This is a genomic window from Halogranum roseipondis (genome assembly GCF_059695585.1).
The window spans coordinates 169,124-226,794 of record NZ_JBUEED010000007.1 but is presented as its reverse complement, the minus strand read 5'-3'; the positions used below and the strand labels follow the sequence as shown (position 1 = coordinate 226,794).

The window sequence follows — 57,671 nt, the reverse complement described above, 5'->3', positions numbered from 1 at the left end:
TCACACAGGATCGGGTCGAGAACGCCTATCGCGTGCTCAACGAAGAGCTGGGGTTGCCGACATCGCCTATCCAGCCGACACAGTTCGTGCCGCGGCTGGCGTCCGAGCTGGGGTGTACAGATGCCGTCCGACGACGGGCAGAGCAGCTTGCTGAGCAGGCCATCGACGCCGGCGTCACAACCGGGGTACATCCCGCAGGCTTCGCTGCTGGGTGTCTGTACCTGGCGGCGTGTGCCCACGACGCCCCGTTGACGCAAGCCGATGCGGCAGCGGTGGCGGACGTGACGGTTGAGACCGTTCGAAGCCATCGCGATCGGCTGCTCTCCGTTGTGGAGTAGGCGAGATACGCTTTCGAACTTCAGGACCCCTGTTGACGGAAGGAGGCTGACATCCTCACACGACTGAAGTCGTGGGTTCCACGGTCACAGACCGTGCCCCGACCTCGGGAGGTTCCACACTCGTGTAAACTACCCCACTCTACTCCCTTGGCGTGGTCCGAGGGAGCAAAGCTCTCTCGGCATCACGAGACGGCTTTCGTGGTCTCGAACGACTCCACGCTTCGGTCATTGAGGGTGTCGTCAGAACGCGTCGCGTTCTGATTGCTAACTAGAAATCGGAGATCCCTGATGATGGGGCTTTGCTGTGGGCTCCCGGCAATCAGTCTCCAGCAGTAGGCAGGTGCGTCTCCGCTCCCCGACGTGGGCGAGGAGTGAAGTTTGTGGTGTTGCTTTCGAGCGTACTACGTCCCGGCGTTCTTCGCGACGGTGGAGGCCACATTCACCGGCTACCCGTCCATCTCGTCCTCGAGGAACGCGGCGAGGGTATCGGAGAGACGGACGAGATACGTCGTCCCCCACGTCGCGACGAGTACGGCGCCCACCGCGTTGAACAGCATGTCCGTGATCGTGTCGTCGATGCCGCGCTGTGCGAGCACGGCCTCGACGCCGAGATGGCGGGCGCTCTGATCGGCGAAGAACTCCAGTATCTCCCAGGCGACGCCCATCGCTACGACGAACACGATCGTGAACGCGAACATCGCCCACGGCGGGAGATACACTGACGGGACGTGGAGGTGGATCACTCGGAGCGTCGTGTACCCTGCGGCGGCGATGACGGTCGCCGAGTAGAGGTGCGTGAGGGTATCCCACTGCGAAAGCACGTCGTACAGGCCGACGGTGCCTAGGGCGTGGAGGAACACGGCACTCGTGATCCACAACGCGAGTCCCGGTTCGATCGGGATGCCGTAGTCGCGCTCAAGCACAGCGGGCAGGAACGTGATTCCGAGCATCGTCCCGGCGTTGACCAGCAGCGGGAGCTGACGGGTCCAGAGCCCGTAGAGGAACACGAGACCGAGCATGGCCTGCATCACCGCCGCGATTCGTCGTTGGCGCGCCGTCGAGAGGCTGAGCCGATCACTGATGAGCGCAGCTTCGCTGGGGGTCTCAGTCGGCGGCGTGTCCTCCGCAGCGATCCGGGAGTCGGGCGATCCGGGTGTGCGCTGGAAGTACCGGTAGAAGGCGACGCCGGCGACGACGCCCGCGACGGCGACGGAGAGGAACTCGATCATCACCGCCCTGTTGATCGCCATTCCCGATCGACCGTCGAGCAGGAACGACGTCCCGAGCAGGACGTCAGCGCTCCAGCGGAGGATCTGGCGGACGCTGGCCACCGCCAGCGTGACTAGGACCGTCAGCACGACGCTCAGCCACGGAACCAGCCGGAGGTCCGTGAACAGGTGGAGTTCGACCACGAACAGCAGTCCCAGCGTGGCCGTCGAGAGGCTCGGAACGATCGCCGTCGCCGGACCGCTCGGGATGAACACCTGCCAGAGCAGGGGGAGACAGATCAGGCCGAGGAACTGCCACGGTGGCACGACGGTGGGGTCGCGAAACGCGACGGCAGGTGCCAGGACGATGGCGATAGCGATGATAGTCAGTAGTGTCGCCCCGTACTGACCGGTCGACACGTCACGGGCGAGAGCACCGATCAGTACTGCGACGAACAGCCATGACAGTACGGTATTGGCCGTCGAGTTCGTAAAGAGCGCCGCGAGCCTGTCGGTCTCCGCCATGGGCGACGGGTCGTTCGGCTGAGTGCCGATTAAGCGTTCTGCCGAAGACGACACCCCACTTGACCTCCTCCCACCCCTGAAGAGGTGGGGTTCCGCTCGCTACGTGTCAGAACAGGCCGGGAACCAGAACGTACGTCAGCAGCATCCCGAACAGGCCGGCGAAGACGGCGAACAGCGCCATCGGGACGATCGCTTTCCGCAGGAGGTCGCCTTCACGCCCAGTGATTCCAACGACGCCACAGATAGCGGCCACGTTCAACACCGAGACCATGTTTCCGAGGCCGCCGCCGACGTTCTGCAGGCTGACGGCGATCACCCGGGAGACGCCGACCGTCTCGGCGGCGTTGTACTGGAGTACGCTGAAGAGGATGTTTGAGGACGTGTTGCTCCCCGTCATGAACGAGCCGATAGCGCCGATCCACGGCGAGATGAGCGGGAGCAGGCCGCCGGCGCCCATCGCGAGCGCGCGGCTGAGTGCCTCCATCATGCCGAGGAGGTCGGCGGTGTTCGTCTGCGACTGAATCATTATCTGTGTCATCGAGACGGCGATAATGAGCGTGAGGGCGGCCGGAGCGATCTGCTGGATCGACCGTTGCCACGCTGCCCCCATCTGTGTGGTGTCCATCTTGTGAAGGAAGCCGGTGAGGATCGCGATGGGGATGAACGGCATCGTTCCGGGGAGATAGAGGTACTGAAGAGTGTATCCGAGTTCAGTACCGAGGATCGAGTCGAGACCGACGGAGAAACTCTGGATCCAGTCGAGGACGGCGACGCCGGCGACGGTGAGGTCCGGCCACCGCGTGACGAGCAGTGCGAGCGCAACGAGCAGGTACGGCGTCCACGCCAACAGCACAGACATCTCCTTTTTGGGTTGGTCACGGGACACCTCGTCAAGATCGAGGCCGCCGAGCCACGTGTCGCTCCAGGTTGATTCCTCGGGGAAGTCCCACTGGTCATCAGGGATGAGGATATCGTTGTTTGCGAGCAGGAGACCGATGCCGAGCACCACGAACCCCGCAGCGATATCGGGGAGTGCAGGCCCGACGAACCACGCGACTACAAGCTGTGTGCCGCCAGTGACGACGCCGAGCAGGAGCGCGAACGGCGCGATGGAGAGAGTGCTCCGCACGGCGGTTCCGATGTTGCGTTCACCGTCACCGTTCCCGAACCAGTACGTCAGGAAGAACACGCCGAGCAGTCCCCAGAACACGTACGTCAGTCCCGTGACGACGCCAGTCCACGCAGAGACCATCGAGAGGAACTCGGATACACTCATCGACCCGGACAGCGCTGGGTCGATGACGGCACCGGTGCCGCCGATGACAGGCGTGCCGGCGGCGCCGAACGGCGGGTTCGGGGCGTTGAAATAGAGCCCGAACACCGCAGCGGCCAACGGGGGGAATCCGAGGCCGATGAACAGCGGTGCGGCGAGTGCGCCCGGTGTCCCGAACCCGGCTGCACCTTCGATGATGGTCATGAACCCGAGACCGATGAGCAGCACCTGGATGCGCCGGTCCTCTTCGATCTGCCCGAAGTACCACCTGATCGTAGCAATAGCGCCACTGCCCTCCAAGTAGTTCATCAGGAGGATCGCCCCGAAGACGATGAGGATGATGTCGACGGCCTGCAGCGCGCCGTAGATGGCCGACGCCACCAACCAGGTGGGCTCCATACTCCAGTACGTGAGCCCGATTCCGGCCGCGAGCAGCCACCCGACACCCATTGCGCGGGCGGCGGACCACCGGAGTCCAGCGAGCAGTACGAACGCGACGCCGATCGGGACGACGCCGACGAGAGCCAGTATGAGAACATCAGGCATGGTTGGAACTCTCTACTATTTGCCCATCGCACAACCAGCCATATGTAACTTACTTTCTGTATGATATGTACCTGCAAATACGGCCGGATCGGGCGATTATCCATAACGAAAGAAAATCATGGTCGGGCCGGAGAGGAAACACCCATTAACTGTTGGTACAATCTTTTGGGACATGTCAGCCGAGCCAATTGCGACCTTCGAGTCGTCACTCGACGAAGTCGGCGTCGAACTCGTGCGAACCACGGCCGACGAGTTCGCGTCGACGCTTTCACCCCTGCTCGACGCGCCCACAGTCGGCACCTCACTCCCCTTCGAGACCGTCTCGCTGCCGGACAGCGTCGAGACCGATCCGTCGATCGCGGACCTCGAGGCCGCGGCGACCGGCGTCACTGCTGCCGGCTACGGCATCGCCGACTACGGTTCGGTGATCATCCAGGGCGGTACCGACGGTGAGGAGCCGGTGAGTCTCTACGCGGACGAACACGTCGCCGTCGTCGCCGCCAGCGACGTACTCCCGGACATGGACGCGACGTTCGACCAGCTCGCCGAGGACATCCGGAACGGCGTCGGACAGTCCATCATCGCGACGGGGCCGAGCGCAACCGCAGACATGGGCGCGCTCGTGACGGGCGCTCACGGCCCGATGGATGTGACGGTCGTACTTCTGGAGGGCAAGTAGATGAGCGCCGACACCCGCCGGCAGAAGGCCGAGCGCATCCGCCATCTCCTCGACACCGAGGGCGACGCCGTCCACGAGAACACCCAGGTCTTCAACGAGGGCCGGTACGAGTCCACCGCGAATCTCGATGACTACGACGAGTTGAAAAACGAGGCTCGTGCCATCAAGGAAGACGCCATCGAACGCCTCCCTGAACTGATCGACCAGGTCACCGAGGCCGTCGAAGCCAACGGCGGCAGCGTCTACGTCGCCGACGACGCCGCCGATGCGAACCGATACATCACAGAGGTCGTCGACGGTCGCGACGTGGTGAAGTCAAAGTCGATGACCAGTGAGGAGATCGAGGTCAACGAGTCGCTTGAGGCACGCGGCGGGGACGTCTGGGAGACCGACCTCGCAGAGTTCGTCCTCCAGGTCGCCGACGAGGCCCCCTCACACATCGTCGCCCCGGCGATCCACAAGTCCCGCGAGGAGATCGCAACCCTGTTCAACGAGGTGTTCGACCCCGAGGAACCCTTGGAGACTGCCGAGGAACTGACGCGATTCGCTCGTGAGTACCTCGGCGAGAAGATCCTGGACGCCGAGGTCGGGATGACGGGCGCGAACTTCGTTACCGCGGACACCGGCACGCTCGCGCTCGTCACGAGTGAGGGGAACGCCCGCAAGTGCGTGCAAGCGACGGACACCCACGTCGCAGTCGCGGGTGTCGAGAAACTCGTCCCGAGTGTCGAGGATCTCCAGCCGTTCGTCGAACTGATCGGGCGGTCCGGGACCGGCCAGGACATCACCTCCTACGTCTCGCTGTTCACCCCGCCGAGTGACTCCCCCACGTTCGGCGGGAACGAACTCGAATCCGGCGACGACCGCGAGTTCCACCTCGTGCTCATCGACAACGGGCGGATGGAGATGCGCGAGGACGATCAGCTCCGTGAGACGCTGTACTGCATCCGGTGTTCGGCGTGTGCGAACTCCTGTGCGAACTTCCAGCACGTCGGCGGCCACGCCTTCGGTGGCGAGACGTACTCCGGCGGCATCGCCACCGGCTGGGAGGCCGGCGTCCACGGCGAGGACAGCGCCGCCGAGTTCAACGACCTCTGTACGGGTTGTAGTCGGTGTGTGAACCAGTGTCCGGTGAACATCGACATCCCGTGGATCAACACGGTCGTCCGAGACCGCATCAATCGCGGGAAGGACGGCGACCTCGACTTCCTCGTGGAGGGGCTCACTCCGGACGAGGAGCCTGGTGGGGTCGACCTCCAGAAACGGCTGTTCGGGAACTTCGACACGCTGGCGAAACTCGGGTCGGCGTTCGCACCGCTCTCGAACTGGGCCGCACGGACCGGTCCCGCGCGCTCGCTGCTGGAGCGAACTCTCGGCGTCGACAGCCGCCGCGAACTCCCGGAGTTCGAACGTGAATCACTCGTGGAGTGGTTCGAGAAGCGGGGGCCACGCGTCAGTCGCGACGAGGCACGCCGACAGGTCGCACTCTACCCCGACGCGTACACGAACTACGTGCGCACGGAGCGCGGGAAGGCGGCCGTCCGCGTCCTCGAGGCGCTCGACGTCCGCGTCGACGTTCCGCCCGCAGGCGAGAGCGGGCGCGCACCGCTCTCACAGGGGATGGTGTCGACGGCCCAGTCCAACGCCGACGCCGTCTACGACGCGCTCGCGCCCGCTATCGCGGCAGGTCACGACGTCGTCGTCATCGAGCCGTCGGATCTCGCGATGTTCCATCGCGAGTACGAACGGCTCCTTCCGGAAGACGACTACGCCGCGCTGCAGGAGCACAGCTACGAACTCATGGAGTACGTCTACGGCCTGCTGGAGAACGGGGCGGACATCGATGTACTCCCTGGCGGCGACGACGAGCGGATCGCCTACCACAGCCACTGCCAGCAGCGGACGCTCGATCTCGAACCGTACACGGTGGCGGTGCTCGAAGACTGCGGGTTCGACGTGACGACCTCGGACGTGGAGTGTTGTGGAATGGCTGGAAGCTTCGGCTACAAGTCCGAGTACTACGAGCTCAGCGTGGACGTTGGCGAGACACTCGTCGATCAATTCACCACGGAAGACACCGCGGACCGTACTGTCGTCGCCAGCGGGACGTCGTGTCTCGAGCAACTCGACGCACTCCTCACGCGCCGGCCCGCACATCCGGTACGGCTACTCGATACACAGTAGTCCGGCCCGGATAAGAGGTCGCTATAGGGTGTTCCGGCGGCAGTAGTCTTCCCTTCCAGAGCTGTTCGGTCGGGGAGAGCGGGATGATTAGTGTGCTGTCACACTAACCGTTTCGCGCGGTAGCCTTCGTTTCTGGCAGGAGTAGGAACCGGAGCGACGCTGAAAGCAAGATGTCGGGGAAGCAAGCGAACATTCCTGCATGGACCTGCCAAGAACTCAACGGATGTGCTTTCTTCGACGCCCCGCCCGGTACCGAGACTGGCGAGGCCCATACCTAGGGACAGGACGAACGGGTCAGCCATCCGATCTGTGTCGACTGTGCGATCCAGACGGAGCCGGATCCCGACGAGTGCGATCACGTCGCCTGTGACGGCTGTGGGCTGGTCGTCGACACGCTCGCGGCGCTCACGCGGTTCCGGGTCGAACTGGGGCATCTGGAAGGCCCGATACAGTTGTGCGCCCGTTGTAGTCCGGGTGGTCTCGCGACGTACTGGACGCGCGATCTCGAGGAGCATCTCGTCGCGACGCCGGCAGAGTGACCCCCAACACTCTTTACTGATTCGCTGTAAACTGTAATCAAGAACGAATCGTGTCACGCACCTCAAACCGCGCCGACGGCGACATCGTCCAGGACTTCCTCTCGGTCGCGGACCTCCTCGAGGAGCCACAGCTGGCTCAGCTGTACGCGTATCTCGCCCGGGAGGGGGAGGCGACCGTTCAGGACGTGATGGACGACCTCGAACTCGCCCAGGGGACGGCCTACAGCTACGTCAACCGGCTCGTCGACGCCGGCGTCGTCGACGTCACCGACGACGAACAGCCGCGGCGGTACGCCGCCCGGGAGATCGACATGACCGTGACGACGGCCGCCGGCGACCGCGAATACACGATCACGCCGGCGCTCATCGACGCCGTCGGCCGCCGCGAGACGGACGCCGACATCGACACCTACATCGACCGCCACGGCGTCGCCGGCCTCGCGACCGCGCTCACCTACGCCATCGCTCGGGAGCGTGGGGAAGTGACCCATCGGCTGATGGCGGAGGACCTCGACATCTCGCCACTGGCTGCGGAGATGATCCTCCAGGCGCTGCGCCCCGTCGTTCACGAGCACTACGACATCGAGGAGGCTGGGGCAGGACTCGACGAGTTGGACATCGACGGCGACGGCGCTGACGACGCGTGAGCCGGCTCCACATCGCCGACACCGGCCTGTTCGTCGCGATGGGGCAGCCCTCGAACAGCCGCTACCAGGCCGTTCGGCGGTTCGCTCGCCGAAACGACGTCACCTTCGTCCTGCCCGAACGGGTGTACGAGGAGCTGACCGTCGACGAACCCGACGTCGAGGAACCACCTATCGGCACCGCGATCGACGAGGGCTGGGCGACGGTTGCGGCGCCGCTCGAGTTCTCCGAGCCTGTCGTCTCGCGGGTGATGGACGGCGTCCAGCGGTACATCGCGAACGCCGACGACCGGCCTGCCGACGAGGTCGAGCGGGCCGACGCCGCCCTCGCCGCCCTCGCTGCCCAACACCTCAGCGCGGGAACGGCGACCGAGGTCTACATCTACACGACGGATATCGCGGCCGGCGAGGGGGCCGAAACCGTGCTCGCGAGCGAGGGGTACGGGGACTCGGTGACATTCGTGAACGGCTTCCGGTTCATCGTGCTGTGTTGAATAGGGGTACGGCGTAGGGATCAGAGCGGATCACAGAGTTGTTCGATGTTGATGATGGCGAACATCAGGACGATTTCACGAAACTCTCGATACCAGGTTTGCGCTCGCACGGCATCGCCGAGCGAGCGCTTCACGGACGAATACGACGTTTCAGCCATCCAACGCTGGGTGTAGCCACGCTCTCGAATGAGCGCGTTGTTGCTGAGCGCGTTCGCAGACGATCCACGGTAGTGAATCAACGGTTCCACGCTGAGGCTGTAGAACTCGTATTCAGAGTGCCAATCCTGGAAGCCGTTATCAGCAGCGACTGTATGCAGGTCGTCCGCGTTCCGGCGGACGACCTGCGGCCCTGATTTCGTATCATGTGGCCACTGCGCGTGGCACTGCACGTCAAGAACAGCGAGTGACGCTGTATCGGTCAATGTCGTCACTTTCATCGTCTCAACCGTCTGGTTCGACCGATCGAGATAATGCGCAGAGGCGTGGCCTCGATCAAAAAACGTGCTGTCGAGAGCGGCGAATCCAGACTGCGGGTGTTGCTGCGCTGAAACGCGCAGCAACGCCCGCCACACCCACATCTTGAACCGATCGAACGACTTGTTCAGCGTCGTGTAATCTGGGACGTCGCTCCTGTTCAACTCAAGGACGTCCCGTATGTCACCCATGTACTTCAGCCGATTTGCGGTTTCTCGGAAGCTGTGCTCCTCTTCGAGCCGAAACCCGTGAATAACGACGTGCTTCCAGCGGGCGAACCCGCCGGTGGCGGGCTCGCCCGCGTGCTTTCCCAAGGCTTGTTTGGCTAGACGCTTGAACCACTCAACGAAGTCGAGGAGATCGACTTCCACCATACCCGACCTCCTCGGCTTCATCCTTACTGATTTGACGGTCTATCCCGACGCCGTCTGTCTATTCAACACAGCAGGTCATACAGCTTTCCTGGCAGGGCACGCTCGGTGTTCTGTGAATTCGAGACGAGCATCATCTAGGTCTATGTGCTCAATCAAACGGACTTTGACTGACTGAGATCCGATTTATTCAACGGATTTGCATATGGTGTCGTGAACTTCAACTCTCTCAGGTGAGCCCAACTGCTGGTTCGTTCGTCTTATAGCGCTCCAAGGTAGTGACGTCGTTCATCGCTCTCGAGAGTGGTATGCAGAAGACACCGTTTCCGACGTCCGAATCTCGTCGATTGTTCGCCGCATTGTATCCCGACTGACGAGCGTAAATCCCCCTGCGATTGCGAGAAATCCGACAATGGTCGCACTCGCAATCGTGTGATCGAAGAGCGCCACTGAGACAAGTGTCGCCGAAAGTGGCTCGAGATATGCCACGAGCGTCGTCTCCGTTGCTCCGACGTGTCGTACCAATCGAAAGAACAGCAGGTAGCCACCCGCGCCGGCAACCAGTGTGATGTATGCCAGCGCTCCGATGACCTCCATCGAGAGTGAGTGGACTGCGGGAACGGTTTCCCCGCGTACGAAGCCACCAACAAAGAGAATCCCCGCGCCCACTACCATCGCCCAGCCTTGGAGAGATTCAACTGGAAGCCCTTCGTCAAACAGTTGGACTGTCACAGAGCCAAGTGCGAAGAGCACAGCTCCGAGAAACACGAGCCCGACTCCGATGGCTGTTGCTGCCACTGAGTCACTCCCCGGTGCAGGCTGTGCGAGAACCACTACTCCAGCGAGTCCGAGACCGAACCCACACACATCGACTCGTCCCCGTGATTCTCCGAGGATGGGGACAGCGATGAGTGCAGCAACGATGGGTGACATCGTTGTGACGACCGACGCTACGGCCCCTGACACGTATTGTGTACCCAAGTACAGTCCGGCTTGATAGCCGCCGAACATGAACCCGCCGACAATGGCAATTCCGAGCAACTCTCGTCGTGTCCGTGGCACCAATCGCTCTGTTGTCGCGGCTGCATAGCCAAGGATGATACAGCCAGAGACAGCATATCGGACACCGGCAGCGCCTAACGGCGGTAGGGAGGAGACGACAATATCGATTGCTGGGAAGCCGGCACCCCATAGAAAGCCAAGGGCAACGACGGCGAGTCCAGCGGGCACCTGGAGGCGTTCTCGAAGCATCGCAAGCATATCGATCTACACGACGATGTCTCGCGACTGAGCAAGAAAGAGGCGACCACGGAAATCCCTCGATGAGATTTCACGAAAGTTGAATTCGATTCGGAGAGGCACCGAAGTACAGCCTATAATTCGAAGTGGCTACAATAAATAGCCATAGACAACCCTCTATGGACGAGAAAGACATTCGAATACTGAAGTCACTCGAAGAGTTAGAGACAACGAGTACGGAAGCCGTGAGCGACGCGACTGGGATTCCTATCTCGACAGTTCATTATCGGCTGAACAATCTCCGAGAGGCAGGGGTAATCACCAACGACCGCTTAGACGTAGACCTCGACAAACTCGGGTTAGGGGTGACAATTCTCGTCGAGGTGTTCACCAAGGACGATCAAGACCACACGGAGTGTGGACAGGTCATCGCCGATGTCGAAGGCGTCACTAAGGTGTTTTTCACCATGGGCGGGACGGACTTCATCGCACTTGCTCGCCTTCCGAATAGCGATAGCGTTGGCCGGTTAATCTCTGAATTTGAAGCACTCGAACAGGTTGCTCGGACGAACTCCACGTTCGTCATCGAGCGTGAGCTCGACAGCCACTATCCACTGCAACACTATTCGGAGACCAGACTTCTCGAAGAGCTTGTCGATGGGTGAGTTGTTGTGGCTGCAGTCGCAGTCTGGCTGAGACCATCTCTCTACTGTTGTTTCCGGACTTTCGACCCCAAACTCTAGCAGAGGTCTATCGGGAACCGGTCTTGTCACAGCGGTCGCGTTTCCAGCCTTGTTATTCAGGTTGGGTCACGTAGTCTTCAGGGAATCGCTCGCGTACCATCTCGACGGTCAGTTCCGCTGCACGCCGAGCCTCAGAGAGACGATCGTAGAAGGAGAGATCCAGAATCCGAGCTGGTGGGAAGATCGCACAGAAGTCTGCGCCGACGCCGGCGACGTGCTGCCAGATGCTGATGGCAACCCGATTTGAGATACCGACGTAGAGTCGCCGCTCTGCGGTGCTCGCTTCTCGCGGCCACGTAACCGAGTGCTGGAGCCCGAGCTGGGCTCGGGCAGCGTGGTCTGCCCCGGGGCTGTTCGTACACTCGAGGACGTAGACACCATCGGTGCGCCCGGTCCAGTCGGCGAACCGAGCACATTCGGCAAGCACGGTGCCGAGGTTGTGGTTTGCCTGGAGCGGGTGAACGTCTGTGAGTTCGCGGTAATGGTCGTCTGGGATCCGCTCGACGACGTCGGACACATACCGGCTGAGTGATGGTGGGTTCCTGGCGTGAACACGGTCGAGATCATCTTTCCGCACAGACATATGTGTGGTATGTCAACACATACATAAGTAGATATCCCCGAGAAACAGCAGTCGTGGGTTACAGTGACTGTCTGTGAGCGGTATTGGGCTTAGGAACGTCAAGAGACCAACGACCGACGAGAAAAGCGTCGGTCGTCGGGTGCCTGAGATACGCACACCAGACGATTCCCCCGATTGGTGACAGTGCGCGTCTTGCGACGCCACTCATTACTCTATTCTATTCGTGCATAAAACTAGGGAATAATCAATGAGGTTTCAGGATCGCCGATGAGAGAGACGCAGAGCTACTCGTGGGTTTTCGTAAGGACGTCTCCCAATACTTCGAGTTGCTGTGGGTCGTACTCACGGAGATCGTAGCGGGTGGAATTACTTCGTTCAGTGTAGGTGTCAATAATGGAACACTCGATCAGCAGGGGAAGCACCCGTCCGAACGTGTGTGCGGAGATGGCTGGGTCTTCGAGTTCTGCGTAGAGTTGACTGCTCGTCGGATAGGACCGCGTCGTCTTGTCGAGTGCTGTTTTGAATCCGGGGTAATATTCCTCGAGGAGCCGAATCCGGCGGGGCGCACAGTCTCGAAGCGCCTCAACGTGAGACTGGAGTTCGTCTGGTGGCATGGGGTCTGTCTCTCTGTGTCACTAGTCGACTGAACACTCCCCACTAAATAGACGTATTGGCCTTCTGCGGGTGCTCAGTGTCTCGAACGAGTACTGACGGGGGAGCGAGGAACTCCGTGAATCGTCCATACGGGAGCTGCTGTATTCACTCTCACTCTCCGTTCGTGTTGGACTTGTCTCCCAACTCGAACCGTTTCGGATCACGGTGGGAGCGGGGCGACTCCAACTGGCTACCTCGGTGCACTTGCCGATTTTGTACGGAATGAACCAACTCACTAGTTCACATCACTCCTGTATATAATTGCAAATAATGTATTCTATTAGTGTAACATTTCTTTAAACATAAATATCCCAATAACTCTTATCAGGGATGAGGATATATTGGTTTGACATGTTGATCGAGCTCACTGGGTTCCAACGCGACCACCTGTATGTCATCAGTGGATTAGGGAAGCCATCAGGACAAGCGATTAAACAACGATTCGAGCGAGATTTCAGTGCGGAAATCAATGCTGGACGACTGTACCCGAACCTGGATGTTCTCGTTGACAGTGGGTACGTCGAAAAGGGGCAGCGTGACCGGCGAACGAACTTCTATCAGCTGACGACGCTCGGTCACCAACAGTTGGTTGACCGACGACAGTGGGAAACGACACTCCTCGGTGAGTCTGTAAACACGCCATCTTAGATGTGTCTCGCCTACGTTCGAATTCAAGACGCCGCATCGTGCGACTTTCTGTAAATACCGCTTACGTATCTGGACAGCCGGTAAGATGATCGGGTAGCCCACCCTTCGTGACTTCTGTCCCACAGAACGGACAATCACGTGTCTCGGCGGCCTCCTGGTGATCAGGGTGATGAGCGGTTGATTCAGAGTACTCATCAAGGACACTGGTAGCAGCCTCGCCCCACTGCTCGCCTTGGTTTCCGAGCACCCGTCGGAGCCCACGGCGAGACTTGTGTTCTGGGAGCTTCGGATTCGCTTCGATCAGTGCGCGGACGACTGCCACAGGCTCGTGTTCAGCGTCGAGATACACGATAGGTGAAAGGCGCCCACCCACTCGCTCGGCTGGTCCACGACCGGCATACAGTGAGACAACTGAGTCCTTCGGCCCGTTGGGGGGGTGGTAATCTCGTGAGGTAGTTCAGCGACTGGGGCTGGGCCATGTTCCTCGAGGTAGACGATGTTCCCCAACGTCATCTTGATAGGAGTGACTGTGTCGAAGAAATAAACCCATCGACGAGACCGTGTTCGGCGTTTCGATGGGGAGTATTCCACACACGATCTCCCGTCAGACGTTGCTCCCACGCATGTGCGTGCTCATCTAAGGCACATCTTCGCTTCAACAAATATGTCGGAATAGTGTTGTATGAGTGGCCGAAACCCCTGTTTGCGACATCCACACCCCCTGGAGTCGCATGTCAGAGGTACCACCCCATCCCCTCCCCTTTCATTACCCTTCATCTAGTGAAGTGTATTGTTAATTATAGACAATATTATTGCTAGGTGAGTTACTCTCTGAGTGCGGCCACTGTGAGTTTGTGTCCCGTCTGCTTCCCATGCTCGACGACGATCTCCGATGGCAGTTCCTCATCACCGGGATGTATAACCTTCGTGAACGCACATTCACGACAGGTTACCTTCATCGTGCGCTGTAGTTTGCCAACCATCTCTCCCCATAACATCTATGTTGAGGAGAATGATAAGTGTAGTGATTGTTCTTGGATTTCACACTATTGTGTCGAGACTCGCGTCCCCAAGATCTCACTCGTGACGTGTCCGGTGCTCGCTGACGCTCAGTGAACGAACTTGTCTGTGCCACCCTCGTAGTGATTGCTGGACGTGGTTGACAGAATAGAGCGAACGTCGGCGTCGTTGTTGTCACTGCCAGCGAGGGTCACTTCAGTCCCGAAAAGCTGACGAACGCTCGTGACGAGCGTCGTCAACCGGAATGCCACAACCCATCGTTCAACTCCGGGTCAGGAACTGACTGATGGATTGTATCTATTTCTACACCCTCCTCCCGTTAGTATGCACTGGTTCGGATACGAACCAGTCTAAGCTCAGATCTAGCACGTGGTATCCTCTCAATGATTCAGACAGCGACGTGAGGGCAGGAGGAGACCGTCAGATGCAACTCACGAGTTGAATCACACGGAAGCCACGGTGCCAGCCGAACCGAACGTCGCGGCGATCGCGACGTCTAGGGCGACCAGTACGGTCCCAACTGAACCCGGAAAAGAGGCACACTTGTCGTGTGGCATTCTGCTGTAACAGCCGACTCGTGGTGTCACTCTCGAAATCATCTCGCCCTACCATACATTATTCTTTTCGATGATTAATTCTATATTGTTGGGTCGAATACAATTCCCTGCCCATGCGATAGACATGGGTCACACCGGAATGCTACACGCTCTGGGGCAGGCGTCTTGCCTATCCAGAGTCTCGCGGTGCCGGCTCCCAGTTGCCGCTCCTCCGGGTTCAACGGCAACTGGGATCACTCTTGGCGAGTGTGCTCACACGAAAGCACGTCGAAGTTCTCACACATCGAACCCGGCGGTTTCACTGTGTGTCTGCTCACCTCGCGACAGTCCAGTTGGTGTCCGTTGTCCATGTGCTCATCCACAGGCAGCGTCCAACCCAGTATCTCTTGGGGGTCACGCTCGATACCGAGTAGTGGTGACAGCGCTAGCCATCAGATGCAAGCGACCGAGGGACGAATAGGACGCTGCATTCATCCCGCTGTCGTGACCGAGACTGCGAGGGGGTGAATGCATCTGGCATTCCGGTTCCGACGCCCTCTCCCTCAGGACGTCTTTCACCCCGATTGTAGTTACCATGGGTGCCCAAAGCAGTGTTCCTTCGAAACCGGTCAGTGTTCGGCTCGTTTAGTGGTACAGACAGCGACATGGCACACGACCAACCCACGGTTCGACAGGCGGGCTACGCGAGGAGCGACTCAAGCTCATCGAGGTCAGCCGCGTCGTATGTACGAATGTCGTCGCGAGTGAGATTAGAGCGCTCAGTGAGATGGTGCGTTGGGAAGTGTGTCTTGCCCTAGTGTGACAGCGTACCCGAGCGACGTCTCGGGGAGCTGGGTCAGCACAATCCGACAGTCACGTGCGTACCACCAACGAGACGCCGCGGTGATACGAGTTGTTTGGGTGTCGGCTGGGAAGGGATGAGTGCCTCTGATGTGTCGGTGAGCTCCCCAGGGTCCGGTATTCCTGCAGATACTTATAACAACCGGCCATTTTTGCCTGCAAATTTAGCAGTCCTATTTTGAGACTCTCTTCTTGGACACTGTTTGTCCATCTCAGAGTTGACTTGCGCCCACCTGTGTCATCGACTGTTCTGTTTCTCGTTGCACCCGGCTTCGGAGACCCGTGTGAGAAGAGATGTGCTGTGAGTTCTTCGAGCACTGTTGGCTTGGAGTTGCGAATGTCGTCGGAATTCCTGTTGAAGTACTCGGTATTTGAGACGATGATTCAGTGTGCGAGCGTGCTCCAGGACGTGACTATCCAAGCAGTGTCTTGAGTTCCTCGAGGTCAGCCGCGTCGTATTCACGAATATCGTAGCGATTGGCGCTCGAACGCTCGGCGTAGATATCGATGATCTCGAGCTCGGCGAGTAAGGCTAGCAGGCGGCCGAAGGTCCGTGCCGGAATGGGTGGGTCCTCGAGACGGGCGTACAGTTGGCGCCCCGTTGGGTAGGGGCGGGTGGCGTCGTCGAGCGCTGTCTGGAGGAGTGGGAGGTGCCGTCGGAGGGTGCTGTAGTGTTGCGGGGAGCAGGCTTCGAGCGCCTCGAGTCGGCTCGTGAGCGACGACGCCATCAGTTGGGTTGCTGGTGAGTCGAGCGGTGGGAGTGATACGTGTTGTGATGCACACTGGGTGCGAGACGTGCGTCGGCGAGTGATGCGAGTTAGAAGCTTCTCGCCCGTTGGCCCTCGTCTTCGACGTCCGGTTGGACGCGGCGTTACGAACCGCCACACATACGGTATTTGACTATTTTACAACACACACCCAATGAGTCTCCTGTTGGATCTCTTGAAGAGCGTCTTTCTCGGCGCCATCGATATCTTCGTCATCGATGTGGGCGGGGACCGCAAGTCGGTGCGACGTCAACTACGGATTGCTCGATTCGTCGTCGGGGTGCTCGTCGCCATCGCTGCACTCGTGGTGTGGACAGTTACCTCCCCGCTACGATGGGTCGCGGCGGCCATCGGTGTGATCGCGGTTACATACGGATTGTATACGGAATTCCGCTATCGCTGAGTCGGTGTGGCATGTTCATCTCGGTAGTGCCACGGGGGTGTTTACGCGAGTAACGCTTCGAGGTCGTCGAGGTCAGCCGTGACGTACCCGCGAATATCGTAGCGATTGGCGCTCGAACGCTCTGTGTAGATATCGATGATGCCGAAGTCGACTAAGAGGGCAACCAAGCGGCCGAAAGTGTGTGGTGGGATCGGTGGGTCGACGAGGGTTGCGTACAGCTGCCGACTCGTTGGATACGGGCGGGTGACGTCGTCGAGGGCGGTCCGAAGCAGTGGGAGGTGCCGTCGGAGCGTCCCGTACTGTTGGGGGGAGTGAGCCTCGAGGGCTTCGATCTGGGTGGGGAGTGACGCAGACATGTCAGCTGTGTACTAGCTAGTGGTTGGTGTTGATACATGTTGGGGTGGAATTAGGTGCAGGATGTGTCTCGGCGGCGGCGAGTACAGGCGAGTTAGAAGCGGAAGGTGACGATCTCGGGGTCTCCACAAGACGGGCATGCAGTGTCGGTGGCCTCACACGTCGTCCCACAGTGGCGACATTCATGGATGACAGTGTCTGTCGCCAGCAGTTGTGTGAGCCGACTGCGGAGCGTATCACTGCTCGACATGGCTGCATGGTCTCGTCCCCTCCCTGCTAAGTGTTGCTCTTGGGACTGTCGGGTGTACTGATAGTGAGGTGGGGTCGACAGCGGAAGGACACGGGTTGTGGTTCACAACTGTGTTTTCGGATCCTCTGGCAGGGATTTGAGCCGGTTGTAAATGGCCACCGGGGCGTGGAATTGTGAGGAGTTGACCGAACTGTTCGAATTGTGCGGAGGTCATACCTCCTACGTCGACCACTCAATCGTGTACTCGTCGACGTCCTCTCCAGGAGCGTAGAGCTTGAACTTGTATTTTTCTCCAACCCCGAGATCAGTGATGTTGTCCATGCCATTGTCGATGACGTTTCCGTCGGCATCGTAGTACTTGGCATTAATCTCCAGATACGAGAGCAACTGCCCACTCGTGTTCTCGATACGACCCACAACGTTGTTGCTGTATTCTCCTTCGACGAACTCGTGTTCGAGGATATTGGCGAGTCCCGGGAGTTCAAGTGTTGCCCGAATCTGTTCGAAGTATCGCGTCGAGTCGTCGTTCTTCAGATAGGACTCAGCCCAGGTAGTCTTGATAGTATAGCCGCCGAGAGTATGATCGCTATCTTTCGCTAGTACCGTCACATCCATCATCTCAGCCTCGTAGCCTTCTTCGACGAACCCGGCGAACGTACCAGCGACTTTTCCGATCTCGTTGCGCATCTCGATAGGATCGACATACTCCGAGTGATAGGCGAGCGAGAGTGTCGAGCCGGACTGCTCTGTACTCGCGACGTTGAAGTCGTACTCTGATTCGAGGAACGACTTGATTGCCTCCGGCGACAACTGCTCTCTGGAGGTCGCTCCGGATGACTCGCTGTCTGCATCGTGCCGTGTTTCCGTCGGTGTCGCGGTCGGTGTCTCCGTCGTCTCTGTGTCTGTGCTCTGGTTGTTGTTCGTCTGATTTGAGTCCTCACTTGTACAACCGGCGAGTCCGATCAGCGTCGAGGCGGTGAGTGTTGTAAACGTACGTCGTTGCATGGTTGTTTTGCGGCAGTTCGGGGATGCCAACTGCAAACCCCGCGTGAGAGTCAAACCCTCAGTACTCACTCAGGAACCAACGGTGAAATAATCTGTCATCTTATTGTTCATTCGTTCTAAAGTGAAATATAACTGTTCTATAGTAGCCAGTAGAAAGCGGTCTACTAGTACCTCATCGTCTATACTGAGAACAATTCTCTGGGAATCGATTAACACCTATTGGAACCACAAAAGTCTGCGGCATATAGCAACGTACTACAAATTCCACGAGGCTTATATGACAGAGGGTACTGGAAAGCGACAATGAGTTATAGTGAAGCATCGTCCGGATATGCACTCGACGATGTGAGACGGCTACACACGGAAATAACACGAAACCGTGACCAAGCAGAACGGGTCATTCGGCAGGCAACCGAGCCTGATGCCATCCGCTATCTATTAAACGAACTGGACGAGAAGTTTGGCGAGGTTCCAGTTGATGTCCTTCATGATGGTGAGCGTGGCATCGGCCCGATACGGGAAGCCATACTGAGTTCTCAACACATCCCACGCGCTCTAAAGCGCGATGTCGTTACTCGCGAAGATGACCCGAGAGACCTCAACGTCGCAGTCCCGAACACAATCTGGGAGAATGCGCTCGGAGCACTCGCCGTTGGAAAACCGGTTGTCCTCTATGGCCCCACAGGAACTGGAAAGACAACGCTAGCGAAACAGCTAGCGATGCATACTGCCGTCGGCTACAATATTGAAACGGCCGCCCCATCTTGGACCGATCAAGACATTATCGGACGAATTGCACCAGACTATTCCAACGGCGATGTTGAATATGTCAAAGAGCCCGGGTATGTCTCCAATGCCGTGCTCAAAGCTCAGTCGTTCGATGAGAACTGGGGGCTAATAATCGACGAGCTAACACGTGCTGACATCTCGCGTATTTTCGGGCCCCTGTACACAGCGATTGAAAACCGATCACAGACACTGTTCGAAACCGAAGACGACACGATTACACTCGATTCTCGTGTGAAAATCATCTGTACAATGAACGTGTCCGACCGTACAGTCAACGAACTTGATGACGCGATTACGCGACGGTTTGCGATGATCAAGGTCGGCAACTATTCGAAGGAGAATCGAGATGTCCTATTCCGAGACTGGGTCGGTGATTCAATCGGTGACGTGGATCTCGACACCGAACGGCTGGTCCAACTTTTCCATGCCGACTACGAGGGACTCAACTACGGCCCTGAGAACGACAACGGAATCCACGAGTTCGGTCCGATGCACTACCGAGACGTAGTTGAGTTCCTTAGTACAGTGACAAAGGCTGACCGTGATCCGTCTGACGACCCGGGAGTCGGCGTCTACAGTGACCGACCAGCACAGGCTGTCGGCGAGGCGTTCAAGATTTACGTCCTTCCACGACTCCTCAACGACGCTACGTTCCCACAGATTGAACAGTTCCCACAACACTACCGACGATTACAAGAGGAGTTCCCAACGTTCGATCTCAGTCCCGCAATCGAACTGGCCGAACAACGATACAAAAATGAAGAGCAGCGATTGAGCGGTCGATGAGCAGCCGTCTCGGTAACGGTCGAAAGGTCGAAGGAGCGCTTGAGCCGCGCATCCAAGTTGAAGAAAAGAGCAAGCAAACGGTCGACCAATATCCGCCCGATATCGAGCAGCAGCTGAAGCGGGCCGCCTTCATCGAGGCTGAGGCCGCGAATACCTATATTAAGCGCGTCAATACGTCAAACAACACGCCCGAACCGAAGGTAGTCACTGTTGAAATACGAGATGACTCCCTCGTTATTGATGTAGAAGACGTCGTCGGCATCGTCAACCTCACACCAAATTCTACCCTTCAAATTGACCCGAAAATTGGGTGGAGCGATATTCTGGAAATGTTTCTCGATGTTGGGGAGCAACGACGGGCCTTGCAGTACCGGGGAATTCCCATCAGAGACTTTCTCGATGACGACATTGGAATCAAAGACGTATTTATCGTCGTCGCAGTCAACTACCTCAACAGCTTAGACGATATCTTCCGCCACGGATTCATCCGGTCCTTCGAGCGTCGTCGAACAACCGCCCTTGACGCAAGAGGACGGATTGATATCACGAATAGTCTCAAAAATTTTGACTTTCCGAACGGGGTACCGCAACACGAATTTGTGCAGAAAACAGTCAAATACAGTATCCCCGTGAATGATATTATCTACAAAGCTGGGCTGGAGCTCCAGCGCCTCTTCCATCTATACGCCAGCGGTGAAAGAAACTCGAATTATACCCGTATCTTCTCTCGTCTTGAGCGTGCTTTAAAACGACTCAAACAACGTGGAATCACGGGAGAAAGTATCCGGCTCAGTGACGTCCCAAATATCACTACTTCAGATATTCCGCGGCAGCGCCATTACTATGCGCAGGCATTAGAGATCTCAAAGTCGGTGCTCTCGTCATCCATCGGCCAGCCACTTGACCAGGGCCGCGAGGAACTATTGATGGAGTACATACTGGGCATGGAGTCGCTCTTCGAGGAATATAGCGCACTCGTGCTTGAAGAGGAACTGAGCCAGCTGAAGCAGAACCCGACGATCAGTGGACTAGATGAGCTAACCGTCGAGAAAGAATCATATCCCCTGTTCGAGGACGACGAAGTTACCAACTCAAGCCAGCCCGACCATATCATCAAATCGGACGAAGGACTGGTTGCAATTCTTGACAGTAAGTACTATGCAGAGGATAAGAACCCGCTTAAATCGAGTTGGTCTCGTTCACGACTGCTCTCGTACGGTTTTCATCTTGAAACTGACAAACTTGGTATGATTGCACCACTCGCAGAACCTGCTTCGTACGACTTTGCGGGTCGAAGTGGCCATCTGGCAATCATCAGCCCAGAGGGGGACGAGTTCTCTACGGATGGACTACGAAGGGCAGTTCAGGAATATCTACGTGACACTCTCGGTGAGCAACGGGAGCTAGGAGTCACAGCTGACCTCCAGAACCGGCCGATCTGCCATCCTGATATCGACGCAAATCGGTTAGAGGACATTTTCACCCAACAGCTGTTGCAAGCGGATAGGATTGTAGACGAGTCTTTAGCGGTTCTGAAATACATCGTCAGAGGGGCACGATTATCCGAAGAGGTCAATCCAAGAAACGCAAAACGGATGATGGGTGCACATCGACCGTTCAAGGGTTACTTGCAAGAACACTCAGAGGGGTACGACATAGTCATCCCTTTCTTCCTTCCATCAAGTGATGAGGAGGCCCAGAAGCTCAAAAATGACGATGAATTACTGGAAGAGCGCCCCGAGCTTGAGGATACGAGCGAATTTATCAAACTCCATTGCCTTACATTAGATGACGAAGGTCATATCGATGTCCATCATTCTCCCCCACCATTCGGGCTGAGTTGGTAGGACGTTGCGTCCGTGCGACTCTCGCTCTTTGACCGAGAGCACTTAGCGATCCGTTACGACCAGGAGCCGGTTGCTCCCGGCTCGAGCGGTGGTTACCTCCTCACCCCCGGAAATGTGCGGGGACACTGCCTCCTGTTGAGCTGTTGAAAGGGCACTCGTCAATCTGGAGAGGTAAGTAACACGAAATAAATCTATCTCAATAGCTGAAATGAACCGAGACTCGTCCGTGTGTCAGTTCATACGGAGAAGCCTTCAGGAGATGTTTCTCCCTTCCAGCGTTTCAATTGTCGCTGCGTTTTCCCGTGAGTCGATTCGATAAGTCGACGGTCCGGCCACGTGTGTATCTGGAGGTTCCCGAAGTTCTCTGCTGCAATCTCTCGAACCAGTTGAATCTGCTCTAGCGAGTATTCTACCCACCGCTGGTGATTCTGCAGTTTCTCCAGCTCACGAGCCACATCCTCGTACCCTGCATCCTGCGCAGCCTCGAGGCACATCTGGTAGTTCGCTCCCCGGGGATTGATTGGCTCGTGGAAGACCACCTCGGGGTCGATTGCAGAGAACCAACTCAGTGCCTCGTAAATCTCGTCTCGCCCCATCGTCGGGTAGGTCGGCGAGAACGACACGAACCGACGTACGTCCGCGCGGTACATTTCATCCAAGGCTTCCCACCGAGCTTGCGGCGGTGGAGCGTTCGGTTCCATCGCCTTCACCAGCGAAGTATCGAAACTCGGAATCGACGTGCCGACAGTCACCTTCTCGCCTGCTTCCTTGAACAGGTCGATGTCACGGGTCACGTTCGGACTACGGGTGAGAATCCGAACCGGAACGTTGTGTTCGACCAACTCCTGCACGACACCGCGAGTGATCTGTGCAGCTCGCCGATCTTGGTAGCAGTCAGTCCCACTCGAGAGCATGACGACGCCACGACCTCGACGGGTGGTTTTCCAGTCGTCGAAGTTCGTGTTCTCCAGGCCCTCGCGAGTTCGCTCTGGTAGGTCATCGCGGTAGAGTAGGTAGGAACCCCAGTCACGCTGCGTATCGTCGACGTCTGCTTGCTCGGAGAGCATTTCGTCGCGATTGTCGATGGCGGGTGTTGAGGGAACGTAGCAGAACTTGCATCCGTGTCGGCAGCCGGTCGCGACGTTGATAACGTAGTCGCAGAGGCTCTTTTCATGGAGCTTCGACTCACTCAGGACTGATTTGGTCGGGTCGGCGTTGAGTCGAAGGCCACCCTTCTCCTGACTGTCCATCTCCATTGCACAGTCCCAGCAGAGCAGGCTTCCGTCGAGATCTGCACTGAATCGGTCATTGATTTGGTTGCCGCACCCTGAACAAACGAGCCCCTGTTGCCACAGGTTGATTCGAACTCCGTGCCGCCGCTCGGCTTCCCGTAGCTCATCCAGTGTGGGATGTTTGCCGAGATCCTCGACTATGTGACCATCTTCATCGACGAGGTAGACGAATCTGTCGTACCATCCACCGTTTGGGTCCCGCTTAGTGTCGAGGTGCATAGAGGGGTCACGGAGATACCATTTATGTTGCATCCCCAAAGTATCGAGCCATCCAGAGTGAAAGTGAAATCAGGATGGAATCGATGGCTCTGCCACATTTTCGGGGGACACCGCTTCTCGCTGGTTACTTAGCTCATTACCAGTGTCCTTATCCACAGACCGGATCACACCCTTGTCAGGCCACACGTGAACGTCCACACCGTGCTTTTTCCCGTACTTCTCTGCCCAATTCATCTGGCGTAAAGAGTATTCAACCCAATGACTTCGGTTCTTGAGCTTTTCCAATTCGTCGGCAAGTTCGGTCTGTCCAGCATCACGTGCGGCTTGGACTGTCATGTCGAAGTTTCCTCCGCGGGGATTGATCGGCTCGTGGAAGACGACTTCAGCGTTGAGATCGGCGAACTTAGAGAGCAAGTCGTCGAAGTCTTCCTCGGTCTGAGTCGGGTACGTTGGCGACATCGACACGTAGACCGGAACACCTGCATTGCTGAGTTCTTTCAGTGCCTCAAGACGCGCAGAAGGAACTGGTGCGCCGGGTTCGATCGCGCGAACTTGCTCATCATCGAGGCATGGAATCGACGACCCGACACGGACCAGATGTCCCTCGTCATCGCTGGTCATCTGCGAGGCTGCCTTGTATAGATCAAGGTCACGAGTTACCGCCGGACTGCGTGTCAATATCCGGACTGGGAGATGACGCTTCACCAACTCAATCACACAGCCTCTGGTGATCTGTGCAGTCCGTCGGTCTTGATAGCAGTCGGTTCCGCTCGAGAGCATAACGATTCCTCGCCCACGGTCCGTTTTCTTCCACTTTCGTTTCCGGTCCAGCTTCCTAGCAAGACGCTCAGGTAAGTCGTCTCTGTAGAGTAAGTAGCTTCCCCACTCCTGCTGGCTATTCTCAACACCAGCACGCTCACTGAGCATATCCTGGCGTGCACTGATGTTCGGCGTACTCGGAACGTAGCAGAACTTACAGCCGTGTGTACATCCCGTAGCGACGTTGATGACGTAGTCACAGAGGCTCTTGTGGTACAGACCGGACTCTCCAAGAACAACTTTCGCAGGGTCTGTAGTCCGAGTAATTCCACGGGACCCATCACTCTGGGAATCTGCATCAGTCGCGCAAGCCCAGCAGAGAATTTCACCGTGGAATGTTGCACTGAAACGCTCAGAGATAGCATCGCCACACTCAGTACAGTGGATATGTGAGTCCAGAAGGTCGATTTGGTCGAAAACATCGCCATATCGGCGACTTGCCTCCCGTACCTTATTCAGAGACGGCTGTGTTTCAAACACCTCAAACTGCTCTGAAGTGCTCGAAACGACGTATTCATCAGTCTTTGCTCGCTCTTCCAATTGTATCTTTGCCCGTGAATCAGTCATCTCCAGTCTCCTAATCCGGTTTGGGTCGTGGCTTCACCCATGTCTGGCAACTCGTCGTCGATATCTGCGCCCTGTGGCATGAACGATTCAATAGTGGATTGCTTATTGTCAATGATATCGATCATATCACTCACGTCAGCACCGTTCACTGCCTCGACGAACTCCTTCACGTGGTCGATGACTTTGATGTATTCGCTACCGCCACTGGTTTCTCTCGTGGCATATATCATGTCGTAGTAGTAACTCCCGACACCAGCGTTCACCTTCGTCACCTCCTGCACAGGACGATCTCGCCCAGCAAGTCGTTCCATGTACACGTCCCTGAGGTCTTCCCGAATGTTATCTTCAGACAGATCTAACTTTGAGATGTCCAATCCAAAGAACTCGTTGATTGCTCCGAGTTCGTCACGAACAGCATTTCGGCCGACGGCTTGTGCGGTGGGGAAATTGATTAGCAGGTCACCGTAGGGCTTTGGAGTGAGTTCTTTAATCGCGTCCCACTTCACGTTCAGTCCCTGATTGTCTATATTGCAGAGGTAATTGTAGCCTACACGGGGATTCGCACGCGAGTTGATATCGTCGACTACGTTCGGAATTTCCTCGTTAGCATCTCCTTGGATGACCTCCCATTCTTCGGGTTCCTGAATATCGATATCGTCGCTCGAGAATACGTATCTCAGACGAGCCTCTAAAGCCTCACAGTAGTCCTCGTCGTTTTCGATGAAATACATCTTTGTGAACGGTCTTCGAGCAGCCTTCGCAGCCAATATCGGTGAGCCAATGAAACACTGCCCTTCATCGTACTTCGAGACACCTGATCCTGACAGCGCGTCAATGTAGTAGAAGTCACGAAAGTGGTTTGAGATGACCTTCGTGTACATGTTCACGACCGCCGAGTGGAGGATGAGCTTGAGTGCAGACCAACTGTCGAAGTCATTCACGACGTCGGGCCTGAGATCCATCACTTCCTCAGAGTGGTCTGTGAGACCCTCAACCCGTGTCTGAATATATTCGCGCGACTTTTCACTCATTTTAGTAGATGCTATTGCTGGGGTGTCATATATCTTGTTACGCTCCGTGAAAGAAGGGGGGCAGATACTGGCCATTATCGGTCTCAAATGGAGAACCTCACCAGAGATTCCAATGATATTCAGAAATCCCTGTAGTCAGGGCATATTGTTCTCTTAGACTATGGTGATGGGGTGAGCCCAAATCAGTCGCTCGGTCAAACCTTGTCGGGCGGCCGCGGTCGTAGGATCGGCCGCATCAACTCGGCGTTCACTTTCCCTTCCGGATACAGCTCAAACCAGCTGGTGGCTGCGAATACATCTACGCTTAATTCATCGACGAAAAGAGTCACCGGCTCAGCGTAGGAATTAATGCGACAACGGCCGCCAAGCTATATTTGGTTCAGTGACTGAATCCTATGATGTGTGTCTATTCAACCTGTCTAAATGCTTCTCTACAAAGAGCGATCTCCAAATCATGTAATGCATTTTTGAATTCATCACGCTGGTAGACACGCGTTCCAGACTCATCTACGAAAGATTGTAATCCCTCCAATTCAGTGGATATTTGTTTTATTGTGTCCATTATTTCTTCTTCACCAAAGTCACTCAGATTGAACTCAAGGTTCATGCCATCATTAACCAATTGATATGAATTCTCATGAAGTATGCCATTAGCACGTTTTTCGATAGACTTGTCAATATTATCTGACATCGTTCTCAGTTCATTAGTTCTTGAGATTGTAACGGATGAACTCTGTTCAATATATGACTCAAATTGGTCACGATTCCCCATTAGATAGGGGATTTTTGCAGCAGTCTTTCGCAGACCAGCCTTGTCCTCCACCTCTGACAAAATTTCCATTATTTGTTTTGTTTTAAACTGGTGCATGAAATAATAGCCAGTAAGATGGTATTTACAAGCAGTCTTCACAAGAAACTTGGCAGCCTCTACATTGACCTCTAAATTACTTCTTCGTCGATAATAGCTCCATAGAGGCTTTCGATCTAAACGATAACTCTGTCGAACTCGCCACAAACTGATGTCGCTGTTGAGTTCTTCATCACCCGTTTCTGGGGGTATCCGCGTGAATCTTTGATCCACTCCCGCTGAAGACTGTGGGTCGTGTCGAACTGGGACCCCCTCTTGAGAACTAAAAGCAGAGCTTAGTTGCTCAATCATTTCTGGCCCCAATTCTACCGCTTTGTGGATTGATTCGAGAATTTTATTCCGCTCATTCTCAATTCTATGTGAAATGATACCATTTATATCCTCAATATCTGCAACTTCGCTGCTTGAACCTCTTCGAATATAGATTATCCCTTTGTTGAGCCAACTCTTTTCGTTTTCTCTCAAATGCTTCGAAACAATAGTTGGTGGGTTTGACAACGGAGAAATCACAATTGCACCGAATATTTTGCTATTTTCTTTGTATTGGTATACCGAGAGTTCTGGGCAAGGGCTAAGGAACCCGTCAACAATTTGTTGAATGTCTGATTCATCATATGAAAAAATATGCCTTGGTCCGTCTCCAGAATATGTCAATTCAGATCTAGTGACTCCGACGATCTCTCCGCTGTCGCTAACTCCTACCAAGATATAGTGCTCTTCCTCACCGGTCTGTGTGTTCGCTAGTGATGCAATATCCTTGATGAATTCTGATTTTTTGTACGGTATGCCTCCAATATGATAGTCTTGCTTGAAATCTATCCCTGAATTTTCATTTCCAGCGGCATCATTGATTTTGGATATTAATTTACTCTTTTGCATATTGTTGCTTCTGGCTATTAGTTACACTCCGTGTGAAACTAATTGTTTGCGGAGTCTTGATTCTCAGCACAATTCAAACAAAGCCTGCCCAACCCGGTCTCACCTTATCCGGTGACCTCGGCCTCGGAATCGGCCGCATCAACTCCGCGTTCACTTTCCCCTCCAGATACAGCACTCCCCAACCCGCGATCTCGAATCGATCCGCCTTCGAATTGTCTGAGTTAGGCAAAACGAGTCCCGCGTGGGCGAGAAGCCGGCACTGTTCGTGAATTCGTCGTCTCGAAGCCTCGGCACTCAGCCCCCGTGCGATCAAGTCGGGAGAACTCCAGCCTTTGAGCTGGAGAAACTCCAAGATACAGTCATCTAACGCGCACACTGCCACCGACCACTCTTCCTCGGAGCCAACATGGGTTATCCTTCTACGAGCCCGACTCGGCGACGGCGTCGCCGTTTCCGTTCTCGCTCTCATCGTCAACAACGTTCACCGAACGATCCTGCCCCACGTTCCACTCGCCGTCGAGGTACTCTTGGCCTTTGTCTGTGATAATGCAGACATCATTTCCGAGTGGTTAGGAGCTATTCAAGCTTACACTCGTGCATCCCGATCCGCTCCGGCAACCCCACTTTACCACACATGGGACACTCGACGAGCGGCGTCGGCGGCAACTCCTCAGTAGACTCCAACGCGGCGTAGAGATGCGCCTGCACGTCTGCATCCTCAGTCCGCGACAGCGCTTGAGAGAGATGCATCTGTAACTCTTCGCGTGCGCTCATGCGTGGGCCTCCTTGCGCTCTGCATCAACCTGCAGGCCAACCTGCGCAAGCTGGCCGGTCGAAGCCCACCCGCGCTCCTGGGAAACGAACGCCCGCCACTCTGCGAGCGGGCGGCCATCAAGCGGCTGGTAGTGATCTAACGTGCGCCCGTCGAAGACGACAACGGCGTCGGCGGGGCGGTAATAGTGATGGGTCGACCCGGTGGCGTCGACGCCGAGGGTAAACGAGCGGGTGAGGGCGCTGGTGAGGTGACTAGCTAACGATGCGGTACGCTCTTGTGCGAGGGCTTTCGTAGTTGACATTGCTTCTTGGTACCTCGAGAAGCACCCGGTCACGTGTGACAGCACGTGGCCTTTCTGCGAACGGCGAAACCAGGGCTTCTCAGTTACAAGTATACGCTGCACCTACTTAATAGTGTGCATTCAGCATAGTTTGGATGCACAGTTATTATGCCATGTTTTATAGCATAGCCACAGCAAAGAACAGCTATGAGCGCTCCTAACCTCACCGGGACTGACGAAGCAATTCTCGACGTGCTCAAACGCGGACGGGAATCAGATGGGCCGTGGGGTATCGCAACGAAAGGTTATCTCGTCGACGAAACGGGGTACTCACGAAACAGTGTGTACAATCGCCTCGAGGTGCTCGAAGCTCGTGGTCATGTGGAACTCATCCACGAATCTACGCGGCTCTTCGAGTTCGTGAGCGATCCACGCGACGAGTGAAGAGAAGGGAGTTCCTGTGTTTACAACTCAGACGCGTCGACGTCTCCCGAGAGATAGCCGAGTCCCTCATCAGTGATCTCGTACTTTCCTCGCTCGATACGCCTCACGAGCCCTTTCTCAACGAATTCTGATAACCGCCGATTCACGTGAGACCTACCGAAACCAGCATTGAACGCGATTACAGTGGGTGTTAGTACGAGACCCGAATCGCCGAGTATCTCGAGGATCTGATCATCGGTCGGTTTCATCCACTCCCCCCGTTTGCGCATACAGGAGCAAGTCCAAGGTGAGTGTTAATCAAACCGATGTGTGAGATAGTGGGTCCGGTTTTGAACCTAATGAGCACCAAATAGTGCTCAGGTTAAAGTGAGTGGAATGAGTGGGATAACGTAACGACTCACCGGGTCACTTGGTCCTCCCAGAAAGGACCCGTGTTGGAACCACGGATCCGGTGCGGTCAGAGCAATCCAAACCGCATGACTTCGAATACGCCCCCGACTCAAAAAGGTCTCGTCGCACAGCCACCGCTCACTACGGAGGGCACCTAATGAGCGCAACCCCGAGTCCGGCCCTCGCCGACGAACTCGAGACACTCAAATCCCGTCTCGACGCCCTCGAAACGAAGAACGAACAGCTCGAAGCCCGCGTCGACGAGCTCGAAACCGAGAATCAAGAGCTCCAAGCCCGCGTCGATACCCTTGAGTCCGAAACCGACCAGCTCGAATCGACCGTCGACGACCAGGCCGAGACGATCGAGTCCCACCACGCGGACCTCGCCGAGTCCAAAGCCCGCGTGCGCAAACTCGAAACGAACTACGAGTCGGCCCACGAACACCGCAAGCGCCTCCAACAGCAGTTCCACGAGTTGACCACCGACGACGTCGCCACGAGCGAGGACGACGTGACCTCGCTCTCCCCACTCCAGCAGGTCGTCGCCTTCTCGAAAGACGCCGTCCAGAAGCTCACGTCCAACGAAAAGCGGGCTCGCTACATCGCGAAGGGCATCAGCGATTACGCCAAGAAGGTCCCGGCTGGCTACTCGATCGACTCGGGGACGATTCGGAACGTCCTGCGCTCGAAGGACGACGAAAGCCCCCACCCGGAGACTGTTTCGCGAGTGATGGAGTTCCTCAATCGCTTCGGCAAAGACGAGACGAAGATCGTCAAACGCCGCGGGACGAGACGCGTCGTCTTCACACAGCAAGCGGTCGCCGATCTCGAGTCGGCGAACGAGAATTCGCGCAGTATCACAGACGTGGTGATGTGGTGGAGACAGTGAGGGTGTGATACCCGCGTCATTACACTAGGTACACGATAGGACACTGACACACCACGCCGGGACGCACGGTAGTACTAGCAGCAGTACTCGGGAAATCCTCGGTTGTTGTAGGAGTAGTAGGCGTGTATGAAACGAGTTTGAGCGGTTTGGTCGTTCGAGGCCGCTCACAACGGGTGTGATGGGACAGCTCCAAACGTCCCCGATACTGACGAGCGTCGTACTTCCAAAGCCATCCATCTCACTGAATGCACCATCTACACATCTTGCCCGGGGATAGGGCTTTGTGACGAGCCGTAGTCTGTCTGAATATGTCTAGGCGGCGAACAAACGACGAGACCGTTGCCGAGTGCCTCAACGCCCTCCAGACTGCAGCTGCGCAGTTGGGCGAGACACCGACTAAGCTCGAATACAAGGTGCTCGGGTTGTCCCCATCGGCAAGTGTCATTGCACGTCGTTGTGGCTCGTGGGCTCATGCACTGTCTCTCGCCGATCTTGACCCGCCCTCTCGCAACCAGTACACCCGCAAGGATTGTCTGCAAGCGCTTCGAAATTTTGTAGACACGCACGGTGAGGAACCGACGATACAGAGTTACGAGCAATCCGGCTACAAACCCTCGGTGACAACCATCGCCGAGCGGTGTGGAAGTTGGTCGGATGCCAAAGAATTAGCTGGTGTTGTCGACTCCGAAGAGGTAGACAAAACGCCCGAAGAAGAGGCGGATGAGATGTTCGACCTGCTTGAGCAAGCCACGCCAGTCCGCCACTCTGACTCCACACACGGCTAGAGTACCGACGGTCGTGGCCGAGCTCACGTTCTCTGCTGATTACGTCAACGACGCGTTACGAAGTCTGAAACGAGTTACGTTTCCGGATGTGACGGACCCGGATCACGAGCGGTATCACGGGATGCATGGCCGCGTGGTTTCGATGTTGGATGACGATGCTGGGATGACGATGCTGGGAAGGACAGGGATTCTGGGTTGTTCCGCGTGGAGTTGCAGTCGGGTGAGGAAGCGGGTTTTCGGTCACAGGATTTACGGCCGCCAATTGACGACCCGCCGGAGTCGTGACGGATTCGTGTCGATAAGGGGAAACGTCTTGATCGGGGTGTGAGTGGGTCGGTGTATGCCTGCGGATCGACTGCGGAGTATCGTCCCAATGTTTGGCGGGGCGACGCAGTACGTGGAGTCGTTAGATGCGGTTCTTGAGTTCGTTGTGACGCATCGCCCTTCGACGGATGAGTTAGTGGGGTGGCATCGCGGGTCGTTCGCGAACGTGTCGAGCCGCGACTCGATCCTGCGGCGTGTGTCGTACTTGGAGAACGTCGGGTTTTTGCGACGTATTGGTGATGAGTGGCGGTTAGGCGATCCAGGTCGAGAGTACAAAGCAGAGCACGACACTGGTGTTCTGCTTCGAATCATGTGCGAGCGGAACGTGGGGTTGCGGAGCTTGCTGTACGCGTTGTCTGCGGGGTCGTTGACGATTTCGGAGATTAGTGACCAGCAGTTGGATACGCACCCAGAGTTAGGGTGGAGTCGCGGGGAGACGGACATGGCGAAGCAGCGTGCGAACTGGTTGCGGAGTATGGGTCTCGTCGAGAAACGCGGCGGCGAGTACATGCTAACAGACGATGGCTGGGAGTTCGTCGGTCACGCGGTCGGTGAGTGGCGTGACGCTGAGTGGACGTCTACAGCGGGGCGTCAAGAGTTCCATGCAGGGACGTACGAGACGACAGTGGTTGCGCGTGCTGTGGATCCGGAGTTCCGCGCGACGGTGTTGTCGCGGTACGACGGTACGTGCCCCGTGTCGGGCGTGGATCACCCGGTGTTGCTAGACGTTGCGCACGTGTTGTCGTGGAGTGAGCACCCGCAGCACCGCGCGGACGTGCGGAACGTTCTGCCGCTCAGTAAAACGCATCACGCAGCGTTCGACCGGGAGCTGTTCACCGTTGACCGCGAGTACCGGTTACGCGTGAACCCGGCGTTCGAAACGCGAAGCGACGTGCTGCAACGCACCATCATCGACCGCGCCGGCGAGTACCTCCCGCAACTCGACGACGCGTTGAACCCTGAGTACGTCGCCCAGCACAACGCCGCGCTCGAATGGGTGTGAGTACGGTGTGCCTCGTTGGTCGAGGTGTTAGTTTTCGACTGAGTGCTCTAACGCCCATTCGACGGCCGCCGAAGAAACGACGACAGCGGAAGGAACCACGACGGCAGAGGGGACGACGACAGCAGAAACAACACCAGATAACGGCACACCTACCGCAGCGGGTACGACAACTGCAGAAGGAACACCAACCGAGGAAACAACAACGACCGAGGCGTGACGACCCAGTATCACCGTACTCCACTGGGTCTCACGTCGTACTCCAAAATCGGTGTTAACGCATTCAGCAGCGCGACAGAGGAACTGCTCGCGCTCGCATTGTAGCTCAACAGAGATCTTGGCGACCTGCAAGGCACCGCACCATACGAATCGAGAACAAAGACGCCGAATCCGAACACGCGTTCTTGTTCACTAATCACAAACGCGGAGCAAAGCAAAGCAAACGCCCTCACGAGAGGAAGCCCTTAGCCGTCGATGAGCCCAGAGGGGGCAATCACGTCGACGTCTTTCTGTTCGAGGTGATCTAAGACGTTCATGAAGTCGTCAACCGACGTCTCGTAGTCCTCACCGTCACCGATCGAGTGCCAGGTGACGACCGCCAGTTGATTGAACTCTTCAGCAAGATTCAGAATCCGACGTGTCCCCTGTGGGTCCTTCCCCATGATTCGCGAGATGGCGTGCATGTTACTCGGTTGCTGGGCGTTGTTCGGGCAGGCACCGAACATGAACCCCGTCTCGTGGTACTGCTCGACGATCTCCAGTGTCGTCTTGCTCACTCGGTTGTAGGGGGCGACAAAGTGACGCGCACCTTCTGGGAACCCCTTGAGGTCGAGGTAGTTGTACGCTTGCTGGATGATCCGCTGTTGTTTCGCTTTCGAGTACGCCGGCAACGGCTCTGGGGCCTGCGGATGAGCCATCATGTCCCAGCCAGCATCGCGCATCTCACGCATCTGCCCAGTCGTCAGATTGCCTTGGCTGTTGATGGCGTCAGGAATCACAGCGACCCCGCCCGGCCAGCCGCGTTTCTGCAGTTCCTTGAACGCAACCTCGTACTGAGAGGTGACAGCGTCGTCGAACTGCAAGATGACCTTCCCTTTGTCGGGCTTGGGGATCTTTCGGAGGTCGTCAATGCGCACGTCGATCGGCTCGCCCTCTGGGGTCAAGACCATGAGCCGAAGTTCTTGAATCGCTTTCATTACCGGCTCGCCGGTTTTCCCGGTGTACCCCAGATCGATACGGACCCAGTCATTGAGTTCCTTGGGGATGAAGCGCTTGCTCGTGAGCATGTCGCTGCGTGCCGGAGCGATGAACTCAGCAGCAATCTTCCCCCGCACTGGTTTTTCGAGTTTGACGGCGATCGACAGGTCGTGCTTGCGAAGATCAAGCCCCTCCGAGAACGATTTGTAGATCCCAGCGACGTCCCCGTTTTTGTTGGTCATGTGGACCGACTGGGTACCCGCATACACATCTTCCGTGTCGGCTTTGATTGTCCCGCCAATCGTTCCCCAACGCGCGTCTTTCGCCCCGATATCCTCGAAGTCGTCGAGGAGTTCGCCACGGGTGAATGGCTGGTCTTGTTGTGTGGATGTCTCGGTCGTATTTCCGCTCGAGGTCGCTGAAGTGGTTGCCGTGGTCGTATTCGTTGGCGTGGTATTCGGCTCGGTTTGACCGGGGTCTCCCAAGCACCCGGCGACACCAGTCACGCCGACGGCACCAAGCGATGCGAGGACACTGCGTCGGGTCGATGAATCATTCATTACGCTTCGTTGGTAAATTCGCTCTGGAGATATATGAGACTGGTGCTAGTAAGCGACACTTACCAGCCTTTTCAAATGCCAGCAGAGGGCTCCCCCGTCTGCGGAAGGAGACTCCGCGCTACCACTGCAGGTGAAGAAAACAATGGCTTGATGCTCCGAGTCGGTGTCTCGCGATTTACAGCCAGGGACACGGAACCGGTCACTGACCGTACGCACGATAACTCGTGGTCGGCGAATCTCGAGAAGCCACAGTACGCAGACGATCGCTCCTTACTCGAACGACACGCGATTGCGGCCATCAAACACACGACAAGCGGCCACCACGTCAATCTCGTTACTCACGAGGCACACGGCCATCCGGAGACGTATCTCTACGACGCGCTCGGCGACCGGTTCGAGGAGCAGGACGTTCGCTGGGAGTACATCGAACAGTGTGGCTGTGGCGGCCACGTCGTTCGCGCTCACGTCGAATAACGCCCACAAACGAACCGAACGGCGGTCACAACCTGCGAAGCCATCCACCACCCGATTCGAGCCCCATGGTACATATCAAATCACTACAGGAACTCGACGGCGTACCGCATGCAAACGCGTTTCCCAGTGAAGAGCCGAAGACGATCCGATTGACCCTTTCGGAAGGGGAGCACGTTGAACCACACGCTCACCCGGATCGAGAGATCGTTCTCTATCTCATCTCTGGTGCCCTCGAACTCCAACTCGACGGGGCATCACACCACGTGAACCAGGGGGATGTGGTTCATTTCGATGGAGCGCAAGACATCTCTCCGGTTGCGAAGACGGACTGTACCGCATTGCTCGTTCTTGCTGCGAAACGAGAGACCTAACGCTTCGAGAGGGTACTCATGAGCACCCAGCAGCCATCATCGACGAAGCCTGAATCAGACACCGACGAGACGTCACAACAGCAACGGCTGGAGCGAAAACGAAAGCGGGCGATGGCTACTCAATCACAAGGTGAAGCCGAACAGGCTGTCGATTCTGAGACAGAACCGATCCGTCTCAGGGTGTTCCGATACGATCCCGATGTCGAATCCAAACAGGAACCCCGATTCGATGAGTTTACTGTTCCCACCGAACGGGGAATGACCGTCCTCGATGCGCTCATTTACGCGAGAGATCAGTACGATTCGTCGCTCACGTTTCGGCATTCCTGTCGAATGGGCGTCTGTGGAAGTGACGGCTTGTTCATCAACGGTCGTCAGCGCCTCGGTTGTCAGACCCAGCTCTCGGATCTCGACGAACCGATCCGCGTCGAACCACTTCCTCATCAACCAGTCATCAAGGACCTCGTCGTCGACATGGACCCCTTCTACGACCGAATGGAGGCTGTCGAGCCGTATTTCCAGCCCGACGAGCTTCCCGCTGGGAAGCGAGAAGAGCAACGTCAGTCGCCGGAGAATCGCGAGAAGATCAAGCTGGCCTCGCGATGTATCCAGTGTGGCTGTTGTACGTCGTCGTGTAATCCGGCCCAGACCGATAGCGAGTACATCGGACCGGCGGCGATCGTCAAGGGGTATCGCTTCTACATGGACGAACGCGAAGGGGCTACTGCCCAAGCACGCCGGCTGGAACTCCTCGACGACGAACACGGCGTCTGGCAGTGCCACACGCAGTTTTCCTGTACGACGGTCTGTCCGAAGGATATCCCGATCACGGAAGAGATTCAGGAGCTGAAACGCGAGGCGGTCAAGCAAAGCCTCGAGTTCTGGTAATCGAATTACGTTCGCTGAAGTCGATGTTCACGTTCGAGGTCACGAAGCTGGGGAATCAACTCTGAGTCTGCCGTGACGTGGATGATGTAGCGAGCATCCGTTCTAGTTTAGTGGCGGTTTGAGACGACTTCGGCGAGCGAAACGTGCCGAAACAAGTCGAGATCAAGCTGTGACTCGGGTTGCTGGGGCAGTCGACCAGAGTTCATCTGCACTCTCGTTACTGAGGCGGCGCACTCACCGCTGTGAGTGCGTCGCCGACCCAGAGCTATCGCTAGTCAACGGATCGATCCGCCTATTCCGTCGGGCGAGTTCTAACCGAACTCGCCAGACTCAACCTCCTCACGTAATCTCGAACGATGGGGGTTCGGATCGCGTGATGCCCACAGCAACAGCGCATCCAAGTCCGGGAGACCGTACCCCAACTCAACCATCAGATACAGGTGGATAAGGTGGGAGTGGCGTTCAACGACGGTTGAACACCGTCGGCGAGGGAGTCGCGGCGACGACGCCGAGGCGTCGTCGGCGCTTTCACGCTGTCTCGCATCGAGTTTCTGCAGTTCGTCGATGATGACGCGGCTCATCATCAACGAGATTGCAGCCATGATGATCAGCGCCTCGATGATGTAGGTGTCAGTCGTGTTGATCTCGTCGAGACCGAACCGCGATTTGAGTTCCTTGAACAGCAGTTCGACCTCCCAGCGCGCCCGATACAGCTGTGCGATATCGGGCGCGCTGTAGTCATCGACAGGAAGATTCGTCAGGTAGAGGTGGTACTCGCCGCTCTCCTCGTTGAGCATGCCGACGAGTCGGAAGGTCCGGGTCGCGCGGGTGCGCGACCCTCGTTTGCGGTCGAACGAGAGGGTGATACGGACGTCGATTTCCTGTCGCTGCAGGTCGTCGAGGACGTCCTGCAGCGACTGGCCTTCGAGTGGGATACTGTTGCCCCGCCATGTGCGAAGTTCCTCAACGATCTCGAAGTTCGCGTTGGATTTGACGCGAGAGATGAACCAGCCGTCGTTGTTGTCAATGCGGTCGAACAGCCAGAAATCATAGAATCCGAGGTCAAGCAGGACAAGAGCGCCAGCTACCCACTGGCCGGTGGGTAGCTGGCTGCGTTCATGTGTGGTTCCGTCAGTAATCTGGAATCGTGTTGGAAGGCCGGTTGCAAGTGATTCAGTGAGGTGGAGTTTCGCGCCAGCGTGTTCCTCACGAAGGCCGATGTAGACATCTGAGGCGTCTTGGTAGAGTGAGATGAACGTGGCATCAACGATGAGGACGTCTCGAAAGGCTTCGAGACGTCCTCTAAGTGGGTTTCGTCCGGGATCGAGATTCTCGATGGCGTCATCGAGAATCTCTCGAAGGAGCGCAACGAACGCTGGTGAGAACCAGTTACTGAACGACGTGTGGGCGAGTTCGTCGCAGTCAGCCATCTCGACGAAGCGTTCGAGAAACGCCTGGATCGAGCGATCTGATCCAGCGGCGAAGCCGAGTGAAAGCGTGTAGAACAGCGCAACGACGTCGAACTTGCGCTCTCGCTGGACGAGATTCGTTGCGCGAGCGCGCTCGCGCAACTCATCGGAGGGAAACGCTCTTTGAATTCGGTCAACAACGACTGAATCCGGTGGGCTGTATGTCACATCACCCACCGGGTTTCTCTGACAGGTAGTCCCAACGATACAGCGCTGGTCCAGAGCGTTAAACTAGAACGGATGCTTCCCGGAGTAAGTCTGCTAGCCGGAGCAATCGTCTACGTCGCCGCCACCTTGCTCGTAGGGCGTATCAGGGGCGGTAGCGATGGAATGGCACTCTTTTTTGCCTCACTTTTCGATGGAATCCCTGAGAGTGTGGTTCTCGGGATTATGTTTGTCGGTGGAACCGAGATACTCCCGTTGTTCGTCGCTATCGTGGTCAACAATATCGCGGAGGGAATCGGCGGAGCGTCCGACATGCAGTCGGCGGGGTTTGAGCGATCATCTATCTTCGCCCTTTGGGCGGCGACGGGGGTCGTACTCTTCATCTCGGTCATCGCTGGCAACATTTTCATGCAAAATGTGTCACCTGTGACGCTCGCGATGGTTCGCTCGTTCGCCGGTGGGAGCGTGTCATAGAAAGCGTCACGTACGAGGTGGCAGGGCGAGGGAAATGTGTCCAACAAAACCCAAGCCCTGCAAAACGTAGCTTCGGTCGACGACTTCTTGAATGCCGCGGCGACCAAGACCGTCCCGCTGTTTGAACATCTTGAGTTCGAATTTCTGCGTGAGTACGACGTGTTCGCCCCCTGCAAGCGGGGGCGAACACGAGTACACAAGCCACCAGAACTCTTCCGAGGCTTTCTGCACTGTTACTACGAGAACGTCTACGGTACTCGTCCAATCACGCGCGAACTGCAGAATCCACTCGTCTGGCGCTGTTGTGGCTTCGATCGACCGCCGTCGCGAGACGCGGTCGATCGCTTCCTCACTGACCTCGAACACGTCGTTGACGAAGTCTTCGACCACCTCGTCGAGCAGGCCGCCCTCCGGGGCCTGCTCGACTCTACGTATCGAATCGATTCAACTCACGTCGAGGCGATTCAGTGGAATGATGAAGCATCATGGAACTACGATTCGACGGCTGAAGAGCACTACTACGGCTTCGGCTGTACGATCGTCTCGACAGGAGCGAAGATTCCTATCGCAGCGGAGTTCACACAGGCGAAACAAGCCTCAGAAGAGACGGCGATGCGCGTCACGCGTGACGCGCTCGCCGTCGACACTCCGATCTGGATGATTGGCGACAGTGCCTACGACACACTCCAGTGGCACGACTTCCTGCTGGACGCAGGAGTCGTGCCCGTTGCGCCGTACAATCCGCGAAACACCGATGAGCCGCTCGATATCGAGTACAGGGTTGAAGATCAAATAGAGGAACACAGCGAGGATCTTCAGCTGAAGCAATCGGTGTTAGAGGAGACGTACAACCGCCGGACACAGGTTGAGCGAACGAACGATGCGGTCAAGGACTGCGGCCTCGGGCACGTCCGCGCCCGAGGCCGCGTTCACGCACGAGCGCAAGTGTTTCTGGCGCTGTGCCTGCGACTCGTCGTCGCAATCACCAACGACGAACGAGGAGACAATCCGGGACGGGAGATGCTCAGGGTATGAGAAGAATTCTATGACACGCTCAACCAAGGTAGATACGGCTATGCAGTTCTTCTAACAAATGACTCGAACTATTGGACTTCACCGGCAGGTCAAGCGCTTTATGACGAGTTTCGGATTCACGAAGGGCGCGAATTTGGCGAAGGAGAATTGAACTGGCGAGAGCAACGAGACTGGATGTCGAAGAGCGGTGAGGAAGCGCCAATCAACTTGGTCGGCCAGTACGTCGCTGAATGGACTGACTATGAATATCGTGACGATATTAGTGTCTCGTCAAACTCAGCGTTTCAAAGTCTGGTACTCAGGATGGATACACAGGTGGCAGTGAACGAGTAAGAGAACACAAGCGGATCTATCTGAACTGGCAAGCGGAACCGCAATGTCAACGGTAAATTTGGGAGCTTCACGGATTCGACCATATAGTTCATTGTGAGAAATCTTCAGGCCGCACCACAGGAGTTCGCAGCTGTCTGACCCGTGTAATCAGTCCTTGAGGAGGATCAACGTCCCAACTACACAGTAATCGGCAACGCCTCCATGGCATTTATTAACGATTTGCGCATCTGTCGATAGCATGGCAAGTCAGTCAGCGGTTGTTGACCACCTTTCGGAAGCGGAACTCTTCGAGCGGTGGAGCGATCGTTGGGACCATTTCCTCGATGACTTTTCTGCAGCGTCGTCCTCAGGCACGATTTCTGAACGCCTCCGAGACAAGGTGAAGAGCGGGAACGCAGAGCGAGCAATCGCCGGCGGTCACGAAGGGCGAGAAATCCTTGAACTCCTCCAGAACGCCCGTGACGCAATCCCTGGAGATACTGATGGTGGCCGCGTCTACGTTGGAGTGTACGACGAAGGCGTTCTCGTCGCGAACACCGGCCACCCCTTCGATATGTTCGACCCGGATGTCGAGGACGCCGTCACGATGATTGGCGAATCCTCGAAGGGGAACAGCGACCAAGAAATCGGACACAAGGGGGTTGGGCTGAAGTCAATACTCGCTACTGGGGATGCATTCGAGATCTGGACGCGCCACGAAAGTGCTACAAACGAAACGCTTCGCGTCAGGCTCAGTCGGTCGTACGTCACTGCTGCGTTGCTCTCGTCGTTAGGGTACGATACATCTGGGTTCGATCTTCGTGGCGCTGTCTCGAACGAAGCGATCCAGTCACTCACCACAGTTTCGGATGCTGATCAGCGAACTGAGGAGCTGACCCGAGACGCTCGGGAGGACATCGGCAAGCTCCCGCTATTCGATTTTCCGGTTCCCCTGACGACCGCTTCTGGGGCAGACGATCCCGTTGCTGACCGGGCATCGGCGCTCCTCACGGGCGATGTCGACGGATGGTACGGCGACCCCTTCCGCACGGCTGTTTTCGTTGAGTACGAGGACACGGAGTGGCGCGACCTCCTCGAGGCGTTCGATATTCCACTGCCTGAATCGTCCGACAGAGGTAGTGCTGGTCGGGCCGAACGGCTCTGGTCGTATCTCTCGAAGGAGGCTGACGGCGAACGCGCGACGAGTGAAACGCTGACAGCCGAAACGCTCATCCAGTTTGGCGGGATCGAGTCATTGCTGCTCGAACGCGTCGATGGCGCGGAGCAACCAAGCCGGGAGCAATGGGACGTCGACCGTACCGTTGGGCCACTCGATAGCGAGACAGTGCGTCATGAGACAGTTACGGTGGCTGTCGAGGGAACAGACGCATCGTTCGCGGACGAGCAGTTTGACCAGTTCGGGTTTGCTGACGCCGACGCATCCACGCAGTTGCTCGTTCCGCAGACGAGAACTGAACGAGAGCGGCCACAGGAATATCCGCTATACCTCTACTATCCGATCGAGAATACACGGGACGTGTCGCTTCCGTTCTGTCTCCATGGGCACTTCACGGTCGAGACAAATCGGAAGGATCTCAGTCTCAATAGCCTCGACGAGAATCAGGCAGTCCTCGAACGAGGAGTGGAGCTCGTTGCTCGAGTTGCCGAGGCAGCAGGCGGGAGCAACTTTGGCGACCGCTATCCGTGGATTCTCCTCCCGCCACCACCGAAGAGCTACCCGGACGACCCGAGTTCACAGGCGAGCTTGCTCACGTGGTTCCGTGCTGCAGTCTATGAGGAACTCCGTGAGCGGCCGTGCGTTCCCACAGTTAGCGATGAAGACGGGATATCGACACCTGTTGTACCCGGTGAGTCGCTTCTGCACTGGGACGGCACCGTGCGCGATGGCTTCCTCGCACTGTTCGATGTGACTGACTCGCTTGATGAATCAGTTTCCGACGCTGTCGTCGATCGTCACTTCCCAACGAGGAGAACACTCGAAGGTTGTCGTTCCGTCCCGGCCACATGGGAGGAGAGAATCGAGGCGCTCCTCTGGGTTGACGATGCAGAACAGTTCTCAACCGAGATTGCCCGCTCATGGGGCGCGATCCTTGGCAGCCACCTCGACAGGCAAATGGTCGGTCAGGATACGTCACATCTCGTCTGTGACTCCGGTACTGCTCGGGCACTATTTGTCGGTACTATCGAGACGATACTCCGCTCTGGCTCGAACGATGATGAGCTGTCAGCAACGCTCGACATGCTCTCCTCTCACCTGGAGGGCGTATACCTCCTCCCCTGCCGTCGCACGAGCGAGAACGGAGTAGTCGGTGACGTCGCCGAAGAAACACGCTCTGAGAGTGATGCGGCAGATAGTACCCTTCTCGTTCCCATCGAGGCACGATCGGGGCCAAATCCGAACGAGCGTGGGACGAGCCGCACACGGTCAGTCATCTGGGACATCAACTCTCCGGAACGAGACACCCAACCACCTGAAGTACCGCGTGAGAAGTCGAGTTTCCGAGTCTACTTCTTGGATCGAGCGGTCGAACAGAACGAGCGGGCCCGTCGCGTTCTGGACCTCGCTGGTCGACCGTGGGGAGTCCGTGTCTACGATGGCACGCCGAGCTACTTCCGCGAACTCCTGGACACATTCGCGATGGATGACTCGGCGCGTGTGAAGGCGCTTGACTTCTACTTCCTCGCGAAACAGATCAACAAACTCGGGAGCGAGTCGACGGACCTTCAGACAGACGAGGGCTCGTTTGTTCCGACTGAATACGTGAAGTCCGCGGTTGCGCGGTCAGAAGGTGACCAGCGGCAAAACCTCCGCCGACGCCTGAATCTCCGAAATAATCGCCTCACCCTCCCGCGAGAGGGAGGCACCCATACCATCCGGGAAACGATACTCGACGATGATTGGCAGCGTATCCGGGCGCTAGCCCACGGAGAGGATGCGACTGAAGACTGGGACACGTTCGATGGGGATGCAAGTACGATATGGCCAGCGCCGACTGAAGAGGCGTGGGTTCCGATTGCCGGTGCGCTTGAGACTGACGACGCTCACGAGCGAATCGCGAAAACACTCTCGTTATTCGGTACCTCAGTGCTTCCCGATATCCGGACGGTATGGATGTATGGGTCCGGGCATCCACGAACTCGAGGCGACGCATCCTGGGATCCCGTCGAGTGGTCTGCAGGCGACTTTCTGGCGGGCGACGGCGTCCCGGAGAGTGCTGGCGCACTCCAGCGTTCTCTAACAGATGCAGGAAACGTCTATCAACAGTGGATCACGGCGCCGGGAAGACACCCCCAGACGACAGCCGAGCACTCGAACGCATGTAACGTCAAGACAGATGGCGTTCTCAGAGACGTCTTCCTCGCAACGTGGATCTGGTTCGACGACCTCGACGCAGTTCAGCAGCTCGGCGAAGAGAATCTCCTCGAACTTCTCCACCGGTACGAAGGCCAGTTCACCAAGTCGATACTTGAGACGGGATGGACCTGCTCGCATGGTCATCAGCGTGACGGCTACGGATGGTCGAAGTCAGTCCCGACGCTCCTGAACTGGCAGCTTCGCCAACTGGAAGTCTGGGACGCGACCGTAACAACGAATCCAGAACTCAAAGACCGGTGGGGAGATGACGCTGCACGATTTGCCTACACAGTCGTAAAGACTGGGTCGCGTGGGGCTAGAGCCTCGCGACTCTTCCCGCACATCGATCCGGATGACCTCGATATCTCTGAAGAACTGCTCCGAAAGCTGGGAGTGAAACCAGTCGGTTCGTTCGATGCTACTGAAGCTGTGTGGCACCTGCACCGGCTCCTCGAGGTCCTCGCCGTCGACGGCCCAAACGAGGAACCGGTCGCTCTCGATATCCCCGACGACCGGGATAATGATTGGAACGCAGCTTACACAGCGCTCCTAGAACCGATTCTGCGCCAGTTGCCTGCAGAGGACCCAGCAACGGAAGACGTCGACTTGCCGTTCCTGTCCCACCTCCCGATTAAGCGTAGCGGTGAGTGGCAAGTTGCGTCGCTAGAGTGGCTGGCAGAGAACGCCGACAAGGGTCGCTACTACGAGGATCAGTCACCGAAGCCGTGGGAACGCCGTGCCGTCGAACAGGGCGGACACTGGCTCCTACCCAGAACTGCGTCAGGACCATTTACCCGGCTCACCAACGCTCTCGGGATTGCGCGAGTCGACGCGTCGAAGCCAATCTTCGAAGCGGACGAGCTGACATTCACGGACGAGTCAGTCGCCGAATTCCGTTCGGCACTCCGTGATCGGATGGTGCTCCTCGTTGCATCACTCGAGCAGCGGAGTGAGGATCGAATCCGCGAATTTGCAGATGATTTAGACGCCGCAATCGCGGAGCTGCGAGTGGCTGAACAGTTCCCCGAAGTGATCGAGGACGATCTCGACGCCCCGAAATCGGGGCTCTATGCACCTCGAAGCGGTGAGGAAGCCTTCGTGTTCAATTCAGCAGCCTTCGACGACGGACTCACCCTCGACGGGCTCGCGAACGCTGTCTCGCTGCTTGCCGAACAACCGACGACAATTGCGACGTTCCGAGAGGCACTCGACGGTGATCTCTCACCAGCAGAGCTCACGAAGCGATGGCAGCGGCGAACCTTCCCCGTCGACGACGTCGCACGGATACTAGGTACGAGACGACGTCGAGACCTTCGGCAACGGCTTGACGCTATTGTCACCTTGGTCGAGCGCTTCGACGGCACGGTTGCTCCGACCGTCGACGAAGTCGTTGAAGCAATCGAGCGCGAGGAGGACATCGCTGTCCAAGACTTCAAGCGGGCCTTGTGCGGCCTTGAAGTCACTACTCTAGATGGGACATCGCCCCAGGGAACGTTCGTTCGCGACGTTCGGGAGAGTCTTCCTCACGAGCTTAGATTCGTTCTCGATCGGCTCTTTGGCGAGGATCGGCGACCGTGGCGGGAGATAATCTTGGAGTCCGACAGCGGCCGCGAATCGGATGTGATTGAGTGGCTGGCGAAGAACGCGAGAGCGCTCGACGCGACAGCGTGTTTCCCACAGTCAGTTCCGTCCGCCTACGTCCGTGTGCTCGCTGTGATGAACGTCTGGGACCGTACGGAGACGACGGAACTCAACGACATCGATGTGTGGCGGTCGCGGCTTCGCACCTTATCGACGGAGTCAAACGTTCAGTGGGTTGACCGACTCCCCGACCGATTACAGAATGAGGACGCAGACGGCGAGCTGTTATTCTACTATTCCCCCGAAGATCGGTTCCGGTCGCAGGTCGTCACTCCCTTCCTCGAGGGACTTTCCGGAGCTATCGCGAGCGAAACAGCGAATCTGGAGACAATGCTGCGACGGTATATCCTTGAGGGAGAGCTACCGGAAGATGAAGCGACGGTCTCCGCTGCCGACCACCAAGACGGCGCACTTGCTGACCTCCAGTCTGCGGCCATGAGTGGCCAGCAATTCTCAACCGAGAGCCTTCTCGATGCAGGGTTCGAGGTGCAAAGCGCTTCGACGCGGACAACTGGCAGTGGCGGTGGTGGCGGGAGTACGCAGTATCGTGGTCGCGGTCAGCAAGGCGAGGCTGCGACGCTCGTCGCGATACTGGATGATGCTGCACGCTGGCTTGACGACCAGCCCATCGGAATGATTCGGACGGTCCGCTCGACGTTCCGTGCGTTGCACGACGATCAGCAGAACGGCGATCACAACTGGCATCTCGACCGAGTCTGGGACCAGGAACTACTACCGCTCTTGTCGGGCGGTGGGTTAACGCGGGAGTCTATCGTCGACTGGCGTGATCACCTTGGAGATGGACGGCTTCGGGATCACCCACTAGTCAGACTCTGTAACGTCACGCTTGAACAGGGCCCCGGGTTCGACGTAATCGACCCGTTCGGTCCGTTATCGGGTCCACGACGAGAATTCGATCTCAGCCAGTTCGTTCCTGTCGAGGTGAAGGCGGTCGGCGGCCGTTCCCCACCATTCCACTTCCGACTAACGACCAACGAATACCGTCGCTGCAAGGCATTCCTCCGAGGAGATCGGTCGTACGTGATTCGGCTCGTCTACGTTCCTGAGCCAGGGACACCCAACTGGGCGTCGGAGACGCGCTTCGTCTCTGAGATAGTACTCGAAGATGTGTCGGACGCAGAATCCCTGGTTCGTGGAGATCCCTTCGAGGAAGTCGTTAAAGGCGGCTACATGAATATGAGCGTAGACCGGTGAATCGACTCCACCAGTAGGCTGGCGGAGCGGCACCACTCATGCCCCATTTTTCGAGGACAGTATAGAACGAATGTCGCCTGAAAATACTGTAGATTGGAGCGAGACAGACGCCCCTATCGATTTGTTGTGTGAGAAACCACCAAGCACCTGGGGCACACCTCTATCGACTTGTTCTCGATGTCGAATGAGCTAGGTCGTCGCCGCACCCTCGCCCCTATCGATTTGTTCCGAGAAGAAGCTACTTATTGATCTGAGCCTTCACGACGGTCCGTAGTTCGTCCACGTTGACGTCCTTCAGTCGCGAATCTTCTCGAAGTGTCTCGATGATGGTGTTCGGGTTCTCTCCAAACGTAAACTCGAGGTAGCTTCCCGAATGCGGTCCCTGGCTTTTCCGCTCGGTCTCAACCAAGGAATACGTCGTGAGTTCCTTCATCTTGTTCACATACGTCTCCTGGTGATACTGATCTGCATCGAGTGTCCCCGTCAGATACTGATACACGCGATAGCCGAGCGGACTTTTCGCTGCACCAGTCCCGGTTTCCCGAGCAACCGCAGCAGTCGCAAAGAGACAGAGCTTCTTCTGGGTGCTAATCCCACGAGTCACTTCGAGTACGCGGTTCTTCTCGACTTTGTCTTGGGCTTCTCGGATGTGCTCTTCGCGAACCTGGTCCGCATTTGCTTTCTCAGCGATCGACCCTGCTGTTCGCATGAGGTCGATCGCCTTCCGTGCGTCCCCGTTCGTTTGTGCAGCGAACGCGGCAGCTAGCGGAATCACGTCGTTACTGAGTGCGTTTTCGTGGAAAGCATCTTCCCGAGCCCAAAGAATCTCTCGGAGCTGGTTGGCGTCGTAGTCGCTGAAGTGGACGTCCTCGGGTGTAAACGAGCTGAGTGCTCGACTGCCAACGTTTTCCATCATCTTCGTGTCGTTGGTGATGGCGGTCACCGAAACCTGGGCAGTGATCTCGTCCGTGCTCCCAGCACGAGATAGCTGGTACAGAAGACGAGAGAAAGCCGGCTCGTCCATATCTCGGCGACCGACGAGCATATCGAGTTCGTCGAGGATGAAGACGACTGTGTCGTAGTGCTCATTGATTAGACGATAGAGTTCTCGCCATTTCTTCTTGTTCGGGATACCGTGTTCTGGGACCTCAACGGTCGCTCCGACGTCGTTCGCGACTTTTCGGGCTAGCTCGTAAACGGCTGAGCCGAGAGTCCCGACGTTCTGGCAGTTCATCTGGATTACGCCGAATCTGATGTCACGACTTTCACAGAGTTCGAGGATGTTCGAACAGACGGCGTTGATGATGAGTGATTTCCCAGTCCCTGACGGCCCGTAGAGGAAGAGGTTTGGAGGGCGTTCATTACTAATCGCGACTCGAAGATGCTGGGTGATGTCGGTGAGCTGGGAGTCGCGACCGACGATACGTTCCTCGTCGACGATCTCGTTCGGTTCGAGAAGAGAACGGTTCTTGATGAGACTCGCGGCTTCTTCCTGCTCGAGGATGAGATCTTTAATAGAACCCGTGGACTCGGGTGTTTCCTCGGGACCAGGATCCGTGGGCATACCCCACCCCACTCTATCAGGATACTAAAAGATTCCCCTGTCGATTTCTTTTCTACCGCTATGAGGCTCATCAGTGTAGAATCAAAGAGTTATAGCGTTCTGCTCGCAGACCTCCGACGATTTGTTAGAGAGGCTTTCTTTGGACGACATCACGAGAAATGAACAACACCCTCTCACCCCTATCGATTTGTTCTACCCACAAAGGAGGGGTAGGGGTCACTCGATGCCAATCACGCTGTCACCACCCCTAAGCCGAATTCTCGTTGGATGAGCAGTTGTCCTCTCTATCTATTCTTCTTTCTTCTAGTTCTAGTACTAGACTAGCTAGAGTAGACACACCTCTATCGATTTGTTCTAATCAATTGGAGTCGCTCGATTTGGCTTCGTTTCTTGACTTAAACAGGTCCCTGTAGCGTGGGTATGGTCAGCCTCGACATCCCCAACACAAGTCCTTAGACTTGCTTCTGAGCTCAACCAGTCTCCCCTATCTATTTGTTCTACTTCGTCCCCGTCTCCCGAAATAGTCGAAAAACAATCTTATAAAAGCGTAGAATATAGTGAAGAACTCCTGATCACCGTCTCTCTCATTACTTCCATCGGTGTCAAACTGCTCCCGAGCTGCTCTTTCCCGGGAGAACAAATCGATAGGGGTGAGAGGGTGGTTCCAAAGTCAGTACCGTAATATGCAGAATCCGTTCCCCAGCGAGGCCTTCCGCGTTCATAATTCTATCCTGGAATTCAGGAACGTCTCTCCTCAACGATCGAACTGCCCATAGCTACGCCCCTGAACAAATCGATAGAGGTGACTCTGTGTATGTACGTGGATTCGGTGAACAAGTCGATAGGGGTGAGCCTCCGCATCCTGGCGATTAGAATGCAACCCATCGGATTCTACGTCACTGTAGGGTCGATGCGTACTGTCCGCGTGTCACCGATTGCAAGACGATTTGAGTCTCTATCGCCAGTTAACCAACGCGAAGATGTCTTCCGGTAGCCTTGTTGGTTAAGGGTGGCGGTCACATCTCCCGATCGATTTCGAGCTTCCGCATAGCTCGTTCGAATACGTCCGGATGACGATGGGCAAGATTCTCGAGATGATTCCGAATGGACTGGGCCGGATTGACGTCGACATCATCCGTGTCCTGGAGTTCACGCCAGAACTGATGCATTTCTTCGCTTACGGAGACGCCTATTGTGTGGTCCTTCACGCCAGTGTTGAGTGCGTCGTAGTAGGGTTCGGTGTCGAAGTCCGACGAACCTTGCTGGTCCACTCGGTCTTTTTCCTCCGCTGCGTCATCCATCGCTTCGCCGAATGGATTGTCGTTGCCCATACGCTCTTATTCTTAAGCTTAATATTAAAGATATTCGTCTAACGTCTCGTCCGTGATCTGGACGTCTTGTTCGGCTGCGAATTGCTGCGCACCAGCCCGGAATGCATGATAGCACTTCTGTCGAGTATTACGCGGAGTCCCATCGCTGACTTCGACGACGGTCTCGATGGCACTCGCCGTGTAGGGGTCGGACGGATATCCAGAATCGTACTCTTCCTCACGGGCCCAGGCAAGCCACCTGGCGATGAGTTCTTCTGTTTCTGCGAACCCGAACCGTTCCAGTGTCCGATCCTTCGCGACGAGTCGCGAACTGAGTGTCTCGCGCAGTTCGTCGATACGATTACCAGCACGCTCCGTTCCGAACAGGAAGAGAATGAATACGGGTTCACTTTCTCCTAGGTCACCAACGCTCTGCAACGCGGCTAGTAGCTGCTCGAAAGTTCGTGTGTTCCGAGCTGCATCCTCGAGTTGGTCAACCTGAATGATACACGCGATATCGAGGGCTTCGAGCTGGTCGGCAACCTCCTCGACGATCTGTCGAACTTCGTCTGTGGCGTGCGGGTACGACTCTGGAATCTCGAGGTCATCGTACTCACTGAGCTCGTCGAGAAGGCGTGTATAGAAGCGACGTGTCGTGATGGACTCCACTTCGCGTATTCGAGCGACTCGGAACTCTTCGCTCCGAGGGCCATCTGAAAGAGCGTCGTACACGAGATCACGGAAGTGAGATTTTCCAGCACCCCGTTCATCGATGATCGAGATGTGGCCTGCTCGATTCAGGATGTGGCTCGCGACTTCGTTGAGTAGATCTTGATTCGCACGCACCGCAATACTCGCATCAGGAAGTGTTTCAGCCGTGAACGGAATCCGCTCCGGCTTGATCCCAAGTTGATTGGCATAGGTCTCCTGTGCCTCCTCTGTTTTATCCAGGGCCTCGGTGAATTGGTCGCTCATACTGGCTCCACATACTGAACCGACTTAAATCTAATCTGAATATTAATCTTAAGATTAACTACGGTCGTTTCAGCCACTCTCAAAATCGAGTCACTATCGAAATCTGATTCTCTCGAATACGCGGAAGACATCCATCTTACGGCAAGATATTGATACTGGAATCAGCAGCAACAAGTCCACAAGGTCGCTCTTATGTAGAACTCAGGAGTGACCCCGTAGCAAGGCAATCGACGACGATTTCGAGGGATGCGCCGACGAGGTTCAACGAGCGAATGAGTCCGAAGGTGTGAGCGGCCTGCTCCAAGCCTTGCTTGGACAGGCCGCGGAACTTTCGCAGCCACGGCTTCACGAGCGAGAAGAGACACTCAACCTGGTTGATGTGGACGCCGTCGGCGGAAACGTACCGTTTGTCGTGGACAACGATTCGATGGTCGTATTCCATTCGCCGGTACGCTTGGAGGCCGTCAGTCCAGACCTCTCCCAGCGGCTGGGAGAGGTCTTCAGCCTCCTGCATGACCGGCGCTAAGTCCGTCTCAAAATCGATTCCAAGATGACCGCGAATCACCCGAAGCTCGTCGCGGCAGGCCGCGATGAGCGTTATCTGGTCGCCATGACGACCCTTCCATCGTGAGCGTCCTGATCGAGACGACCCGCCGCGGTACCGACTGTTCCGCGGCGGGTCTTGGCCTTTGTATCCCGAACACACCGTGCTTGATTCGTCGACTTGCGTTGGTCCTGAGATGGCATGTTGGAACTGTTCCCAGACGAAGGGGAAGCCGCGTGTGACCGCGGCTTCCACTTCTCGAATCGTGTAGTAGACAGTCTTGTACGCCCTGTCGAGGACAACCGCAATTTGAGAGATGCTGAGCAGCGTGTCTGCATACAGGAGGTACGCGAGAAGCACCTCACCACAGGAGAGGTGCTTCTCGTGCTGTGTTGAATAGACAGACGGCGTCGGGATAGACCGTCAAATCAGTAAGGATGAAGCCGAGGAGGTCGGGTATGGTGGAAGTCGATCTCCTCGACTTCGTTGAGTGGTTCAAGCGTCTAGCCAAACAAGCCTTGGGAAAGCACGCGGGCGAGCCCGCCACCGGCGGGTTCGCCCGCTGGAAGCACGTCGTTATTCACGGGTTTCGGCTCGAAGAGGAGCACAGCTTCCGAGAAACCGCAAATCGGCTGAAGTACATGGGTGACATACGGGACGTCCTTGAGTTGAACAGGAGCGACGTCCCAGATTACACGACGCTGAACAAGTCGTTCGATCGGTTCAAGATGTGGGTGTGGCGGGCGTTGCTGCGCGTTTCAGCGCAGCAACACCCGCAGTCTGGATTCGCCGCTCTCGACAGCACGTTTTTTGATCGAGGCCACGCCTCTGCGCATTATCTCGATCGGTCGAACCAGACGGTTGAGACGATGAAAGTGACGACATTGACCGATACAGCGTCACTCGCTGTTCTTGACGTGCAGTGCCACGCGCAGTGGCCACATGATACGAAATCAGGGCCGCAGGTCGTCCGCCGGAACGCGGACGACCTGCATACAGTCGCTGCTGATAACGGCTTCCAGGATTGGCACTCTGAATACGAGTTCTACAGCCTCAGCGTGGAACCGTTGATTCACTACCGTGGATCGTCTGCGAACGCGCTCAGCAACAACGCGCTCATTCGAGAGCGTGGCTACACCCAGCGTTGGATGGCTGAAACGTCGTATTCGTCCGTGAAGCGCTCGCTCGGCGATGCCGTGCGAGCGCAAACCTGGTATCGAGAGTTCCGTGAAATCGTCCTGATGTTCGCCATCATCAACATCGAACAACTCTGTGATCCGCTCTGATCCCTACGCCGTACCCCTATTCAACACAGCAGCTTCTCGTGGAATGGCGTCCCGTAGGTGTAGACCGGCTTGAAATCGCAGTTTCGGCAGATAACGCGGTCGGACGATTCCCACGTGTGGATGCTGGGATGGCCGCAGCGAGGACACGTGGTATACTCCCAGAACTCCTTGAGTCGCCGCTCGATGCCGACATCGAGCGGCTCGGTGTCCAACTCGAACAATCCAAGATCAACGAGCTGGCGAAGCATCCCACCGAACGCGGGCTGAGTCTGAGGCATAACCTCAAGTTTTCGGCTCGCTCACCGTAACTACACGGTCGTTCCGCAGCTCTACACAAGAGCGCACAAGGTTAACCAACAGACACGCCAGCATTCTGCACCTGTTGGTTAATCTTTACTCGCTCGGATTCACTGGCCCCTTGTATTGAGATTTGATTTTGTCACCCTCTCTCCACTGCCAGTAGTAATACCGATTCCCGTTGATCTCCTTCTCAGTCAGTGTGGCTTTGGTAGGGACGTCTTCAGGCATATCCTCAGGGCGTTCTTGAGGATCGTCTTCATCATCAGCTTCGTTCAACCGCGCCTCTCGCTCTCGATACTCCGCGAGTGCATCAGCATACTTGGCGATAGACCGGAGCGTTTCCGCATTACACTCCTCGAGCGAGGACGCTACTTCTCTGGGAACCTCGGGTGGGGTCGCTGGTTCTGAGTACGACATAGGAGCACTTTAACCAACAAATGGGGCTCGAAGGCTTAATTTTGTTGGTTAAGCGGGGGACCTTCGATTACGACTGTCCTGCGCTTCCCGACCCACTTCTCCGCATATGAAGGGGATTGATGTCTTAGCCGGCGACTTCTTTCTCATCGATACTAAGTAATCGCTATCAAGTACACACTTGGCGATAATTATATGAATTATTGGCTGAGTTGTTGTTGCCGTGCCAGTTACGCGGGCGAAACCACTTGACTCTCTCTACGACGAAGTCCGAGACTATGACCTCGTCATCGTTCCTGATGCGCCGCTTGCCAGTGGCCTGAACCGACGTCTTGACCGGGCTCATCTCGGTATATTTGCCATCACACCGCGTCGACTCGCAGCAGGCCGTCGCGAACGCGCCGAGGACCGGAGCGCCTTTCTCGAACTCGTTACGACCACCGACCTCGAGTGGAAGCAGGCTGCATACGCGATCGGCAACACGCTCCAATGCTGGGAGCACCAGGGACGCGTCGATGCCGTTCTCGACTACGACGCATACGCCGACACCGCGACGGAGACCACCGTCGAACAGCTCTCAACGCTCGATACGACTTCCCGGCGACTCGGCGAGTACCAAATCGACGACAGCAAAGATGTCGCCGTCGTCGGCCACGACCAACTCACGACCCTCGAACAATCGATTCTCCCCACGCAGTACGATACGTTCGATCCATTCACCGATGCCGCATTCGACCAACCGCCGTTCCACATCTTCGATTCAAGTACAGCAATCGTCGACGCTGTGCTCGGCATAGTCTCCGCCGACAATGCGGAGGACGTCGCGGTCGTCTCGGATCGCGGTAGTGAGTATGCGACGCTGGTCCCGAGCGCGCTCGAGGCCGCCGATATTCCGTTTATCGGTGGCCCCGGGTTCGCTGATGAACAGCACCACCGTGGATTCGTCCAGTTCCTTCGCGCCGCTACTCGCGGGACAGAGACGCGTGTGAAGACAATTCGTTCAGTCCTCTCCAGCCTCGGGATCGCCGTCGACGTTGAACACGACGACAAGCGGCTACAGGATGTCGACGCCGACAGTCTCACGTGGTTCCAGGAGTTCAGCGCGGAGATCGGCGAGACAACGTTCGCTGGAGCGCTTACTGCATATGAACGACAGGCCGGGATCAGCCTCGATGCGTTCCGAGATGAACTCGAGGCGCTCGGTATCGCTACCGACTACGTCACCAGACAGGGAATTGATCGGCTCGAATACTACCTCCAGAGCTACGAAGTCCCCGTCGACCGCGAACACGAAGGGGTTCTCCTGGCCGACGCGAAGTCAGCAGCCTACGTGGACCGCCCCGTCGTATTCTACCTCGGCCTCGACGAAGCGTGGACTCACTCCCCACCACGTCGTCCGTGGGTTGACCGTGACGCCGAATTCACTCGGAACCTGACGCAGTTTCAGCTCCTCCTCCAGAACGGCGTCGAACAGTACTACCTCGTTCAGGACACGATCGGCGGCTCACCCGCAACGCCGTGTCTCTACTTCGAGGACCTCCTTGATGATGACTTCGAACGGTTCAGTGATCTCGACACGGTGACTCACGGACGGACCTTCAGTGCGACCCAAGATGGGTTCGAGAAGGAATCGCTCGACATCTCACCGACGCAAATCGATACTGTCAGCCAGTCCAGTTTGAGTACGTACGTCAACAGCCCCCGTGACTACCTCTTCAGTCGGCTCGTCGACGGCCCCGATAAGGACTACTTCAAGGAGGGGAATCTCTTCCACGACTTCGCCGAATTCTACGTCAACCATCCCGACCTGATCGACGAGGAGACCATCGAAGACCTCGTCGACGTAATGCTCGAGGAGGCGGGACCGTTCGTGCGGCGCGTCGACCGTCCAACGCGCCGTACCAAGTACCGGGTCGGCCTCGAAACCATCGTCGAGCTGCTCGACGAACGCACCCCGGAAGGTGACGACCTGCTCACTCCGAACAGTGGGTGGGGGCAGAATTTCTTCGCGGCCCATTTTGACAGGGAAGTCGACTCGCCGTTCACGGAGCGCTGGTTCGAGAACGAAGACCTCGGGCTGAAAGGCAAGATCGACCTTGTTCATGGACCGACTCACCTCCTCGATTACAAGAGTGGGAGTCGGAAACGGGCGTCTCGCGTCGTCAAGAACTCCGCGCTCGATCCACCGAGCGATACGCCGAACTTCCAGGCACTTCTCTATCTCGCCCACCGTCGGAGCGAGCGCCCAGGCGAGCGCCTACAGTTCACGCTCTTCCACTTTCTCGAGACGCTCGACGACATCGTCGCTGGCGAGGCGGACTTAGAGGAGACGCTGACGACCATTGAGTATCATCCGACCCAGTTCGAGGAGCACGCCCGGTCGCGAGCGACGTTCGAGGCGCTCCGCGATGACGGGGCAAAGAACTGCCAGAAGACGCTCTCGAAGATCGCGTACGCTGATTACCAAGCCGCGTTCGAGACGGCCCCGCTACCGGCGACGCGTGACAGTGACGAACTCATCGACTCCAAGTTCGGGCAGGCGATGCAAACCCGACTGCAGGAGTGTGTCGGTGAGTACAAATACGTCTCGTCAGGCTGTAAACAGCTGCTTCGCCAGCTGGCACGAGTTCGGAGTCAGAACTACTTCGAAGAGGACCTCGATGCCTTCGAGACGTTCGTCACCGAGCGCATGACGGAACTGAATCACCGACGCGCTGGGGAAGAACGCTTCCCTGTGAACGGGCTTGCCGGTGAACCGAACTACCGTCGAGTGGACAACCGCGACCTCCTTCTTGACCATGACTAATCCCAACCCTCAACAGCAGGACCTCATCGACAGCACCGACGGCTTATACCTCGTTGACGCCGGCGCAGGCACGGGGAAGACGTTCACCATCACGCGCCGCTATGCGAACATCGTCGACGAGGACGACGTCGCCCCGGAAGACGTGCTGTTGGTGACGTTCACGAACAACGCTGCGACCGAGATGAAAGACCGGATCGTCGGCCACTGCGAGTACGGGATGCGAGACCTCGCGGACGCGCCGATCCAGACGTTCCACTCGCTCTGCCACGATCTCCTCCAGGAACACGGCTATTCCGCGCCGACGCACCTCGGGATCGATGACCGCATCACGGGGTCGACGCGCATCGTCGAGGACGACCTCGTCGAGAAAGCCTTGTTCGAGGAGTTCATCGACCGGTTCAGCGACGACCACCCCGAGTACGATGACTACTTCCGCATCGTCTCGGACCCGACCGAACTCCTCGGACTCGTCTCGCAACTCGCCTCGAAGGGCGTGTTCCCGACAGCCGACGGCTGGTATCGAAACGGCGAACGGTATCTCGACGGGGATTTCGAGGCGTTCAAATCGCTGTTCGACGAGGTAAATGAGCCACAGAATGGCGGGAGCAAGCAGTCACGGCTTCGCTCGAAGCTCAATCGCTACGGGAAGAACAAATGCTATCTGCCAGACGCCCCTGAGAAGGCCGAGATTCGTGGGCAGGGCACGAAACGCGTCCCTGATGCCGTCGCTCGGATGGTATTCGACGCTGACCGCGAGGGACTCAAGGCATTCGTTCACGACGTCTACTACGAGTACCTCGAATTCGCGCTCGGCCGGAACTACCTCAACTTCGGCTTCCTCCAACTGTTCGCGTTCGTCCTGCTCTGTGAGGACCACGCGCTTCGTGAATCCATTGCGTTCGACTACGCGATGGTTGACGAGTTCCAGGACTCCAGCGAGATTCAGTTCAAGCTGACGCTGCTGCTCGCGGGGACAAACAACCTCTGTGTCGTCGGTGACTGGAAGCAGAGCATCTACGGCTTCCAGTACGCCGAAGTCGAGAACATCACTGCCTTCGAGGACCGACTCAATCGGTTCGTCGACGAACTGAACGCCGACCACGAACGGGTCACCTTCGACACCCGGTCGATTCACACCATCGAACTTGTCGAGAACTATCGCTCCACCCAGGAGATCCTAGACTTCTCGGAGCACGGACTACTCGTTCCGGCGGCGAACCGGGACAACGTCGATATCGAGGCCATCCAGGATCGAATCGTCTCACTCTCGACCAACACCGAACACGAGAACACCCAGATCGAAGCGATCGCGAGCCCAGAGGAACACGAGTCGGTGGTCGCGAAGATTCAGGATATCGTCGGCAACGACGCTTACCAGGTTGAGGCCGATGACGGGTCGCTTCGGACGCCCGAGTATCGAGACGTCGCAGTTCTCACGCGAACACGAGAGTTCGGCCGCGACCTGCTGCAGACCGCCGAGGAGTACGGATTGCCGATGGCGTACGAGGGCGGGATCGAGCTGTTCCGCACGCCTCAGGCGAAGTTACTGCTAGCGTGGCTCCGCATCCTCGAATCCGACACCGACAGCGGCTGGTCGGTCGTCCTCGAGCAAGCAGGCTACACACTCGATGAGATCAAGCACGTCCTGGAGACTGAGGCGTATCCCGAGAACATGCGCTCGTTCCGCGAGAAGCTGGCAGAACTGGAGACGCTCGGCGGGGTGGCCGAACGCGTCTTCTCGCGGTACGGGTACGACGGTGCTACGGCCGACGTCGTTCTCCACACGATTCAGTCAGTACACACCGCGACGACACTGACTCGGGGAGACCTTATCCGGTTCATCGAGCGCGGCATCGAAGCGGGCAGTACCCACGATGTTCATGCGAACGCCGGTGCAAACTCAGTGACGGTCCAGACGATTCACGCAGCGAAGGGGCTCGAACATCCTATCGTCGTGCTCGCCAACATGAACAGTGGGCGATTCCCGCCATCGGGCGGCGGGAGTGGAACGATTACGTTTCAGGATCCGGTCGGACTCCGACAGCGGAAACGCTACGCCGAGGCTGACGGCCTTCCTCACGTATACGATGACTGGCGGACTGACGTCCTCCGCCGGTGTTTACCCAGAGACTACGACGAGGAGCGCCGACTGCTCTACGTGGCGATTACGCGCGCCGAGAGCCACGTGATCTTCTCGGCCGGGGAGGACCCAAACACGTTCCTCGAAGAACTCCCGATTGAAATCGAAGCGTGGGACACTGAACCCGATGCAGACACCATCGACGACACCGAGCAGACAGAGTTGCTGATTACGGTACCGACACCGGAGGGACCGGTCGGACACTCACCGCATTCACTGATGCGTGAGGACGTTTTCGAGGACGTCGACGATGGTATGGGGAAGGCGTTCGGCACCGACGTCCACGACTTTGCGGAAGCGTACGCGCGCGGCGATACTGTAGAACTGAATCGGAACGACCCCGGATGGAACGACAAACAGCACGTGATGTCGTTTCTCGACGACCTCTCGGGCGACCTGCTCGTCGAGGAAGACGCCTATCTTCCACTTGATGTCGACGGGACTCGCGTGATGATCTCCGGGATCATCGATCTCGTTCACGTTCGAGCCGACCGCATCGAAGTGATCGACTACAAGACCGACCGTGGTCGGCACGCGGAAGTCGAGTACCGAAAACAACTCAGTGTCTACTATCACGTGCTTCGGGAGCTGTATCCTGAGCGTGAGATTTCGGCGTCGATTCTCTATACAGTCGACGGCGTTCGCGAAGAGATCGACCCCCTCTCGCGAGACGACCTAGTCGACATCGTAAAGGCGGTGTCTGATATGGAATCGCTCCAAGCTACACCTCCGTTAGGTAGCTCCCGTTAAGCCGAATACTGGGAAGGACTTTGCCAGTCACGCCTCTTGATAATGGGTGTGAATCCAGTTTAATCTTAGAATTAAGGTTAATA

The 57,671-nt window shown here is 56.9% G+C and carries 47 protein-coding genes and 4 pseudogenes (1 of these 51 cut by a window edge); 26 read left to right on the top strand and 25 right to left on the bottom strand.

The genetic code is table 11. The features are described 5' to 3' along the window. Positions 1-338, top strand: partial view of a transcription initiation factor IIB gene (locus tag EOHIBHHM_RS23385; RefSeq protein ID WP_497258341.1) — the 3' portion only. The gene continues 589 nt to the left of window position 1, outside the view; 338 of the gene's 927 nt are visible here — the last part of the coding sequence; its start codon lies beyond the left edge, outside the window; the stop codon is at positions 336-338. A gap of 446 nt (positions 339-784) precedes the next feature. Here EOHIBHHM_RS23385 and EOHIBHHM_RS23380 read toward each other — a convergent pair whose 3' ends face one another. Together EOHIBHHM_RS23380 and EOHIBHHM_RS23375 are read right to left on the bottom strand one after the other, a co-directional pair. Continuing rightward, positions 785-2,071, bottom strand: coding sequence for a DUF2238 domain-containing protein (locus EOHIBHHM_RS23380; protein WP_074879593.1), 1,287 nt, complete (start codon positions 2,069-2,071; stop codon positions 785-787). A 106-nt stretch (positions 2,072-2,177) separates the two neighbouring features. Continuing rightward, positions 2,178-3,890: an L-lactate permease gene (locus EOHIBHHM_RS23375; protein ID WP_188884104.1), complete on the bottom strand. Its 1,713-nt coding sequence runs from the start codon at positions 3,888-3,890 to the stop codon at positions 2,178-2,180. Between the two features lie 172 nt (positions 3,891-4,062). Here EOHIBHHM_RS23375 and EOHIBHHM_RS23370 point away from each other — a divergent pair, with 172 nt between their 5' ends. The 5 genes and pseudogenes from EOHIBHHM_RS23370 to EOHIBHHM_RS23350 all read left to right on the top strand — a co-directional run bounded on the left by EOHIBHHM_RS23370 (position 4,063) and on the right by EOHIBHHM_RS23350 (position 8,430). After that, positions 4,063-4,569: a LutC/YkgG family protein gene (locus EOHIBHHM_RS23370; RefSeq protein ID WP_012289746.1), complete on the top strand. Its 507-nt coding sequence runs from the start codon at positions 4,063-4,065 to the stop codon at positions 4,567-4,569. Continuing rightward, the gene (locus EOHIBHHM_RS23365) at positions 4,570-6,753 is read left to right on the top strand and encodes an LUD domain-containing protein (protein WP_188884105.1); all 2,184 of its coding nucleotides are present in this window, start codon (positions 4,570-4,572) and stop codon (positions 6,751-6,753) included. Between the two features lie 170 nt (positions 6,754-6,923). Further along, positions 6,924-7,292, top strand: a pseudogene (locus EOHIBHHM_RS23360) (DUF7558 family protein). Positions 7,293-7,342: 50 nt separating this feature from the next. Then, a complete protein-coding gene (locus EOHIBHHM_RS23355; protein WP_497258337.1) occupies positions 7,343-7,939 on the top strand; it encodes a DUF7437 domain-containing protein in 597 nt (198 codons plus the stop codon). Continuing rightward, positions 7,936-8,430 carry a PIN domain-containing protein gene (locus tag EOHIBHHM_RS23350; protein WP_497258335.1) on the top strand — a complete coding sequence of 165 codons (495 nt, stop codon included), beginning with the start codon at positions 7,936-7,938 and terminating at the stop codon, positions 8,428-8,430. Before EOHIBHHM_RS23355 ends, EOHIBHHM_RS23350 begins: the two co-directional genes overlap by 4 nt. Positions 8,431-8,450: 20 nt before the next feature. Here EOHIBHHM_RS23350 and EOHIBHHM_RS23345 read toward each other — a convergent pair whose 3' ends face one another. Together EOHIBHHM_RS23345 and EOHIBHHM_RS23340 are read right to left on the bottom strand one after the other, a co-directional pair. Next, positions 8,451-9,275 (bottom strand): IS5 family transposase, encoded by an 825-nt coding sequence (locus EOHIBHHM_RS23345; RefSeq protein ID WP_497256876.1) that lies wholly within the window; start codon positions 9,273-9,275, stop codon positions 8,451-8,453. 288 nt (positions 9,276-9,563) lie between these two features. Then, entirely contained in the window at positions 9,564-10,535 is a 972-nt protein-coding gene (locus tag EOHIBHHM_RS23340) for a DMT family transporter (protein ID WP_497258333.1), read from the bottom strand. A gap of 158 nt (positions 10,536-10,693) precedes the next feature. Between EOHIBHHM_RS23340 and EOHIBHHM_RS23335 the strand changes: the two genes are divergently transcribed. After that, complete coding sequence (locus tag EOHIBHHM_RS23335) at positions 10,694-11,179, top strand: Lrp/AsnC family transcriptional regulator (RefSeq protein WP_497258331.1); 486 nt, start codon at positions 10,694-10,696, stop codon at positions 11,177-11,179. Between the two features lie 130 nt (positions 11,180-11,309). Here the strand turns inward: EOHIBHHM_RS23335 and EOHIBHHM_RS23330 are convergent, their stop codons facing one another. Both EOHIBHHM_RS23330 and EOHIBHHM_RS23325 read right to left on the bottom strand, forming a co-directional pair. Further along, complete coding sequence (locus EOHIBHHM_RS23330; RefSeq protein ID WP_497258329.1) at positions 11,310-11,774, bottom strand: hypothetical protein; 465 nt, start codon at positions 11,772-11,774, stop codon at positions 11,310-11,312. A 350-nt stretch (positions 11,775-12,124) separates the two neighbouring features. Beyond that, on the bottom strand, positions 12,125-12,454 hold the full coding sequence (locus tag EOHIBHHM_RS23325) for a hypothetical protein (RefSeq protein ID WP_497258327.1): 330 nt from the start codon (positions 12,452-12,454) through the stop codon (positions 12,125-12,127). A gap of 394 nt (positions 12,455-12,848) precedes the next feature. Between EOHIBHHM_RS23325 and EOHIBHHM_RS23320 the strand changes: the two genes are divergently transcribed. Further along, positions 12,849-13,142, top strand: coding sequence for a PadR family transcriptional regulator (locus tag EOHIBHHM_RS23320; protein WP_497258835.1), 294 nt, complete (start codon positions 12,849-12,851; stop codon positions 13,140-13,142). Positions 13,143-15,972: 2,830 nt separating this feature from the next. Here EOHIBHHM_RS23320 and EOHIBHHM_RS23315 read toward each other — a convergent pair. Beyond that, a complete protein-coding gene (locus tag EOHIBHHM_RS23315) occupies positions 15,973-16,287 on the bottom strand; it encodes a hypothetical protein (protein WP_497258325.1) in 315 nt (104 codons plus the stop codon). 193 nt (positions 16,288-16,480) lie between these two features. On the opposite strand from EOHIBHHM_RS23315, the gene EOHIBHHM_RS23310 reads away from it, so the two are divergent. After that, positions 16,481-16,729 carry a hypothetical protein gene (locus EOHIBHHM_RS23310; protein ID WP_497258323.1) on the top strand — a complete coding sequence of 83 codons (249 nt, stop codon included), beginning with the start codon at positions 16,481-16,483 and terminating at the stop codon, positions 16,727-16,729. Positions 16,730-16,770: 41 nt separating this feature from the next. Here the strand turns inward: EOHIBHHM_RS23310 and EOHIBHHM_RS23305 are convergent, their stop codons facing one another. The 3 genes from EOHIBHHM_RS23305 to EOHIBHHM_RS23295 form a co-directional block, all read right to left on the bottom strand. Then, positions 16,771-17,085: a hypothetical protein gene (locus EOHIBHHM_RS23305; protein ID WP_497258321.1), complete on the bottom strand. Its 315-nt coding sequence runs from the start codon at positions 17,083-17,085 to the stop codon at positions 16,771-16,773. A gap of 92 nt (positions 17,086-17,177) precedes the next feature. After that, a complete protein-coding gene (locus tag EOHIBHHM_RS23300; protein ID WP_497258319.1) occupies positions 17,178-17,333 on the bottom strand; it encodes a hypothetical protein in 156 nt (51 codons plus the stop codon). A gap of 219 nt (positions 17,334-17,552) precedes the next feature. Continuing rightward, complete coding sequence (locus EOHIBHHM_RS23295) at positions 17,553-18,368, bottom strand: DUF8159 domain-containing protein (RefSeq protein ID WP_497258317.1); 816 nt, start codon at positions 18,366-18,368, stop codon at positions 17,553-17,555. A gap of 273 nt (positions 18,369-18,641) precedes the next feature. Here EOHIBHHM_RS23295 and EOHIBHHM_RS23290 point away from each other — a divergent pair, with 273 nt between their 5' ends. Continuing rightward, complete coding sequence (locus EOHIBHHM_RS23290; RefSeq protein WP_497258315.1) at positions 18,642-19,913, top strand: AAA family ATPase; 1,272 nt, start codon at positions 18,642-18,644, stop codon at positions 19,911-19,913. After that, positions 19,910-21,760, top strand: coding sequence for a 5-methylcytosine restriction system specificity protein McrC (locus EOHIBHHM_RS23285; protein ID WP_497258313.1), 1,851 nt, complete (start codon positions 19,910-19,912; stop codon positions 21,758-21,760). The genes EOHIBHHM_RS23290 and EOHIBHHM_RS23285 overlap by 4 nt, the downstream gene beginning before the upstream one ends. A 236-nt stretch (positions 21,761-21,996) precedes the next feature. On the opposite strand, the gene EOHIBHHM_RS23280 is transcribed toward EOHIBHHM_RS23285, so the two are convergent. The 6 genes from EOHIBHHM_RS23280 to EOHIBHHM_RS23255 form a co-directional block, all read right to left on the bottom strand. After that, positions 21,997-23,016, bottom strand: a complete 1,020-nt coding sequence (locus EOHIBHHM_RS23280) for an SPL family radical SAM protein (protein ID WP_497258311.1) — start codon at positions 23,014-23,016, stop codon at positions 21,997-21,999. A 324-nt stretch (positions 23,017-23,340) separates the two neighbouring features. Then, positions 23,341-24,657: an SPL family radical SAM protein gene (locus EOHIBHHM_RS23275; protein WP_497258309.1), complete on the bottom strand. Its 1,317-nt coding sequence runs from the start codon at positions 24,655-24,657 to the stop codon at positions 23,341-23,343. Next, on the bottom strand, positions 24,654-25,688 hold the full coding sequence (tcmP, locus tag EOHIBHHM_RS23270) for a three-Cys-motif partner protein TcmP (RefSeq protein WP_497258307.1): 1,035 nt from the start codon (positions 25,686-25,688) through the stop codon (positions 24,654-24,656). Before tcmP ends, EOHIBHHM_RS23275 begins: the two co-directional genes overlap by 4 nt. A 406-nt stretch (positions 25,689-26,094) precedes the next feature. Beyond that, positions 26,095-27,435: an AlbA family DNA-binding domain-containing protein gene (locus EOHIBHHM_RS23265; protein WP_497258305.1), complete on the bottom strand. Its 1,341-nt coding sequence runs from the start codon at positions 27,433-27,435 to the stop codon at positions 26,095-26,097. 576 nt (positions 27,436-28,011) lie between these two features. Then, complete coding sequence (locus EOHIBHHM_RS23260) at positions 28,012-28,209, bottom strand: hypothetical protein (protein WP_497258303.1); 198 nt, start codon at positions 28,207-28,209, stop codon at positions 28,012-28,014. Further along, on the bottom strand, positions 28,206-28,511 hold the full coding sequence (locus EOHIBHHM_RS23255; RefSeq protein WP_497258301.1) for a hypothetical protein: 306 nt from the start codon (positions 28,509-28,511) through the stop codon (positions 28,206-28,208). Before EOHIBHHM_RS23255 ends, EOHIBHHM_RS23260 begins: the two co-directional genes overlap by 4 nt. Positions 28,512-28,697: 186 nt before the next feature. On the opposite strand from EOHIBHHM_RS23255, the gene EOHIBHHM_RS23250 reads away from it, so the two are divergent. Then, the gene (locus EOHIBHHM_RS23250) at positions 28,698-28,934 is read left to right on the top strand and encodes an ArsR family transcriptional regulator (protein ID WP_497258299.1); all 237 of its coding nucleotides are present in this window, start codon (positions 28,698-28,700) and stop codon (positions 28,932-28,934) included. A 20-nt stretch (positions 28,935-28,954) separates the two neighbouring features. Here the strand turns inward: EOHIBHHM_RS23250 and EOHIBHHM_RS23245 are convergent, their stop codons facing one another. After that, on the bottom strand, positions 28,955-29,203 hold the full coding sequence (locus EOHIBHHM_RS23245; RefSeq protein ID WP_497258297.1) for a winged helix-turn-helix domain-containing protein: 249 nt from the start codon (positions 29,201-29,203) through the stop codon (positions 28,955-28,957). A gap of 278 nt (positions 29,204-29,481) precedes the next feature. Here EOHIBHHM_RS23245 and EOHIBHHM_RS23240 point away from each other — a divergent pair, with 278 nt between their 5' ends. From EOHIBHHM_RS23240 to EOHIBHHM_RS23220, 5 genes and pseudogenes are all read left to right on the top strand, one after another. Continuing rightward, positions 29,482-30,213: a hypothetical protein gene (locus EOHIBHHM_RS23240; protein WP_497258295.1), complete on the top strand. Its 732-nt coding sequence runs from the start codon at positions 29,482-29,484 to the stop codon at positions 30,211-30,213. Between the two features lie 308 nt (positions 30,214-30,521). Further along, positions 30,522-30,998 (top strand): homing endonuclease associated repeat-containing protein, encoded by a 477-nt coding sequence (locus EOHIBHHM_RS23235; RefSeq protein ID WP_497258293.1) that lies wholly within the window; start codon positions 30,522-30,524, stop codon positions 30,996-30,998. Then, a pseudogene (locus tag EOHIBHHM_RS23230) lies at positions 30,934-31,125 on the top strand (hypothetical protein); the annotation flags it as partial. The gene EOHIBHHM_RS23235 and the pseudogene EOHIBHHM_RS23230, both read left to right, overlap by 65 nt. Before the next feature lie 77 nt (positions 31,126-31,202). Beyond that, positions 31,203-31,283, top strand: coding sequence for a hypothetical protein (locus EOHIBHHM_RS23225; RefSeq protein ID WP_497258833.1), 81 nt, complete (start codon positions 31,203-31,205; stop codon positions 31,281-31,283). Positions 31,284-31,797: 514 nt separating this feature from the next. Then, positions 31,798-32,325 (top strand): HNH endonuclease, encoded by a 528-nt coding sequence (locus EOHIBHHM_RS23220; RefSeq protein WP_497258291.1) that lies wholly within the window; start codon positions 31,798-31,800, stop codon positions 32,323-32,325. A gap of 461 nt (positions 32,326-32,786) precedes the next feature. Here EOHIBHHM_RS23220 and EOHIBHHM_RS23215 read toward each other — a convergent pair whose 3' ends face one another. Further along, on the bottom strand, positions 32,787-33,761 hold the full coding sequence (locus EOHIBHHM_RS23215; protein WP_497258289.1) for a polysaccharide deacetylase family protein: 975 nt from the start codon (positions 33,759-33,761) through the stop codon (positions 32,787-32,789). A 468-nt stretch (positions 33,762-34,229) separates the two neighbouring features. Here EOHIBHHM_RS23215 and EOHIBHHM_RS23210 point away from each other — a divergent pair, with 468 nt between their 5' ends. From EOHIBHHM_RS23210 to EOHIBHHM_RS23200, 3 genes are all read left to right on the top strand, one after another. Continuing rightward, a complete protein-coding gene (locus EOHIBHHM_RS23210; protein WP_497258287.1) occupies positions 34,230-34,553 on the top strand; it encodes a CGCGG family putative rSAM-modified RiPP protein in 324 nt (107 codons plus the stop codon). Positions 34,554-34,618: 65 nt separating this feature from the next. Beyond that, positions 34,619-34,924: a cupin domain-containing protein gene (locus tag EOHIBHHM_RS23205; RefSeq protein WP_497258285.1), complete on the top strand. Its 306-nt coding sequence runs from the start codon at positions 34,619-34,621 to the stop codon at positions 34,922-34,924. Between the two features lie 18 nt (positions 34,925-34,942). Further along, entirely contained in the window at positions 34,943-35,812 is an 870-nt protein-coding gene (locus tag EOHIBHHM_RS23200; RefSeq protein WP_497258283.1) for a succinate dehydrogenase/fumarate reductase iron-sulfur subunit, read from the top strand. A 311-nt stretch (positions 35,813-36,123) separates the two neighbouring features. On the opposite strand, the gene EOHIBHHM_RS23195 is transcribed toward EOHIBHHM_RS23200, so the two are convergent. Beyond that, positions 36,124-37,458, bottom strand: coding sequence for an IS4 family transposase (locus EOHIBHHM_RS23195; RefSeq protein ID WP_497257141.1), 1,335 nt, complete (start codon positions 37,456-37,458; stop codon positions 36,124-36,126). A gap of 63 nt (positions 37,459-37,521) precedes the next feature. On the opposite strand from EOHIBHHM_RS23195, the gene EOHIBHHM_RS23190 reads away from it, so the two are divergent. From EOHIBHHM_RS23190 to EOHIBHHM_RS23180, 3 genes are all read left to right on the top strand, one after another. Continuing rightward, the gene (locus tag EOHIBHHM_RS23190; RefSeq protein WP_497258281.1) at positions 37,522-37,920 is read left to right on the top strand and encodes a ZIP family metal transporter; all 399 of its coding nucleotides are present in this window, start codon (positions 37,522-37,524) and stop codon (positions 37,918-37,920) included. 36 nt (positions 37,921-37,956) lie between these two features. Next, positions 37,957-38,955 carry a transposase gene (locus EOHIBHHM_RS23185; protein WP_497258279.1) on the top strand — a complete coding sequence of 333 codons (999 nt, stop codon included), beginning with the start codon at positions 37,957-37,959 and terminating at the stop codon, positions 38,953-38,955. A 571-nt stretch (positions 38,956-39,526) separates the two neighbouring features. Continuing rightward, positions 39,527-45,499 (top strand): sacsin N-terminal ATP-binding-like domain-containing protein, encoded by a 5,973-nt coding sequence (locus EOHIBHHM_RS23180; RefSeq protein WP_497258277.1) that lies wholly within the window; start codon positions 39,527-39,529, stop codon positions 45,497-45,499. 238 nt (positions 45,500-45,737) lie between these two features. Here EOHIBHHM_RS23180 and EOHIBHHM_RS23175 read toward each other — a convergent pair whose 3' ends face one another. From EOHIBHHM_RS23175 to EOHIBHHM_RS23160, 4 genes and pseudogenes are all read right to left on the bottom strand, one after another. Continuing rightward, on the bottom strand, positions 45,738-47,063 hold the full coding sequence (locus tag EOHIBHHM_RS23175; RefSeq protein WP_008387977.1) for an orc1/cdc6 family replication initiation protein: 1,326 nt from the start codon (positions 47,061-47,063) through the stop codon (positions 45,738-45,740). 1,016 nt (positions 47,064-48,079) lie between these two features. Beyond that, positions 48,080-48,394, bottom strand: a complete 315-nt coding sequence (locus EOHIBHHM_RS23170; RefSeq protein WP_497258275.1) for a hypothetical protein — start codon at positions 48,392-48,394, stop codon at positions 48,080-48,082. Between the two features lie 24 nt (positions 48,395-48,418). Beyond that, positions 48,419-49,348, bottom strand: a complete 930-nt coding sequence (locus EOHIBHHM_RS23165; RefSeq protein ID WP_497258273.1) for a hypothetical protein — start codon at positions 49,346-49,348, stop codon at positions 48,419-48,421. Positions 49,349-49,538: 190 nt separating this feature from the next. After that, positions 49,539-50,279, bottom strand: a pseudogene (locus EOHIBHHM_RS23160) (IS1595 family transposase); the annotation flags it as partial. 74 nt (positions 50,280-50,353) lie between these two features. Here EOHIBHHM_RS23160 and EOHIBHHM_RS23155 point away from each other — a divergent pair. Beyond that, positions 50,354-51,178, top strand: a complete 825-nt coding sequence (locus EOHIBHHM_RS23155; RefSeq protein WP_497256876.1) for an IS5 family transposase — start codon at positions 50,354-50,356, stop codon at positions 51,176-51,178. Between the two features lie 26 nt (positions 51,179-51,204). Here the strand turns inward: EOHIBHHM_RS23155 and EOHIBHHM_RS23150 are convergent. Further along, positions 51,205-51,456, bottom strand: a pseudogene (locus tag EOHIBHHM_RS23150) (IS1595 family transposase); the annotation flags it as partial. Between the two features lie 115 nt (positions 51,457-51,571). Next, positions 51,572-51,895, bottom strand: a complete 324-nt coding sequence (locus EOHIBHHM_RS23145; RefSeq protein ID WP_497258271.1) for a DUF6788 family protein — start codon at positions 51,893-51,895, stop codon at positions 51,572-51,574. Positions 51,896-52,115: 220 nt separating this feature from the next. Here EOHIBHHM_RS23145 and EOHIBHHM_RS23140 point away from each other — a divergent pair, with 220 nt between their 5' ends. Both EOHIBHHM_RS23140 and EOHIBHHM_RS23135 read left to right on the top strand, forming a co-directional pair. Continuing rightward, on the top strand, positions 52,116-54,698 hold the full coding sequence (locus EOHIBHHM_RS23140; protein WP_497258269.1) for a PD-(D/E)XK nuclease family protein: 2,583 nt from the start codon (positions 52,116-52,118) through the stop codon (positions 54,696-54,698). Continuing rightward, positions 54,691-57,588 carry a UvrD-helicase domain-containing protein gene (locus EOHIBHHM_RS23135; RefSeq protein WP_497258267.1) on the top strand — a complete coding sequence of 966 codons (2,898 nt, stop codon included), beginning with the start codon at positions 54,691-54,693 and terminating at the stop codon, positions 57,586-57,588. Before EOHIBHHM_RS23140 ends, EOHIBHHM_RS23135 begins: the two co-directional genes overlap by 8 nt. Positions 57,589-57,671 lie beyond the last annotated feature (83 nt).

What these genes read in the sequence shown, in the direction of transcription:
- EOHIBHHM_RS23305 (WP_497258321.1), bottom strand. Translation starts at nt 17,085, where the DNA reads ATGTCTGCGTCACTCCCCACCCAGATCGAAGCCCTCGAGGCTCACTCC.
- EOHIBHHM_RS23340 (WP_497258333.1), bottom strand. Translation starts at nt 10,535, where the DNA reads ATGCTTGCGATGCTTCGAGAACGCCTCCAGGTGCCCGCTGGACTCGCC.
- tcmP (WP_497258307.1), bottom strand. Translation starts at nt 25,688, where the DNA reads ATGAGTGAAAAGTCGCGCGAATATATTCAGACACGGGTTGAGGGTCTC.
- EOHIBHHM_RS23180 (WP_497258277.1), top strand. Translation starts at nt 39,527, where the DNA reads ATGGCAAGTCAGTCAGCGGTTGTTGACCACCTTTCGGAAGCGGAACTC.
- EOHIBHHM_RS23260 (WP_497258303.1), bottom strand. Translation starts at nt 28,209, where the DNA reads ATGAGCGCACGCGAAGAGTTACAGATGCATCTCTCTCAAGCGCTGTCG.
- EOHIBHHM_RS23280 (WP_497258311.1), bottom strand. Translation starts at nt 23,016, where the DNA reads ATGGAGATGGACAGTCAGGAGAAGGGTGGCCTTCGACTCAACGCCGAC.
- EOHIBHHM_RS23175 (WP_008387977.1), bottom strand. Translation starts at nt 47,063, where the DNA reads ATGCCCACGGATCCTGGTCCCGAGGAAACACCCGAGTCCACGGGTTCT.
- EOHIBHHM_RS23210 (WP_497258287.1), top strand. Translation starts at nt 34,230, where the DNA reads ATGCTCCGAGTCGGTGTCTCGCGATTTACAGCCAGGGACACGGAACCG.
- EOHIBHHM_RS23315 (WP_497258325.1), bottom strand. Translation starts at nt 16,287, where the DNA reads ATGGCGTCGTCGCTCACGAGCCGACTCGAGGCGCTCGAAGCCTGCTCC.
- EOHIBHHM_RS23135 (WP_497258267.1), top strand. Translation starts at nt 54,691, where the DNA reads ATGACTAATCCCAACCCTCAACAGCAGGACCTCATCGACAGCACCGAC.
- EOHIBHHM_RS23220 (WP_497258291.1), top strand. Translation starts at nt 31,798, where the DNA reads ATGGGTCTCGTCGAGAAACGCGGCGGCGAGTACATGCTAACAGACGAT.
- EOHIBHHM_RS23290 (WP_497258315.1), top strand. Translation starts at nt 18,642, where the DNA reads ATGAGTTATAGTGAAGCATCGTCCGGATATGCACTCGACGATGTGAGA.
- EOHIBHHM_RS23190 (WP_497258281.1), top strand. Translation starts at nt 37,522, where the DNA reads ATGCTTCCCGGAGTAAGTCTGCTAGCCGGAGCAATCGTCTACGTCGCC.
- EOHIBHHM_RS23255 (WP_497258301.1), bottom strand. Translation starts at nt 28,511, where the DNA reads ATGTCAACTACGAAAGCCCTCGCACAAGAGCGTACCGCATCGTTAGCT.
- EOHIBHHM_RS23200 (WP_497258283.1), top strand. Translation starts at nt 34,943, where the DNA reads ATGAGCACCCAGCAGCCATCATCGACGAAGCCTGAATCAGACACCGAC.
- EOHIBHHM_RS23325 (WP_497258327.1), bottom strand. Translation starts at nt 12,454, where the DNA reads ATGCCACCAGACGAACTCCAGTCTCACGTTGAGGCGCTTCGAGACTGT.
- EOHIBHHM_RS23235 (WP_497258293.1), top strand. Translation starts at nt 30,522, where the DNA reads ATGTCTAGGCGGCGAACAAACGACGAGACCGTTGCCGAGTGCCTCAAC.
- EOHIBHHM_RS23215 (WP_497258289.1), bottom strand. Translation starts at nt 33,761, where the DNA reads ATGACCAACAAAAACGGGGACGTCGCTGGGATCTACAAATCGTTCTCG.
- EOHIBHHM_RS23300 (WP_497258319.1), bottom strand. Translation starts at nt 17,333, where the DNA reads ATGTCGAGCAGTGATACGCTCCGCAGTCGGCTCACACAACTGCTGGCG.
- EOHIBHHM_RS23265 (WP_497258305.1), bottom strand. Translation starts at nt 27,435, where the DNA reads ATGCAAAAGAGTAAATTAATATCCAAAATCAATGATGCCGCTGGAAAT.
- EOHIBHHM_RS23310 (WP_497258323.1), top strand. Translation starts at nt 16,481, where the DNA reads ATGAGTCTCCTGTTGGATCTCTTGAAGAGCGTCTTTCTCGGCGCCATC.
- EOHIBHHM_RS23240 (WP_497258295.1), top strand. Translation starts at nt 29,482, where the DNA reads ATGAGCGCAACCCCGAGTCCGGCCCTCGCCGACGAACTCGAGACACTC.
- EOHIBHHM_RS23365 (WP_188884105.1), top strand. Translation starts at nt 4,570, where the DNA reads ATGAGCGCCGACACCCGCCGGCAGAAGGCCGAGCGCATCCGCCATCTC.
- EOHIBHHM_RS23285 (WP_497258313.1), top strand. Translation starts at nt 19,910, where the DNA reads ATGAGCAGCCGTCTCGGTAACGGTCGAAAGGTCGAAGGAGCGCTTGAG.
- EOHIBHHM_RS23145 (WP_497258271.1), bottom strand. Translation starts at nt 51,895, where the DNA reads ATGTCGTACTCAGAACCAGCGACCCCACCCGAGGTTCCCAGAGAAGTA.
- EOHIBHHM_RS23245 (WP_497258297.1), bottom strand. Translation starts at nt 29,203, where the DNA reads ATGCGCAAACGGGGGGAGTGGATGAAACCGACCGATGATCAGATCCTC.
- EOHIBHHM_RS23380 (WP_074879593.1), bottom strand. Translation starts at nt 2,071, where the DNA reads ATGGCGGAGACCGACAGGCTCGCGGCGCTCTTTACGAACTCGACGGCC.
- EOHIBHHM_RS23205 (WP_497258285.1), top strand. Translation starts at nt 34,619, where the DNA reads ATGGTACATATCAAATCACTACAGGAACTCGACGGCGTACCGCATGCA.
- EOHIBHHM_RS23250 (WP_497258299.1), top strand. Translation starts at nt 28,698, where the DNA reads ATGAGCGCTCCTAACCTCACCGGGACTGACGAAGCAATTCTCGACGTG.
- EOHIBHHM_RS23165 (WP_497258273.1), bottom strand. Translation starts at nt 49,348, where the DNA reads ATGAGCGACCAATTCACCGAGGCCCTGGATAAAACAGAGGAGGCACAG.
- EOHIBHHM_RS23370 (WP_012289746.1), top strand. Translation starts at nt 4,063, where the DNA reads ATGTCAGCCGAGCCAATTGCGACCTTCGAGTCGTCACTCGACGAAGTC.
- EOHIBHHM_RS23275 (WP_497258309.1), bottom strand. Translation starts at nt 24,657, where the DNA reads ATGACTGATTCACGGGCAAAGATACAATTGGAAGAGCGAGCAAAGACT.
- EOHIBHHM_RS23170 (WP_497258275.1), bottom strand. Translation starts at nt 48,394, where the DNA reads ATGGGCAACGACAATCCATTCGGCGAAGCGATGGATGACGCAGCGGAG.
- EOHIBHHM_RS23335 (WP_497258331.1), top strand. Translation starts at nt 10,694, where the DNA reads ATGGACGAGAAAGACATTCGAATACTGAAGTCACTCGAAGAGTTAGAG.
- EOHIBHHM_RS23375 (WP_188884104.1), bottom strand. Translation starts at nt 3,890, where the DNA reads ATGCCTGATGTTCTCATACTGGCTCTCGTCGGCGTCGTCCCGATCGGC.